This window comes from Nodosilinea sp. P-1105, from assembly GCF_012911975.1.
Classification (GTDB): Bacteria; Cyanobacteriota; Cyanobacteriia; order Phormidesmidales; family Phormidesmidaceae; genus Nodosilinea.
On the sequence record NZ_SMDQ01000050.1, the window covers coordinates 1 to 42,883 of the forward strand.

The window sequence follows — 42,883 nt, forward strand, 5'->3', positions numbered from 1 at the left end:
ACTCCCTATTTTTTGTCCTTCCTATTCTCTCAAAGCATTGTCCCCTGAAGCTTTGAGTCCCCTTGTCACCCGCTAAGGAAAAATTGTTGCTGCGCAAGGATTTTAAGCGTCCTGAACAGTAGGTTGATTTCTGCCCCATAGTACTGGTGTAGCGTCAAGTCTTGAAGTTAGGGTTGGCAGATGTAGAGATTTGGTGGCATCAAAGTCCGAAATCCCCTCCTTTGGAGGCCTGCGCTGAGCGTGTCGAAGTGGGTAGGGGTGGGTCAAGCAAGCCCGAAGCACCCACCCCGCCCTTTCCTACAGAACGCTGCGCGAACGGGCGCCCCTCCGTGGGAGGGACGGTCTACGGTTCACGGTTTACGATCATCCCTTGGGTGCGAAACTGATGTAGTAGCCGACAGTCTAGTTCTCCGGCACACACAGGTTCTGGGAACGAGAACGCCCCTAGCACCTGGGGATGAATTTCTCCAAACTGGCCGACGGGGTCGCCCTCTACCAGGACCGTAGCAGCCCGACCAGGCAGGTAGTAGTGGTCGTCGCAGGCTATCAGGGTATAGGGAATGGCCAACGCCTTGAGCAAGGTTTGGATATAGGCCTTGGCGGTGCTAAACGAGGCCCGGGCATCGAGGCTGGCAAAACCCCATCGGTAATGTTCTGCGATCGCCCCATCGGCTCCTAACTGTAATACATCCCCTGTTTCGTAGATATTAATCGGCTTGGGAGCATTGATATTTCGCGACAAAATATCCAACAACCCCGGCTGTAATAGAGGGCGAGTCGCGCTAGAGGTCCGGCTTTTAGCATTACTGGTGTGGCCATAGTCCGGGGCAAATCGAGTCAGAATATCTGGGTCAGTCAGAATGTAATTCTTCACCTCCATCAGCCCCATGCGCTGGGCTAAATCCCCCACCTGAAAGCCAAATTGCCGCAACGCTAGGGCATCCCCCATATGAAACTTAACCGCCAGGGGTTCAGCCTGTAACGACTCGATGCCTAAGGCCACCAATAGATCTCCGGCAATGTCCACCTGGCTAAAAATGTCCGTCCGATAGGTGGGCACGTGGACAACGTCAGTGCCGGTCACGCACAAATCCATCCGAGACAGCACCCGTCCCAAATTTGCCTTGGGGATGGCGGTACCCATAATCTCATTCAAATACTTGGCAGAAAAGGTTATGGGGCGACGGTCTAAACTCGGGGTAACCAGGGTTTTCTCAGGGGTAACAATGTCCACCGTTTGCACCTGAGCACCAGTATCCAAAAAGTTATGGGCCAAGATGTTAATGGTTTCTAGCACCGTTTTGGCCAAAATGCCAGTGACATCAATGAACAGATGGCGCGTTTGGGGGGTGACCTCCCCGATGCCAACCGCATTCACAATCGGCGGCATAGATAGCACCGTACCTTCGGCATCTTGCAGCACCGGCACCCTATCCTCCGGGGGCAATGTGTGGCGATAAAGTTGCCCAGAGGGATGATCGACTAAAATTTGGCGGGCGGTCATGACCTCCTGACTCCCCAGTGGCACAAAGATCAGATCGTCTTGGCAGACAGCGGTGTAGGTTAAAGGCCCAACCAGTTGATCTAAGTCGTAAACCCCAATCGCAATTTTTTTTCGTTGGCGTCCAAAGGTCTGGGTGACTTTCTCTTGAAACTGAATCAGCACCTCCAGACCACCATTCTGCAGATGAGCATCTCTGACTACTAAAGCCGCAAGGTGAGGGCGTAGGCTTTGTACAGTCTCATCTACCGTCACCGTCAGACCGGAGGAGTGCAACTGTTGGGGCAAAGCACGGGACTGGCCATTGTAGATATTGATAGCTCGGGTAAAGCCTTCTGCCGCCAGTAAATCGGGGCGCTCGGCCGTCACTTCCACTTCTAGATGGTGCTCGGTCAATACCGCATCTAGGCCATAGTCAAAAGCTTGCTGCTCCAGGTACTGGGGCGGGGTTGAGGTGAGCCGTTGCAGGTAGGGCAGGGGAAAGGTAACGGTCGGCATAGCAGTACGGGGCAAAAGGCAGCAGAAAGATCAAGCATAGGGCACAGCTAAGCTGTACCCTTTTACAAACTATGACACTTCTGTGCCTAGAAATAAGCTATGACGCGATCGCCTTTTCCCGTTTGCCACTGGGATCTAGGGCTTCCCCTTCAATGAAGGAACGTAGCATCCAGGCCATTTCCTCGTGTTCTTCCATCAGACCTGTCAAAAAGTCTGAGGTACCTTCGTCATGGAATTCATCAGCAGTTTGGTCCACGTATTGACGCAGATTGCGAATCACCTGCTCATGGTCAACCACAAGCCGACGCACCATCTCATTAGCATTAGGTAGATCCCCAGGGTGCTCTTTCAAGGAAGCATGCTTCAGAAACCCTTCGGCAGTGCCTAATGGATAGCCATTGAGAGTACGGACTCGCTCGGCGACTTCATCAATGCTGACAGTCAACGCTTCGTAGTGCTCTTCCCAAAGCTGATGTAGGGTGCGAAACTGAGGACCAACCACGTCCCAATGATACTTTTTTGTCTTAATGAGCAACAGGTAAGTATCGGCTAACACCTTATTAAGGATGTCTACGACACCATGACGTTGCTGTTCGGAAAGGCCAATGTTAATACCCATAGAGTGTTTAATATTTCTCCACTTTTGGTTTTCATCTATAGTTTATTAAAACGAAATTATCAGCCTGATTCATCTGCCTGTCGTTGGGAATGCTAGTCGCCCCATCCCTGCCTTTGGGTGAGTTTCGATAGTTGACGACTAACAAACCAATCAGTAGATAGATGTCAGAGTCGCCCCGTGCCTGTATGTATGGGTTATATTGTTTAACCGATAGTTGTTTATGGCTAGTTCATCCCCACTGACTGGAGTAATCTTGATTGACTGTGCAAGGGCAAATGCCACACGAGGCCTAGCGATCGCGGCTCATCAATGTGGCTACGGCGATGACATAGCCAAGTTTCAGGCGGCTTTAAGGTCCGCCTGCGAAGCGATGAATGTATCTGTGGATGACTTTGCCGATCTAGTGGCAGACGAGCCGCCGCAATTGCCCAGAAGCGCTGGCATTGAGGTCGCCCCTGATACCCCAGACGATCTATAGTGGGAAAAGTTACCGGGTGCTAGGTGTCAGGCGTGGTTGGCCGCCTTGCAACCCGGCGGGCTGAGAATGCCAAACCTGGATTTGGCTTCTGGATTTGGCTGATTGATTGATGCCATTAACACACGACGGGTCAAGTGCTAGAGATTGCATAGTTTGAGGTTTGTCATGGGTACTTTCACCACTGAAGAGTTACGGGCAATCATTCAGGCTCCGATGATCACCGGGTTGTCTGTGGCCATGGTTGACATGGGGATTGTATCTACGGCGATTGAAGCGGCAGCCCTATCGAAGCAGGTGGCTGGGGCAGCTGAAAAATATCCTAACAATGTCATTATCCAGGCGGCCTTTTCAGAAGAAACCTTGAAAAGTAAGCAGATTAAACTAGACAAGCCCAATATCAACCCAGAGGATGTCCAATCTGGAGCGATCATCGACAATGCGATCGCCGACATTACCACAGCGCTCCAGGTGGTTGAAGGCAAAGCTACCCAGGCAGACATTAGCGAGTACAAGCAATTTATCTATGACTGTGGTTTAGCGGTAGCTGAGGCGGCAGGTAGTGGGTTGTTCGGCATGGGTAAAAAAGTCAGTGATGATGAAGCCGCCACCCTCAGCCGATTGAAAATAGCCCTGGGCCTCTAGCAGGCGGCCATAGAAACCCGGCTTCCGGGTCAGACTGCATATTAATAAAGACCTGTTTCAAATTGACGTGCTGTTGTAGAAGTATCTGCAATGTAATTACTCAATACAAATGGGCTTACACCCGATGGGCACCGCTATTAGAACTCGCATCGTCCAGATTGGCAACTCCCAGGGCATTCGCATACCCAAGTTGCTGCTAGAGCAAAAAAATCGCCACAAGGCCAATCGTCAAGACGCGGTAGACCCAGAAACACAGGCCATTACTCCGCTGTTTAATCCGCAGCAGCAACCTTGGCACGAGCACTTCACCTGGAATGCTGATGCCTACCCAGGTCGTTGGATTAAGCGCTACTGGGCGTGCTACCGTAGCTGCTCTCAAGATGAATCGTCCGCAACTGATTCGGGTAAGAACGTTATGGGTAAAGCTGGGAGAGCACCCCCCTTGAAATGCTCTAGTACAGAAAGGCAGAAGTAAGAAGGCAAAAGGCAGCTTCCCACTGACCCCGCTGGGGTGAGCACAAAGTGGAAGGAACAAAACTGTTTCCAGTTTGGCGACAATCAGGGTGTTTTGGCATCGATTAGGTTTTGTTTCTTAGGAGAAAGGAAATCCCGCTCTACGCAAAGGCCTGGGTTTGTGGAAGTAGGCGAGTCACTTCTGCCTCAGAGTACTAGTAAGTACCGCAGCCATTTGGTGAGGATGCGCATGGGTCTGCCGGTGTTGGGGTCGTTTTGGAGTTTGCGACCGGTGCGAGATTCGGCAAAGCCGAGATGGTGCAGGGTTTTGACGACCAGGTCAATGCCGATCGCAGGGTCAATGACGGTGATGTGGATGGGTTCGCGGCTGGGCTGAGTGGGGGCGGGGCTGCTGGGCGGGGCGTTGTAGATTTCGCTGTTGGGGATGAAGTCTTCTGACATGGGTTGACATGGGTTGCGTCCTTGATGTTGTCTAGTGAGACCACAAAAGAAACTGTAGCGCATGTTGTCGATGTAGACAACATTTACCCTGTCGCCATCCTTTGGGACGATCAGGGCATGGGAAGGGCAAACGAAGCACTCAGGCAGGTTTTAGAGACCTACGGCATTAGCCAAAACAAACTGGCGGTTGCCTTGGGGATTGATCGCTCTGCGGTATTCAAGTGGGTACATGACCAGCGGGAGCCGTCCTCGGAAACGATTGTAGAGATAACTCAGGTACTCAAAGGGCTGAACCCTTTGGCGGCTAAGGCATTTGTGCAACTTTACCTGGGCAGCATCGTCGAGGATGATCCGGACAGCGAGTCATAGGTGATGGAATTTGAGTTTGATGAGAACAAGAGCCGCTCCAATAAGCTCAAGCATGGGGTGGATTTCGTCGAGGCTCAGGTGCTCTGGCAGGATGACGATCGCGTTGAGGTGCCTGCTCGCACCTCAGATGAGCCGAGATTGGTTATCGTAGGGAAAATTGGTGCAAGGGTGTGGGCAGCGGTCGTCACCTACCGAGAGGGTAGGGTTCGCATTATCTCAGTTCGACGAGCACGACAGCGGGAGGTGGAGCTGTATGAAGGCAGAAGCATTTGACCAAAAGTTTGATGAGAACCAGGAGGACATCATCGATAACCTGGATCTATCTCAGCTCAGACGTCCCGGCTACGAGCAGCGGCGCATTGATGTCGATTTCCCCGTCTGGATGATTGAGGCACTGGATCGGGAAGCGCTGCGGTTGGGAGTCAGTCGCCAGTCAATTATTAAGGTGTGGATTGCTGAGCGGTTGGAACATGTCTAGCAAAGATGCTTTTATGCAATACCAAGACATCATCACCATTGAGCCGGGCAAACGTGGCGGCAAGCCCTGTATTCGGGGTATGCGGATTACGGTTTACGATGTGTTGGAATACTTGGCTTCTGGCATGACCTATGAGGAAATTCTGGATGATTTTCCCTACCTCACCCAGACTGATATTCTGGCTTGTCTAAGTTTTGCAGCCCACCGTGAGCGCATGATTCAGCCCAATTAGACTACGTCCGAATAACACAAGCCTTCCCAAACCGCAGGCCAGGAGAGAAAGCCGATGACTCAACTTAGTGCTCTAGAGATACCCGATGCTCTCTATACCCAAATCCAGGGTATGGCTCTATCTCAGTCTAGTTCTATCAACGAGCAAATTGTGACGTTGCTTCAACGAGCGCTGGATATTGAAGCTCAGCGGCAGAGCCAAGCGAAGATTCTGCAAGATATTCATCAGGCTCGATGGACACCCCCTGCGATCGCCCCAGACAGCGTAACTCTCTTACGAGAAATTCGGGGATACGACTTCTAATGAGCAAACTTACCTTAGAAATTTCCAGTGAACTTGCCGAAGCCTTGCGGTTACCTGAGGATGAGCGCCTGACTCGGCTTCAGCAAGAACTGGCTATTCGCTTGTATCAAAAAGGGTTGCTGTCCTTTGGCAAGGCCCGTGAACTGGCGAGTCTGAGCAAGTGGGAGTTCCATGAATTGCTGAGCCAGGAGGGAATTGAGCGCAGCTATGACGAGGAAGAACTGGAAAGCGACCTTGCCACTCTGGAGGCTTTGGGTTGAGGATGAGGCTGCACTAGCTAAAATTAGCTTAGCCCTATGCTAATTTTGGCCAGTCGCGGAGTCAGCCATGGTTCAGGATGTACGCTACGTAACCGATGAAGCAGGCGAGAGAGTAGCCGTCTTGCTAGATTTAGTTACCTACCAGAAGCTAACGGCTGCCCGTAGTGACTCTGAGTTACTCACGGGCCTAAGCCATGATGAGCTAGTGGCCCTGGCAGAAAGTGCCTTGTCGGTGGACGCTCAGAACCAGCTCAATGATTTATTGAGCCGCAATATTGAGGGAGCACTGTCAGGAGACGACTTGGCTACGCTCGATCGGCTTCTGGCACGGGTAGACGACCTCAATATTCTCAAGGCTAGAGCCCGCTACACCCTGGATCATCTGAGGCCACTGGCCCCGTGAGTGCTTACGTTCCCAGCGTTTTGCAGCGCCAGATTCGCGATCGCTTTGCCAACTGCTGCGCCTATTGTCGTACCGTAGAGGCATTGACCGTCAGTACCTTTGAGTTTGAGCACATCGTGCCGCTCTCAGCGGGTGGCGCTACCGTCTTTGAAAACCTTTGCCTCTCCTGTCCAAGCTGCAATCGCCATAAGGCCAGTCGTCAAACCGCTGTAGACCCAGAAACTCAGGTCGTTACCCCGCTGTTTCATCCCCATCAGCAGCGCTGGAGTGACCACTTTACCTGGAATGCTGAAGCTACTGAAGTCATTGGGTTGACGGCGATCGGGCGGGCTACAGTAGGCACGCTGAGGATGAATCGTTCCCAGATGACTCGGGTTAGGAGGATGTGGGTCAAACTGGGTGAGCATCCGCCTGATATTGGCTAATACCGTAGCCATTTGGTGAGGATGCGCATGGGTCTGCCAGTGTTGGGGTCGTTTTGGAGTTTGCGACCGGCTCGGGCTTCGGCAAAGCCGAGGTGGTGCAGGGTTTTGACTACCCGGTCGATGCCGATCGCAGGGCCGATGACGGTGATGTGGATGGGTTCGCGGCGGGCGGGGGCGGGGCTGCTGGGCGGGGCGCTGTAGATTTCGCTGTTGGGGATGAATTCTTCTGACATGGGGATACTCACGTGATGTAGTCACAAATGTGACGTTAGCACAGGCGCAGTGTATCCACAAGTGTGACATTTACCTTCGGGTGCAGCTCTGCCAGGATTAGGGCATGGGAAGGGCAAGCGACGCACTGAAGCAAGTTTTGGATACCTACAGCATTAGCCAGAATAAGCTGGCGGTGACGATGGGCATCAGTCGCGCCAATGTGGGGCGCTGGTACCACGGGCTTGACCCCAGCGCTGAAAATATCGCCCAGATTACCCAGGCACTGAAAACGCTAAATCCCTTGGCGGCGAAGGAGTTTGTGCGGCTCTATCTGGGAACTATCGTTGAGGATTAGCGCCTGATCTGCTGTATGTGGTGGCAACTCTGGACTCAAGAACGGCCTGACCTACAATTGAGATAAGTGTAAGGACTAGCTTCGCTATGCATCCTATTGTGAATGAGATCCAAAATTTGCCGCCCCAGGCTCAGCAGGAAGTGATCAATTTTGTTACGGCGTTGGTTAGGAAGCAGCGGCACAACCCTAACCATCGTCTAAACCAAAATTGGGCTGGTGCGATGCAAGCGTATCGTGATGCCTATACGAGTCTTAGCTTGCAAAAAGAAACTGTGGACGATTGGGCTAGCCGTGTATCTGGTTAACACAAACATTTGGCTAGAAAGGCTACTCAATCAACAGCAGGCTGCTATTGTCGGTGAGTTTTTACAGGCGATCCCCTCAGAAAACTTAGCGATGAGTGATTTCACGTTTCACTCTATTGCCCTAGCGCTGACTCGTCGCCAACTGTCTACCCCGCTGCAAGAATTTATTCAAGATGCTTTTGTTGAGGGGAATGTTGGCTTGCTCAGCTTGCCTCCCATGGAGGCATCGTCTGTTTTGCGCACCATGCGCGAACAAAACCTGGATTATGATGATGCCTATCAATACGCTACCGCTGAGCAGTACGACCTTATTTTAGTCAGCTTCGACACTGACTTCGATAATACATACCAAGGTCGAAAAGCACCTCAAGAAATTTTGAGTAAGGAATGAACTTATAAGGATGTTCTTGCCTCAGGAGTGCGATCGCCGCAAATCGCCCTCTCCCCCAGCATCAACCGACTACTGAGGGCAATAAGCTTGAATATCGCCTGCTCCCAGAGTTAGCAGGGCCAAGGTTTCCCCCGACTCAGCTACAAACTCCACCTCAAAAGCCTGCTTATCCGCGTAGCAATAAACGATCGCACCCCGACTACCCTTTGATAAGCCATATTCAGGAATATCGCGGGTCAGCGTAACGACATCCAATTCTTCAAACATACCCATCATCTTGCCCTCGCCTCTGGGGCCGGTGCGCCGCGCAGCATTCCTTCGGTGCTTAGGTCTTCGTCCAGAGCTTCCCAATGGATGCCGTAGCCGCCACCGCAAATTTCCCACTGGGTTAGTTGTTCGGGCGATGCGTTCAGCAATCGCGGATACCAGGCCAGCGGCACGGCAATGGTACGGCCATCCATCAGATTGACGCTGATTGTGTCTTCTGTGAATCGGACATGCTTTACCCGCTCATCTACAGAAAACACTGTGGCTAGGTCCCCAGCAGGCGATCGACTTTGTTCTCGATACTGTTGAGCTTTCGGAGAACGGTGGGGCGATCTTCGTCCAGAGAGGCTAGCAAGTTAATTACCCCCTCTTGCAGCGTGGTCAAACGCTGTATTGCATCATCCACCCGCTGCATACCTGCATAGAACTCGTCACGGGCTTCTTCGCGCTCAAGCCGTGCTTCGGCCATGGCTTCTAGGATGGCTTGGGCTGTGCGGGCGTTGCTCTCAACCAGTTGGCGCAGTTCTGAGTCTGTCATGGGCGCTGAGCTATCTCTGCCAAAGGGTAATAAGTCGCATTGTAGCAAGCTGGTATGAGGGAATTGCTAAGGTGGCCGAGCGCTGCGACAGGTGGGTGAATAGAATAGTCGCCTAATACCGCAGCCATTTGGTGAGGATGCGCATGGGTCTGCCAGTGTTGGGGTCGTTTTGGAGTTTGCTCCAGGCTCGGGATTCGGCAAAGCCGAGGTGGTGCAGGGTTTTGACTAGCAGGTCGACGCCGATCGCAGGGCCGATGACGGTGATGTGGATGGGTTCGCGACTGGGCTGGGTGGGGGCGGGGCTGCTGGGTGGGGCGCTGTAGATTTCGCTGTTGGGGATGAAGTCTTCTGACATGGGTGCAGGATGGGGAGTACGACAATGTGAACAAATATGCTCACATTCAAGACTATACACGATGTGGATAAGTATGTTCACATTTACGCCCTCATTATCCCCTGACATGATTGGGGTATGGGAAAGGCAGGGCGAGTGTTAAAACAGGTTTTGGAGACCTATGGCATCAGCCAGAACAAGCTGGCGGTCACAATGGGGATTGAGCGCACGGTGGTTTACCGCTGGACCCATGAGCGCACTGACCCCGGTGGCGACACGATTACGTTGATTACAGCGGCGTTGAATCAGCTAAGTTCTGATGCTGCCCAGGATTTTGTAAACTTATACCTAGGCGAAATCATTCAAGGCGAAGATAAAGCATAAAGTTTTATTACACCTAGCTCAAGGTACATGCAGTATCAAGACATCATCACCATCAAATTCCGCAGAATGACTCTAGAAAAGCTAATGAAGTTGAGGCAACTCACTGTTTCAGTAAGAATCAGTATGATGAGAGGTCACTAGTCAACTATAGCGGTTCTTACTCGGATGAGATAAAGAGTAGCGCCCCAAACCTATAAGCTTCAAGGCTTCTATGAGTAGAGGTTTACCTCATGCGTCCAGGAACCGCTGTAGCATAATCCAGATCAACACTCAAAGTTTGTATAAATATTTTGCTTATGGGCACCTCGAAAAATTGACTTAGCCCCAGAAGCCGATGGCTAAAACCCTTGAAACCTCGTTCTTAACTCTCAACAGCAGGATGCTATTCTCAATAAACTTGAATTAATCGAGATGCTCTTATGACTGGCTTTCTAGAATCATTTCTATTGGCTACAGCAGGAAGCTTAGCTAGCGTTGCAATCGATAGTGCAAAAGAAACTGGTGGTGGATTCCTAAACAGAGTAGGAAAAAGAATAAGCGACGATTTAAAGCAACGATACTTTGAGGCATCTAAGAGGTATATCGAAAGTTATACTGATCGTCACTGTAAAATCAAAGTACTGGGCATGCGTGAGCCAGTCAACTTAGACAGCATCTATACAGCGGTTAAATTTTTAAGTTTCACTGAAATAATACGATTTTCTTCTGTCGAATCATTGGAGAGAGAATATCGAAGTGATAGGCTTGGAGGATTCTCTCCAAAAGCCAATAAGAAAAACCAAAAATCAGGAATTGATGTTGCCAACAGAGAGCAATTTCTTATGGTCCTTGGTGGACCTGGTGTGGGCAAGTCAACTTTTTTGCGTAAGGTTGCACTTGAGGCAATAAAAGCAGAAAGAGGCAAGTATTCTCATAGAAAAATTCCTGTCTTGATTGAACTAAAGCGGTTAGAATCAAAAGACATAGATATTATAAAAATAATCGCTAATGAATTTGATATCTGTGGTTTTCCGTCAGCACAAACTTTCACAAAAAACGCTTTGGACAAAGGTAACTTGTTGGTCATCTTTGACGGAATAGATGAGGTTCCAGCTGGAAATTTAAATCTAGTCCTAACAAAAATCCAAGATTTTGTAGATAGATACAAAAAAAATCGTTACATTTCATCTTGTAGAACAGCAGCTTATCGAAGTTATCTCAGAGGATTTAGTGATGTAGAAATGGCGAATTTTGATGAAGAGCAAATCTACAGTTTTATTAAAAATTGGTTTAAATCTGCTGTCGATATAGAATTATCAACAGCAGAAAACTGTTGGAATGCATTACTTCAGCCGGAAAATTCCTCGGCCAAAGAGCTTGCACATACTCCACTATTGTTGACTTTTCTTTGCTTGATCTTTGATAGATCTCAAGCTTTTCCTGACAATAGAAGCTCTTTATATAAAAAGGCATTGAGGATTCTATTGGAAGAGTGGGCTGCAGAGAAAAGAATTATGAGAGAAGCAATATATGAAGGCTTAAGTGTTGAGCTTGAAGAAATTCTTTTATCTGAGATTGCATTTGAGGGATTTGTTTCTGATCGACTTTTCTTTATAAGGAAAGAGATCTCTAGTCAAATAAAACAATTTCTGGAAAGCAACTTGAATGCGCCAAAATATTTGGATGGTGAATCTGTTCTCAAGGCCATTGAAGTTCAGCAAGGCATTCTTGTTGAAAGAGCAGAAGATGTTTACTCATTTTCACACCTAACCTTACAAGAGTATTTAACAGCCCAATACATTATTGAAAACCAGCTTATTTCGTCTCTGGTTCAAGAAGAACTTTTTAACAAAAGATGGAAAGAGGTACTCATCTTAGTATCAGGTTTAATACATGGGAGATCCGGCTCAGATGATCTATTACTAATGATAGAAAAGAAAATGGCTGCCATATTGATCCATAATCCCTTAATTATGATATTTGACTTGGTCGATAATTTTGTTAAAGCTGTTCAGCACTATCCTGAAATACAGGAAAATGTATACCAAAAGAATTCTTCTCTAAAGAATAGATTACATGCAACATACCTCATCTTTTCAGTTTTGCATGATTTAAATATAAGTCAAGCTGGCTTCTATGGAAAAATCCCTGGTCAGCAGGGAATTAATCTTTCGAATGATTTCATGGAAGTTCGAAAGCATTTATTTGATATCGCAAATAAGATGAGTATTGATTTTGGCTGGGATCAATCTTATATTTCTGTTCGCGGATTAAATGGTGTTATTACTTTATATGAGAGTCGAGTTGCATCACTTTACAAAGCCTTTCTCATAAGTGACGAGGTGAATCAAAGAGTTCTTTATCTAATTAAAAGCTTAAGAGATAGGGTACCCAAAAATGAAGATTCTTCTGAAATTAGACTTGGCTTTTTGGGAAATATGATAGATGGCTTTTCTAATGCACTCGGATTAGATTTAAGTTCCATAAGGATTGAATCCCAAGATCTTGCAGATATAAAAAATTACTTATATGCATGCAATCTTTCTATTGATTGCAAACGAGCTGCGATTCGAGTCTCTCCTATTACCTGGAAAGCAATTGAAGATAGAATGTTGACATCGGCGTCGTAATTCTTTTGGCTATTAAAGCTCAGGCAAAGTATTTTCCCGGGAGGAAAGAAGTCTGAGAAGAAATAAGAGAGTGAGTTTTCATAAAAATTTCTAACTACTTGCGTTTGCAAGCACTTCAATAACCTCCTCGAAGGACGCTATTGTTCTGCCATGCCTCTCTTCACGCATGTCCTCATTTGGATGAGGACTTTTTGAGGCATAGGTATAATAATGCTTTAGAAAAGCAACAAAAATCTTATCCTTAGAAATATTTTCGGGAACAGTTAGATTTACAGTAAAGGTTTTGTCTTCACTCAATTCAATACTTTCGACTGTTAACACCGGGATGATATTTTCAAAGCAGTGATTAAATGTCTCTCCTACGTGATCAAGTGAATCTTTGAAAACATTCCAATCTACTCCCTCTTGAAAGACAATTGAGATTGTGTTTGAATCAAGACTCTCTAAAGTATATTCAATACTTTGAAGTTCTGCTCGTGTTACTTTGATGCCCCAAGGCTCAGTTGCCTCATCTAATGAGGAAAGAAGAAACCTATTAAATTCATCCCACCAAGCTATTTTTGAATCTAATGATTCTGTGTTAAAAAAAACTGAATTCCAAACTTTTCCATTGATCGAGGAAAGTATAATCTCTAACAAGGCAGCCTCAGCATCATCAATAGCGTAGTAAGTTAGCTCTGCTTCTAAAATACGCCAATAGACTATTAAATCTACTTTTAAAGGAATACAATCTACTGTAATGGCTTTATGATTTTTTATGCTTACGAAAGTCTCTCGAACGGAAATCACTTGAGCAACTTTGTCAAGAAAGGGTACGACAAAATTTAATCCTGGCCTCAATTTTCTGTGGTATCTGCCTAATCGCTCCACTAATCCTTCTGTCCCTTGCTCTATAATTCTTGAAGATTCCAGAGTGTAACAGCTTCCAATTACAAAAAAACACATCAGAAAATTTTCTATGAGTGACTGAATATCATCAGAGTTTTGATAAGGAGAAGCTTCGATAGCTATGATGATTACAATCGCGAAAGCAGTCACCAGTAATGTGCGAACAACTCCCTGAAGAGTGACTCTAAGCATAAGAGCAATCAAAAAATATTCAGTCAGAAGTATGAGCGGTCTATCGAAAAAGAAGTTCGAGATTATCATGTGATTTATCTGATAAAATTCCGTTTTTTGATGACTTATTGATTTTGCTTAAGGTCATTAAAATAAACGATTCATTGCTATCTAGTGTTGTCAGTAAGTTAATTACCTTCTCTTGCGAGTTGGTCAGAGGCTGGATAGCATCATACGCTGCATCCCTCGTAAAATTGAGCGTGAGTTTCTTCGCGTTCTAGCCGAGAGCCTCTAGGATAGCTTGGGCGGTGCGGGCGGTGCTCTCAACCAGTTGGCGCAGTTCTAGATCTGTCATGGCTGTTTAGCTAGATATGGCTGATGGGAAAGTACTTCTATTCTATCTGGTCAACAACAATAGAGATTATGTCAACGCTGCGGCCACATAGCAAAGAAGCCGGGTTTCTCCAAGAAACCCGGCTTCTAGTCTTACTTTTGGCCTACACTTTTGCTTCTTCCTTCACTAGCTTCTCCCAGCCCAGGTCCTTCAGGCTGTCGTTGCGGCGCAGCGGGCGGGTCACCAGTTCTAGGATGTCGCGGGCGTTGGTGAAGCCGTGGATTTGGGCGAAGGTGAACTCCACCGACCACTTGGTGCTAATGCCGCGGGCCTCCAGGGGGTTGGCGTGGGCCATGCCGGTGATCACCAGATCCGGGCACAGCTCTTGGATGCGCTGGAGCTGGTTGTAGTTGTCGGGCTTTTCGGTGATTTTGGGCAGGGGTGCGCCCATCTCATTGCAGGTTTTCTCTAGCAGGGCCAGCTCTGCCGCCTGGTAGCGTTTATCCATATAGGGGATGCCGATTTCTTGTACGGTCATGCCACAGCGGGTGAGGAAGCGGGCCAAGGAGATTTCCAGTAGGTTATCGCCCATGAAGTAGACCGACTTGCCGCGAATGATCTCCAGGTAGTCTTCCACCGATTCCCAGATTTTGGCTTCCCGTTCCTCCAGGCCCTGGGGTTCGATGCCGAAGACCGAGCAGATTTTTTCTACCCAGGCGCGGGTGCCGTCGGGGCCGATGGGGAAGGGGGCCCCGATCAGCTTACACTTGCGGCGGCGCATCAGGGTGGTGGCGGTGCGGGAAAGGAAGGGATTGATCCCAGCCACGTAGTAACCTTCGTCAATCACGGGCAGCTCGGTGTAGCGTTTGGCGGGCAGCCAGCCATCGACGCGAATGCCCTGCTTTTTCAGCTCTAGGGTGATTTGGGTGACGATGGGGTCGGGCACGGAGCCGAACAGCACCAGGGGTGGGTGGTCGTGGTATTCGCTTTCTTCAGCGGCTACATCCTCTTTTTTACGGCCAAAGCTCAGCAGTTTTTGAATACTGTTGCGTTCTGCCTTTTCTTCGGCGCTGGTGACTTGATCAGCGGTGGGGCAGCGGTGGGCCATGGCGGCGAGCACCGTGTCTTCCCCCTGGGTGAAAGCGTAGTCGAGGCCGTTAGCCCGGGCAACGACGATGGGGATGCCGATTTCCTGCTCCAGTTTGGGGGCTAGCCCTTCTAGATCCATTTTGATGATTTCGGTGGTGCAGGTGCCGATCCAGACGATCACGGAGGGGTTGCGATCGCGCTTAATCCCCTCACACAGCCGCTTCAGTTCTTCGTAGTCGTTCAGCTGAGCCGAGATATCCGCTTCCTCCAGCTCGGCCATGGCGTAGCGGGGCTCGGCAAAAATCATCACCCCCATGGCATTCTGCAAAAAGTAGCCACAGGTCTTAGTGCCAATTACCAGGAAAAAGCTGTCTTCAATTTTTTGGTACAGCCAGGCCACACAGCTGATCGGGCAAAAGGTATGGTAATTGCCGGTATCGCAGTCAAATTCCAGAGCTTGGGGTTGGGTTTGGGCCAAAGTCATAGCAGGGGATCTCCCTAGGTGAAGGACATTATGTCCTGGGTCTATCGTCTTCTCGGCCACCGACACCAGTACAGGCTTCATCATCGTACGGGGAGGCTTTGATTGGCTCAATTACCTTAGGTTGGGACGATGCCAGCGTGGCCTCGGGTTGGTCACTGCCGGGCAACATACGCTGCGCTTTTTCCAGGGCCTTTAATTCTTGAGCCGGACTGATATTTAAACCCAGGACCGCAATAATTCGGTCGGGGTTGCTGCTTAAATCCACCACCAGCGGCAGCAGGCTATTCAAATCGGGTTCTAGGGTAGACAAGACCCCTAAAATAAAGCCCGACGAGGGTCGCCGCTGCCCGTCACTGGTGACCCAAATACCCAGATTGTCGATCCACTCGCGGTTGTCTCGGTAGTAGGTTAACCACTTGACTTTGAGCGATCGCCGCAGTTGTTTGCTATTCACAGATGCCTCGGGCGGGGTTTACCAACCTCATGTCCAGAGATTGATTAAACCAGAAAACCGACCTACATATCGGGGGAATCTGGCAGCAACGGGTGATCGTCATTAGCGTCAATGGTTTGGGGCATGTCGCTGTTATCCAGCACCATCTCGGGGTCAAAGTTGAGTCCCAAGACCTCCACTAGCGCATCTTCGTCAGAATTGAGCTGGTAGAAAGGCACCATCAAGTTCGACAGCTTGGGCTCCAGGGCGTTGACCACCCCCAGCACCAAAAACGAAGACGGACGCCGCCCCCCATCTGGGGTACGCACCGAGGTCTGCTGCATTTGCAGGGTTAGCCAGGCTCGGTTCGACTGGACGTAATCCAACCACTTCTGACGGATTACCTGGGTAAAGTTCTCAAAAAAGGCCATAATCCTGACTCTTTGCTAAATCGCTGTAGGTTAAGTGTTCGTTTGAACAACTGCGTACAGATGATAATGCAGCCATTCAGGATTAGAACTTGATTGAGCGGATTTTTTGCAGCAATGGAATTGAATTGTTATTGAGGCTGCACAACACCATGGATTAGGTTGTGCAGTTTCGTGAAATTATCACCTCCTTGAAGTCCTCCCAAATTAGCTTTTGCTAAAAAGTCTGCGGTAAATCCCCTCCTGGGAGGCCTGCGCTGTATAGCCTGCGGCATGGCTTCGCTAGCGCGTAGCGGCCCCGGAGGGGCAACTTGTCGAAGTGGGTAGGGATGGGTCGCCCAGGTCGTGGAACCCACCCCGCCTTGCGGGCACCCCTCCAAAGGAGGGGACAGTTCGGCAAATACCCGCTTGGGAGGGGTAGGGGTGGGTCACACCATCATCAGTTCCATCTCATCTACTTCTTGCTTGGGGGCATCAGCAGGGGGGTTCAGATAGAAGTCGGACAACAAGCTAAACAGATCGCGATCGGGGGTTTCACTGGGCACCACCCCTTCAGGCCGGGCTAAAATCTGGTCGGCAATGTTCAAGTAGTACTGGCATACCGGCTCCAGGGCTGGATCGGTCTCTGCCATTTCAAACACGGTTTTGCCTTTCACCCGCGATACCCGGATATCCTCAATCAGGGGCAGCACTTCCAGCACCGGCATGGGCACCGACTCAATATATTTATCGATCAAGTCGCGCTTGGAGGTGCGGTTGCCAATCAGCCCGGCCAGCCGTAAGGGGTGGGTACGGGCCTTTTCCCTTACAGAGGCGGCGATCCGGTTAGCGGCAAATAGGGCATCAAAGCCGTTGTCGGTGACGATCATGCAGTAGTCCGAATAGTTGAGGGGAGCGGCAAAGCCGCCGCACACCACGTCACCTAATACGTCGAAGAGAATCACATCGAACTCGTCAAAGGCATTGAGTTCCTTCAGCAGCTTCACGGTTTCACCCACCACGTAGCCGCCGCAGCCGGCCCCGGCTGGGGGGCCACCCGCTTCCACACAGTTCACCCCGCCATAGCCTTTGTAGATCACATCCTCGGCCCAGATGTCTTCGTAATGAAAAGACTTTTCTTGCAGGGTGTCGATGATGGTGGGAATTAAAAAGCCAGTGAGGGTAAAGGTACTGTCGTGCTTGGGGTCACAGCCAATTTGCAAGACCTTGCGGCCCCGCTTGGCCAGGGCCACCGAAATGTTGCAGCTGGTGGTGGACTTACCAATGCCCCCTTTGCCGTACACAGAAAGCTTTAAAGTCTGGTTTTCCATAGGGGATGAGTCTCAACGTTATGGGCGGATAGACCCTAACTTGGCCTGACCATAGGGTCGGATAGTAAAGACACGCCATGGCCAGGGCCGAGATTGGGTGAATGTCTGACAACTCTGTCTGACGGATTGGGCTACGCCGATTGACGAACGCAGTCCAAGGTGTTTCGGCTGTTTGGATTATGGCGATACCCCTTGGGCCTTGGGAAGGGGTGAAAAAAATAGATCAACCTGTAATGGAGCGAAAAATGGATTTTGAATGACTTGAGAGTCATATAAATTCCATAGAGGCCATTTAAGACTCATAATTTACTCTCACCATGTTTTGCAGTCTGAATTATATTAAATAAGAACAATAACAAAATAATTATCTTAAATCTTCTGGTAGTTTGGCGATCGCCCCCCAACCACTCTCTATGGCTGCCCTAACGGGCTGAAACCGTGACTCACCTTGAAAAGTCTGCCGCTATTAAAGGAAGCTAGTGGAACTCGAAATGGGCTGAGCCCTAAAAAAACCTACCAGTAGGCCGACGCAACCAGGCAAGCTGGTCTAACCCTGACGGGTTTTCTATACATTCGTAAATTTTTTGCCGATATAACGGAATGTAACGGTCTATCTAATCCTCTGTGCCAGTGGCTTCCGCCCCATGGGCTGGATCAGCCTGGGCCACAGCGGTAAGCTCAGGCACCGGGTCGTAGCCGCCAGGATGGAGGGGGTGGCAGCGACAAATGCGTTTGGTGGCCAGCCAGCTTCCCTGCAGTGGCCCAAACCGCTCAATCGCCGTCAGCGCATACTGCGAGCAGGTCGGCGTAAACCGGCAGGTGGGCGGCAGCAGGGGTGACAGCAGTTGGCGATAACTATGAATTAAGCCCAGCAAAAGCACCTTCATAGGATCTATTCTACGCTGTCGGCTTAATAGTCCAGCACCACCGTGCTGTAGTCCTGAGGGGGTGACGGGTTAGCGCGATCGGGTAGATAAACCGCACTGGTTGGGATAGAGTGACTCGCCCGCAATGGTGATTGTTTAGGCGTTGCTGGTGCCGATGCTGGCCGGGGCGACCCTTCAGCGCGGTCCCCTAAACCCTCCGTTTGCTGCTCAATGTCGGCCAAACGAGCCAAGAGTCTTTGACGGCGCTGGTTCATGTTCTCAAGTTCCTGCTGAATCCGTTTCTTTTCTACGGTCAGCTTGTACATATCCAGGTAATGATCTGCCTCAGTCCGCTGGCGGGGCAGGGTACTGACCTTGGGATAAATCTTGCTGGGGGCACGCTTGTGGGTCATGGGGTATCTCCATCGGTGGGATTGAGATCTGGATTGAAACGTCTGGCCCTAGGGTGCCCACACCTCAGCAGCCCCTACCACTAGCCATTGGGCTAAGGGGCTAACCTGGCCGGCAAAAGCCCATAACGTTAGAATATTAACAACAAGTTACAAAAGTTCACGAAGGAGTCGGCGCGATGCTAACTGATTTGCTGGGTGCTACCCAAACCTATTGGCGCAAGCTAGACGATATCGAAGCAGCCTATCGCCGCGACGAACTCTCCATCGACGAGGTGGACATCGAGGTCAAACGGCTGATGCAAGAGCTAGGCCATACCCGACGCAGAGCCCTGCGGGAGTTTGGGGCTAGCGCTAGGTATTTCGTGGCACAGCAGCGGGATGTGTTGGCCGGAACGGCGGTGATGGGCCTGTTGACTTACATCTGGTGGACCAACATCGCTTAGGGGCATCGCCTAGGCGGTGGGCGGATATAACGGTTCCTTATCAATCATCACCGGCTCTTGATACAGCAGAGAGGTGAACGTGACCGTTGATCCTAGGCCTTCCCCCATGCTGATAAACTGCGTCACTCCTCCCATCGCTTCTACCAGACGCTGGGAAATAAACAGGCCTAGACCAGTGCCGCCATACTGACGGGTGCGATCGCCGTCTACCTGGCTAAAGCTTTGAAACAGTCGGTCTTGCTTTTCTAGGGAAACCCCAATGCCAGTATCGGCGACGCTGATTTTCACCACCCCCGGCCAAGTCTGATCTTTGTAGTCTGCTTTTTGGGGCTTAACCTCGGCTTTAATGGTGACTCCCCCTTCGTGGGTAAACTTTATCGCATTGCCCATTAAATTCAGTAACACCTGCCGCAGGCGCTGATAGTTGCTATGCACCACAATCTCATCCCGAGTGGCAGGGAGCAGAATGTCCAAAAACAAGCCCTTCTGCTCTGCCTGGGGACGCATGAAATTGCCCAGGTCTACGAGTAGTTCCTGTAGATTGACTGGCCCCATGTCAATGGCCATTTTGCCTGCTTCTATTTTGGCGATATCTAAAACATCATTAATTAAATCAAGCAGGTGAATCGCCGACTTGTGGGCCTCCTGGATGAATTCTTCTTGTTCAGCGGGGTCATCGGCCATGCCGTCTAGCACCAGCCGTAAAAAACCGATCATGCCGTTGAGGGGAGTCCGCAACTCATGGGAGGTGTTGGCTAAAAATTCGCTTTTTAGCCGAGAGGCTTCTTCCGCTTGCTGACGGGCTTCTTCTGCCTGGCGACGGGCCGCTTGAAACTCCCGCTGTTTGTCAATCAGGCTGGCGTTTGCCTGTTGCAGCTTAATGGCCAGGGCATGACTTTCGCTAAACAAGGTGGCGTGGGCGATCGCCGTGCCCACCTGATCCGCCAAATCAGTAATTAAACTTAGCTCCACCTGTGACCAGGAGCGGCCCACGCTGTAGAGCAAAATGAAACCGTTAATTTCTTTTTGATAGCGGGTGGCCACCGCCACCAGAGACTGATCGCTATGGGCCCGGGATTGGGTCAAGAGAGCGATGGAGGTTTTGGCGGTCGCCTCCAAGTGAGGAAGTTCGCTAGGGGGGAGTGACTGCCCTTGCCAACTGGACCAGTCCCTCGTCTGCAAATATTCGGCCACCACCAATGTCTGCGGAGTATCTGGATGGTAGCTGCAAACAATACAACGATTGACCTCAAACAGATCACCCAGCCCTTCTACCGTCTGCTGCCGAATAATGTCTAAATCCAGGGTCCAACGCACATTGCGGGTAATTTGGTTGAGCCGGGGAGAGTAGGCTTGCAATTGGGCACAATCATTGGGACTGCTGGCCTCTGGTAAGAGGGCCACATGGCCAGGGGGCGGCAGGTTAGGAACAAACCAAGGGTTATCCCCCAAACTCTCTAGATTGAGCCAGTAGCCAATGGCATTGATCCGAAACAATTGGCCATCGGGACCGGGTATACCCTGTAAATGCCACTGACTCGCCAAGCTATGGGCACCGAGAGGGCAGCGGCCAGAGAGTTGTACCCCTGGCCCTAGGCACATCACTGTTTCCAGAGCTTGACTCAGGCTGGGGTTGGGGTCAAAAGCAATCACCTCCGCCAAATGACGCCCTACCCAACTCGCCGCCAGTGCTGGCTGAATTGACTTGTCCCCTAGGGGTTGTACGGATTCCACTACCCCTGCTGGGTTAAGCAACATCACTACCCCAGACGGCTCACCCCCTTTGGAGGCGATCGGGGTAGCCTGGGTAACGTCTTGGGCACAGTTTACAGATGTCATCAGGTCAGATTGACCCATGGGGCAAAGCGGCTAGGTGTATTTTCCCGAATCCTAACCGAGGGGTGGGGCGAATGCCAAGAGTATGAGGGGTGACACCCCTAGGCAGGTTAGTCGTTCCACTCGCCTTTGGGCGGCACCGTGGGATTGCGGGGGAGGGTGCGAACTAAGTCGTCTTCATAACGGCGATCGCCCCGTAACCATTGTCGTAGGGCCACCTCAATCACTTTGCTGGGGTCCTGGGTTAGATGGCCGACTTGATCTAGCAGTTCTTTATCGAGCTGAATGGACAGCTCGACCTTTTCTGACGAGAGGGAACCTGACTCAGCCATACCAGTACCTATATCCTTTTGCGTCGCTAATTCTAAGGGTATTCTATCTATAGACTAATCCCCACATGATTAGCGATGAGCATTGGACAAGGCAACCCACTACAATAGTGGCAGCCTGTTAACTTTTTTATGGATTGGTCACGCTTGTATGACAGAGGTTCCCGTCTCTCAAATTCGCAATTTCTCGATTATTGCCCACATTGACCATGGCAAATCGACCCTGGCTGACCGGCTGCTCCAGCGTACTGGCACCGTCAGCGATCGCGAGATGAAAGCCCAGTTCCTCGACAGTATGGACCTGGAGCGAGAGCGGGGCATTACCATTAAGTTACAGGCGGCCCGGATGAACTACCGGGCCAAAGATGGCAAAGACTATATCCTGAACTTGATTGACACCCCTGGCCATGTGGACTTTTCCTATGAGGTGTCGCGATCGCTGATTGCCTGCGAAGGGGCTTTGCTGGTGGTGGATGCCTCCCAGGGGGTCGAGGCCCAGACCCTGGCCAACGTCTACCTGGCCCTAGAAAACGACCTGGAAATTATCCCCGTCCTCAACAAAATTGACCTGCCCGGGGCCGAACCCGATCGGATCAAGCAGGAAATTGAAGACATCATTGGCTTAGACTGTAGCGACGCCATTTTAGCCTCCGCCAAAGAAGGGGTAGGTATCGACGAGATTTTAGAGTCCATTGTCTATCTGGTGCCACCCCCCGAAGACACCACTGACAAACCCCTACGGGCGCTGATTTTTGACAGCTACTACGACCCCTACCGGGGAGTGATCGTCTACTTTCGGGTGATGGATGGCAGCATTCGCCGTAAAGACAACGTACGGCTGATGGCCTCTGGCAAAGAATACGAAATTGATGAACTGGGGGTACTGGCCCCCACCCAGGTCCAGGTAGACGAACTCCATGCCGGAGAAGTGGGCTACTTTGCTGCGTCCATTAAAGCCGTAGAAGACGCCCGGGTGGGCGACACCATTACCCTGGCCCAGGCCCCCGCCGCCGAGCCCCTACCCGGCTACACCGAGGCTAAACCCATGGTGTTCTGTGGCCTGTTCCCCACCATGTCAGACCAGTTTGAGGAACTGCGGGAAGCCCTGGAAAAACTGCGCCTCAGCGACGCCGCCTTGCAGTATGAGCCCGAGACCTCCAGTGCCATGGGATTTGGCTTTCGCTGCGGCTTTTTGGGGCTGTTGCACATGGAAATTGTCCAAGAGCGCCTAGAACGGGAATACAACCTGGATCTGATTACCACCGCCCCCTCGGTCATCTACCGGGTGACCACCATCCAGGGAGAGGTGCTGGAAATTGACAACCCCAGCACCCTGCCCGATCCCCAGGCTAGGGAAAAAATCGAAGAGCCCTACGTGCGCCTGGAAATGATCACTCCGGAAGAGTATGTCGGCCCCTTGATGGAGCTCTGCCAGTCCCGTCGGGGCGATTTCAAAGACATGAAGTACCTGGCCCAGGGCCGCACCACCCTGGTGTACGAGGTCCCCCTGGCGGAGGTGGTGACTGACTTCTTCGACCAGATGAAGTCCCGTACCAAGGGGTATGCCAGCATGGAGTACCACCTGATCGGCTACCGCGAGAATCCCCTTGCCCGCCTTGACATCTTAATCAACGGCGATCCGGTCGATTCTTTGGCCTCCATTGTCCACCGCGACAAGGCCTACTATGTGGGCAAAGCTCTGGTAGAAAAGCTGAAAGAGCTGATTCCCCGGCACCAGTTCAAAATCCCCCTGCAAGCCGCCATCGGCAGTCGCATCATTGCCAGCGAGAGCATCCCAGCCCTGCGTAAAGACGTGCTGGCCAAATGCTACGGCGGTGACATTTCCCGGAAGAAAAAGCTACTGCAAAAGCAGGCGAAAGGCAAGAAGCGGCTAAAGGCGATCGGCACAGTGGATGTTCCCCAAGAAGCCTTCATGGCCGTCTTGAAGCTGACCTAAAATCTAATATGGTGGGTAGCCCCATCCACCTACTCTATTTTGGTGAGTCCCCAGAACCTGAGACCCCAGGCACAATGGTACGGGTTTAATCTGGCAGATCCAATTCCTGGCTTTGCCCTACCACTGCAACCTGAAGATGCCGCCCCAGTTGTAAATCTAAAGCAGCTATTGGGTGGGATCTACGATCGCTCCGGCTACGGTTTAGTGATTGATTATAGCCAAGCCCCAGAACCGCCATTGAGCGAGGCCGACGCAAGTTGGGCTAAACCCCTCAAAGGAAGTCATAATTGAGCGGTAGTCTAGCAACCCGTTTAGCTATTCCCCTGAACCTTGATGAGACCCTCATGATAACGCTTTCATATTTCCTCCGGAGGAACAATAGCTTCTAAAGCCTCAATCAATTCTGGCAAAGCAAGTTGAACTGTGTCCCAAATTATCTCAGGATCTAAATCATCATATTCGTAGATCAAGCGATTACGCATTCCAATTATTTTAGACCAGGGAATATCTGAAATTTTCGCTTGAGTTCCAGTAGAAATTCTGCGAGCTGCTTCTCCGATAATTTCAAATTGACGGGTAACCGCCGCTTGACGCATTAAATCAACTTCAAAGGTTGCCCAATCTATTCCGGCGACAAAATCTTGAGCTAACCGTGCCGCATTCAACATATCCCTTAGATAATTTAGCTCACGCGGTAGCATAAATAACTTTGGCAGAATTAAGGATAGATTGTCGACGGTGATGGTTTTGGCTGCGCTCAATCCCTCGACGACTGGCTAAGTCAACTTTTCTTTGAAAAATTTGTTGAATATCTGCTTCCATATCCACTAAGTCGAACAGTGTCCAGTGCGCTTCTTGGGCAAAGGAGACAAGCACATCAATATCACTGCTCTCTGGGCAAAAATCTTCCCTTAGGGCGGAGCCAAATAGCGCAAGTTCAGTAATTTTCCAGCGATGGCAAAATTCAACAATTTTCTCATGGTCTATTAAAATCTTTGCCTTTGCAACTTCAGACTCTTGCATAGCCAAACTAGTACTCTGAGGCAGAAATCAACTTACTGTTAAGGACGTTTAAAATCCTTGCGCAGCAACAATTTTTCATCTTGAACTTTGCATTTTTAGTTCCGCGTAGCGGTACTAGTAATAATTACCCACTTTTCGATGGTGGACTGCCGTTACCCCATCGGGGTCCGACACCTTGCCATCCTGCACCGTACAGTACACAATCCAGTGATCACTCACTTCCATACGGCTGACCACCTCACATTCCAGGTAGGCCAGGGCATCGGCCAGCAAGGGGGAACCATTGGTAGCAGGGCGGGTGCGCACCCCAGCAAAACGATCAGCCCCAGGGGCAAATCGCTTCAGAAAGTGTTTCATCAACGGCAGGTGCTTACCTTCTTCCAGCACGTTGAGCACAAACTGGTCGCCCACCTGCATGAGTGACTCGATCGCTCGATCTTTGGCCACCGCCACCGTAAAGCCCAGGGGTTGAAAACTGGCCTGGGCCACCCAGGAGGCCAACATGGCGCTGGAAACTTCTCCCTTTTTAGCGGTAATGATGTACAGCCCGCTGCTGATGCGGCCCAGGGCTTTTTCCAGGTCAGCATCGAGGGACTTCAACTTTTTCAACTTCTTGGCCTGGCCTAGGGTTTGGCCCAGGTCAGTGCCGGCTTCTTCGCAGGACTGGTAGAGGCCTTCACCGGGGGTATCCTTAATCCGAATTGGGGCAAAGGACTGAACTAAGTCCAGGTCTTGAAACTTGTTGGCCAGGGGGTCTACGGGCTCATCGTTGCCGCCGTAGGACTCGAACAGCCCGATGGTTTGCTTACCATGGACGGCGGCCAGAATCGTGCCCAGGGTAGCCTGGGTTTCTTTGGCACCGGTACCCGAGGCGGGGGGCATGCCAATCACAATGCCCTTAGCCCGGCTCACCAGTTCGGTCACCTCCTGGGGGTCAGCGGAGCGCATGTCCATCATTTCGACCGCCACATCGGTTTTGGTGATACCTCGGGCGATCGCCTGGGAGACGCGATCGCTAAAGCCGTAGTCAGACACATAGAACACCGCCACCAGGTTTTCGGCCTTGGCCTTTTCCTGGCTCCAACGCTGGTAGCGCCCCGTCAGTTCCGCCACGTTGTAGCGCAGCAGGGGGCCGTGGCCAGTGCCGACAATATTAACCGGGGGCAGGGCGGCCATCCGCTTCATGGCCGACAGCACCGAGCGGGCGTTGGGGGCCATCAGGCATTCATAGTAAAAGCGAAAGTCTGGGGAAATGGCCTCTAGATCTTCGTCGTAGGTGGCGTCGCTACAATAGTGCAGGCCAAAGGCATCACAGGTAAATAAGACCCCAGTTTTGTGGTCGTAGGTAAAGATGGTGTCGGGCCAGTGGAGGTTGGGGGCATTGACGAACTCCAGGGTGTGCCCCTGGCCCAGATCCAGGGTGTCACCGTTTTTGACAATGAGCCGCTCGAAAGGGCGATGGACTAGATCTTCCAGAAAGGCGATCGCCACTTTTGCCCCCACCACCATCGCCTGGGGGGCCAGTTCCAGCACATCCCGCACCAGGCCACTGTGATCGGGCTCAGTGTGGCTGATCACCAGGTAGTCGATGGTTTTGGGGTCGATTTCCCCGGTCAGGGTTTTCAGGTACAGGTCCCGAAACTTGGCATGGGAGGTATCTACCAGGGCCACCTTGTCACCGCGAATGATATAGGAGTTATAGGTGGTGCCATTTTGCAGGCCAAACTCGATGTCAAAGCGATCGCGATCCCAATCAAGGGAGCGAATGGTGGTCGTGTCGTCTGCCACCGCTTCTACCTGGATGGTAAGGCGCTTTTGCTGAGTGCTGGGTGCGGCTGCAACCATGGCGATTCTCCCAATACGTCAAAACGTGGACAGGGCTAAGGCAGCTTTGCATCTGAACCTGAGCCTGAGCAACGTTTCTTAACCACTTGTATTCTCGCTTTAAATTCAGTGCTTGGGGTTTACGATCTCTGATGAGTATTATTGCCACCGATAAACCTGTGCTGCTGCGCTGGCTCACTGAATACGGATGCCTGGTGTAGCAGTATATATCCGGCCATCCCGAGCGGCGCAAATAGACCCAGTCCGCCTACCCAGAACCACCAAAGGATGGGCTCTAAGTCGCTGGCTTCACTGAATGCTGGTATTAGGAATCCCGTGGCGGCGAACAGTAAGAGCGCGGCCAACCCAAAGATCGCCAGGGTCTGAATCCAACCCATTGGTGCAGTTTGAGCTGGTGGTGATGTGTCCGATGCCTGCGGCATTCAGTCTCCTGAATGGATTAAGGATCTAACGGTGAAGTTGTGCGGCGGCAGACAAGCTTGAATTCCCACTGATAACCTCTGTACCGCTGCACCAGCATAGGGCGACACGCCTTCTCGACGGGATTGAGGCGGAAGGGCTATGGGTGGTTGTCGCAGAGGTTGGCGACACAGACGGGGATGACCAATGAGTGGTTAGCACAACAGGGATTGCTCTCGATTCACGACCTCTGGATGAAAGCCCAGGGGTACGATGAGAAGTCGGTCAGTTTGTCTGGTAGTTAGGTTGACACCCATTGCCGAGCCGGACGATGGTCGATGTGGGAGGGGGAGTTCGTGAGGATTCTCCCTATCTCGATTAGGCCGCCGCAACATTATCACCAAGCCCAACACCAACTAAGCCTATTGAAAGACAACCGCTCTGGACCTAGCCCCCTGGCACCTAGACCCAAGTATGATCAAGACACTTGGCTTAAGACCAATAGTCCTAGAGCACCGGTACAGTACGTCAAAATCCCAGGGTGCTTGGACTGATTGACCCTGAGTTTCGGGGCATCCGGTTCTGCCCTGGGATCTGTACTGGCGTTCTATCCCCCGTCCAGCCCAGGATCTATCGGTTATCCCAAGTAGAGCTCCTGGTCTGTGCTTAGATGTGGTGTATCCCCAACTCCCATGCTACTCTCCGGCTCCCTCACCCCAGAACCCACCGCCGATGGCTCTTTCACCCTGTTTTCAGAAGACTTTGGTGAGTGGTTCCACAGTCGCGAGGGGGCCTATGCCGAAGCCTATACCACCTATGTGGAGGCCACAGATTTAGCTACCCTGGCCCAGCGGTCCTGCCTAACCCTGTTGGACGTGTGCTATGGCCTGGGTTACAACACCGCCGCCGCCCTAGCCACCATCCAGCGGGTAAATCCCCAGTGCCGGGTGCAACTGGTGGGGCTGGAGCTAGACCCCAGGGTGCCGAAATACGCGATCGCAGCTAACCTGACCCATGGCTGGCCCCCAGCCGTGCAAGCCCACCTCAAGACCTTGGCCGACACCGGCAGCGTGGAAACCCCTTACCTCAGCGCCACCCTGCGCATTGGTGATGCCCGCCAGCAGATTCAGGCCCTGGTCCAGGCAGAATTCCAGGCCGATGTCATCTTTTTTGACCCCTTTTCACCTCCCCATTGCCCTGAGCTGTGGACCGTAGAGTTCATTCAACAGGTGGCCCACTGCCTCCATCCCCAGGGAAAATTGGCCACCTACTCCTGCGCCGCCGCCGTGCGCACCGCCTTGCAGCAGGCTGGCCTCGCCATTGCTCCCCTAGCCGCCGCTGGTCGGCGCTGGCCCGGCACCCTGGCTCAGTTTGATTCCACCGGGTTGCCGCCGTTGTCTTTGCAAGCACAAGAACACCTCGCGACCCGCGCCGCCGTCCCCTACCGTGACTCCAGCTTGAGCGATGATGCCGACACCATTCGCCAGCGACGACAGCAGGAGCAGACTCAATCTGCGTTAGCGTCTACATCTGGTTGGCGACGGCGTTGGTTGAAGGGTGGGGGAGTGGGGGAGTGATGGGGTGATGGGGTGATGGGGTGATGGGGTGATGGGGAAGGTGGGGTTGGCGTAGGGGCGGACCCGTGTGTCCGCCCTGGCGGGGGAATGGGGAGGTGGGGAGGTGGGGAAGGAGGAGAATTTTGGATTTTGGATTGAAATCGTAGGGTGCATTAGCGGTCGGGATCTGGCTATTGGTGGTCAACCTGGGGCCGCAATGCACCGCTTTTGAGAGGTAATGAAGGAATGGCGTAGGGGCGGACCTATGTGTCCGTCCTGGGAGGATTGGTAACGGGGAGAATTTTGCATGGAGATGTGAGGATGGGGAAGGAGGAGGATTTTGGATTATTCCCTATTTCCCTTTTCGTTTTTCCCTTTTCGTTTTTCAGATGCGGACCCAGGTGTCCGCCCTGGCAGGGAATGGATAACGGGGGAAATTTTGAATTTTGTAGGGCCTTGCCCTTCCCGAAGGGTATTTTGAACTTTATTCACGCAACATCCCCGAAAGAGCAACAGAACTGAAACAGACGGGAGCGTAAGTAAACTTTCTTTGCTGGCTTAACGTTTAATTGCAACGCTCAATCTCCTGGCAGACGGTCATGTTAAGGTCCAGACATAGTGAGCAATGTCAAGCGTCCGGGCCGGTTGCTATCCTCACCATCCTTGACCCGCAGCCAAGCTGGGCTCTTGCAAGGAGAGTACCTAACCATGAACAGTAAGCTAATTGGCTTTTCGAGCCTGTTAACGGCGTTGATTGGAGCCATGATTGGCCTGGGCATCGCTACAGCGATGGAAAATCAATACCAGAGTCGCCTTTACCAAGATCTCCATCTCAAGTTTGCCTTGGTTGGGGCGGGGTTAGGGGCTGCCGTCGGGGCAGGACAAGAAAGCGTTAGAGAGCTTAAGGCTCAGCAAGAACAGGAGTATGCTTCCGATCGCTCTCACCATAATGGCTTTAAGGGCTAATCAGATCATCCCAGTACACGACGACATCAGTACACGGACACAATTACGGACTAATCCTTGATCCGGCCTTCGACTCCGCTCAGGCCTCGTCGCTGGTTGAGCGGAGTCGAAACCAGCGACGTTGAGCCCTTTATTTTTGTCCACCTACTTAATTTAACTAACCCTTCCTGATCCCTAACCCCTGCCACCCGACACCCGACACCCCAGCCAAGCTTGTGTCGGCGTTATGCAGACAGGCTGCGGCAACTTGCTTTAGACTATTGCCAATCACCTATCGCTAGCGTGCAGGGCGTTTTTCATATGATTTTTCCTGGGGCACCGGTTACGGTAATCAACGTTAACGACACTTACTACGGCTTTCAGGGGCTGGTGCAGCGCATCAGCGACGGCAAAGTGGCCGTTTTGTTTGAGGGGGGCAACTGGGATAAGTTGGTCACCTTTAACATGTCTGAGCTAGAGCTTGTCAGCAGCAGCGGCAAGCGGCGGAACTAGGTTATGCGTTTGCCCTTGCCCCAGGGGTTGGCCCAGTCGCGATCGCCCGATCACATTGCCGAGGTGATCGAGACCTCCACCACTGAATTTCTGGCCCAGTGCTTGGAGCCCGAGGATTTAACCTTTCCAGTGATGCCGGCCTTTGGCAGCTGGGTTACGGCCCAGGATGAAGACTCGAACAATCAAATTTTTGGGGTGGTGTACCATGCCACCACTAGCCCCATTGATTCGGTACACCGAGCCAGGGCACTGGGCTTGTCTTTAGATGATCTACGAGAGCAGCAGCCCCAGATTTTCGCCATGCTCAAGACTGAGTTTCGGGTAGCGATTGTCGGGTTTCGCAGCCCCGATTTTGCCGGTCACCCCAGCGGACCAATTTTTCAGCACCTACCGCCTCGCCCACCCCAGGTGCATCAGGCGGTGCATCACTGCGACCCCGACGGGGTGATTGAGTTTACCGAACAGCTCGACTTTCTCAAAACCCTGTTGGCCCTGGGTAATGCTCCGGTGGATAGCCTGGTGGCGGCCGTGATTCGCCACGGCTACCAACTGCGCAGCCTAGATCGCCCCTGGCTAGTGCAGGCGGGACGCAGCCTCAGCGTATTTTTGAAGGATGACTACGATCGCCTGCGGTTAATTTTGGGCCAGATCCACCCCTAACTATGCAAACCTTTGACTGGATTGTGATCGGTAATGGTTTGACTGGGGCGGCGGTCAGCTATGAGCTGGCCAGGCAGGGATTTTCTGTATTGCTGATCGACCAGTCCCTATACCCTGCCAACGCTACCCGATTTAGCTATGGCGGTATTCCCTATTGGGCCGCCACCACAGAGCTAACTCACACCCTTTGCCAGGAGGGGATAGCCAAACATCGACAACTGTCCACTGAACTAGAGGCAGACACCCAGTTTCAAGAGTTGGACTTGGTGCTGACGGTACCCCCAAGAACCGATGAGGCAGACCTGATCAACCAGTACGCCAAATTCGCCACCCCACCCCAGCGAATTTCTGTGGCTGAAGCTCAGGCCCTAGAGCCCTTACTCAATCCAGGGGCGATCGCAGCGGCCTTCACCGTACGCCATGGCCACGTCTCCCCTACGGCCCTGGTGCAGGCCTACAACCAGGCCTTTCATCGATTGGGGGGCACTCGCCTGGTCGCCCCTGTGACCGGCCTGGTGCGCATTAAAGACCGAATAACCGGGGTGCTAACGGCCGAGCAGGCTTACCCCGCCCAGGCGGTATTGGTGGCCGCTGGGGCCTTTGGCCGCCAGCTACTGGCCGAGGTGGGGTTGTCAATTCCGCTCTACTACACCCATGCAGAACTAATTGAGACACCGCCCGTGCCGCTTTCACTGCAAGCGCTGATTATGCCAGCGGTGACCCAGCGGTTTGAGTTAGAAGATCAAGCCAGCCGGGCCGCCACCGACCCCCTCTGGGATCAGCCGGGCCACGAAATTACCCCACCCATTCTCGATAGCGGGGCTATTCAGTTCCAGGATGGGCATCTTTGCCTGGGGCAAATTAGCCGTACCCTAACGGCTTTAGATGCCCCGGTGGATGCGGCTGACAGTGAGCATCAAATCCGCACGGCGATCGCTCAGATTTTACCGGCCTTAGCTGACGTACCGGGCACCTGGCACCGCTGCTTGGTCAGCTTCTGTCGGGATAGCTTGCCCTTAGTCGGCCCCCTCCCTGGTTTAACCGGGCTGCATTTGTTCACTGGCTTTAGCGCCCCCTTTGTCTACGCCCCCGCCGTCGCCCAGCGGTTTGCTGAAGCCATGCAGAGTGGAGCTGACCAGGGCTTACACGCTTTGGCTCCAGGTCGATTTGAAGCCTAGTCTTTGGTCCCGTGGGTCACGGCAATCGGTACAGTAGGTCAAGATCCCAGGGTTCTTAGGCTCAGTGGACAGGATTTTTGGGGCACCCTAGGGCAGACCCCTAGGATCTGTACTGTAGGAATATCAGGCGTACACAAAAGGGTACCACCGTGGAGGATGCACCCTAGGGCAGACTCCTGGGATCTGTACTGTGGGTTATCGCGGTGCTAGGGACGCAGATGCTGACGCCAGAGTAATCTGCCGCCTCACCCAGGCTACTGGCTTGCTTCATTGCTTTTTTTTCGCTCTGCCAACCTGGGCAGGTATTCTATCGGGATTCCTCTATTACCCCTAAGCCAAACCCGCTAGGATGAAGAGTATGCTTTGTAGCAACCGCCACTTTTTGGTGCCATGGGGCTAGTCGTCGTCTGGGGTAGGGGTGCCCTACTTACTGGCGCATTAGCCTGGACTCATTGGCTCTGTGGTCAACGCTATATCGTTAATCCAGCCATGGGATGTGACCATAAGGAAACGCTCAGGGTTGGAGTTGCTATCGGTCTAAGTTTGGGTATAGCCAAATTTAGACCTATTATGATTGTTCTGCCGCCGTTGAGCCTCCCCTTAAAGCATGTCTCTGTTTGACTGGTTTGCCAATCGTCGTAAGTCTGGCCCCATTAGCGAAGATCGCCAAGAGCGGGAAATTGCCGATGGCCTCTGGACCAAGTGTGAGCACTGTGATGTGCTGACCTACACCAAAGATCTACGGGCCAATCAGTGGGTCTGCGGAGAGTGTGGCCATCATCACCGCATTTTCAGTGATGAGCGCATTCACCAACTGATTGATGCCAACACTTGGCAACCTTTAGATCCCCACATTCAGCCCAAAGATCCCCTAGGGTTTAAAGACCGCAAAGCCTACAGCGATCGCCTGCGGGATACCCAAGCCAAAACCCAACTGACTGATGCCGTGCAAACGGGTCTGGGCCAGTTGGAGGGGCTGCCCATCGCCCTGGGGGTAATGGACTTTCGGTTTATGGGCGGCAGCATGGGCTCTGTGGTGGGGGAAAAGCTGACCCGGATGATTGAACAGGGTACCCGCGATCGCCGAGCCGTGATTATTGTCTGTGCGTCTGGCGGGGCTCGCATGCAAGAGGGTATGCTCAGTCTGATGCAGATGGCCAAAATCTCGGGAGCCCTGCAACAGCACCAAGCCGCAAAACTTCTTTACATGCCGATTCTCACCCACCCCACCACTGGAGGAGTCACCGCCAGCTTTGCCATGCTGGGGGACATTATTTTGGCTGAGCCCAAGGCCACCATTGGCTTCGCTGGACGGCGGGTGGTCGAACAAACCCTGCGAGAAAAGCTACCCGACGACTTTCAAACCGCTGAATACCTTCAAGATCATGGCTTTGTTGACCTGATTGTGCCCCGCACTCAACTCAAAGCTACCCTGGCTCAGTTGATTCGTCTCCACCAGCCAGTATCGCCAACAGCGCCCCACTCTTCGGCCCCTATGGCCGCTTGGAAAAACGGGTCTAGCCCCGTGGTGACAACCCCTACAAGGGCCGACGATTAACCCAGAAATCCAAGAGCATTCGCCCAAAAGCGTTGTAACGGCCCCTTTCGGTGGCATGATAGTCATTACTGGACCGACTCAATTGGTATAGCCATACCCCGGTATGTTGCTTTGATCAGCTTTGTCAAAGGTGACCAACTGGATTAAGTTTACGGTTATAGCTATTGAGATCGCTGTGTTGACGTTATATCCAAGCCATATACATTTGAGGAGAACCATGTTGAAGAGATGCATTTGGCTAGTTGCAGTCGCACTCTTCTTTGTCAGCCATCTGATAATGGGAGATGCTGTCGCAGCCGAGCTAGATGAAGCGACTCGCACCGTGCAGCTCAATCCTGAGGGAGACACCGTCGTCCTCAGCGTAGAGCAGATTACTCGGGGACGTCGTCAATTTAACTACGCCTGTGGCACCTGTCACGTCGGCGGCATTACCAAAACCAACCCTACCGTAGGCTTAGATCCTGAGTCTTTGGCCGGCGCCCTGCCTCCCCGCGACAATATTGAAACCCTGGTGGAATATCTGAAAGAGCCCATGACCTATGATGGCCTTACCGATATTTCTCAAATCCATCCTAGTAAGAAGAGCGCAGATGTCTTCCCGAAAATGCGGAGTTTAACGGAGGAAGATCTGGTGGCGATCGCTGGCCACATTTTGGTTCAACCGAAAGTGGTTGGTGATATGTGGGGAGCTGGTAAGACCCGCTTCTCTGCACCCCAGGTATAGCAACAGCTTGATAATTTACTCCTACTGGGGTTATTCAAAGCGTTCTAAGCACCAGGTTTTGGCCTTTGGGGTGGCAATTACTACATCTCAGAGGCCAAGAACTATTAGGAAACAGGTAAAATCCCTTTAAGGATGCTGCCTAGCACCTATTTTGTTTGATTGAACTGGAGATACAAGCCTTTAGAGGTAACTATGCAACGTGTTTTTCGTGCCGCCCAGCGCTTGGGCCTCGTGTTTCTGTCTGCTCTGCTAATCATCGGCAGTCTGACCCTGGCCTCCGCCCCTGCTGCGGCCACCAACTATGACGTCAAAATGGGCTCCGATGCTGGCCTGCTCGTATTTGAGCCCAGCACCGTTACGGTTAAACCTGGCGACACCGTCACTTGGGTCAATAACAAAATGGCCCCCCACAACGTCATCTTCGATGATGCTAATACCCCTGGCGACAAAGCCCTGGCTGATAGCATTTCCCACAGCCAGTTGACCTTTGCCCCTGGCGAAAACTACTCCACCACCTTCACTGGTGACATGCCCGCTGGTACCTACACGTACTACTGTGCCCCCCACCGTGGTGCTGGCATGGTCGGTAAGGTGATTTTGGAAGGCTAATTGGCCGCTCCCTCTCTAGGACTAAGGCTATGGTCCGAGTCCATGGGAGGTAACCCAATTAACCTCAATAATGCGTTGAAGCCTCGCCAGCACTGGTGGGGCTTTCTAGTGGTATGGGGTTGACTCACATTGCTATACGCCGTTGCCCCATCCCAGTTTTCAACTGTAACAGGGGTTAATGTCATCAGCGCAATGGCCATCGCTATACTAAGAGCAGCCGCCGCCCTAGATTTGCTATGACCCCAGCTCAGCAGCCCGGTACCACCGCGATCGCCCCTGACGATCCGTCCCAGACGGCGGCATCCCAGGCTGGGCAGGCTGTAGTGTTTCCCCCCGGCGACCTCTACAGTAACGAACCTCCCTTGGAAACAGAACTCCATCTACGCCAAATTCTGCTGTTGATTCAATGTCTGGATTGGCTGTGGCGCGATCGCCAAGATTACTACGCCTTTGGCAACCTCACCATTTACTACAGCCCTCACCAACGCAAGTCTGACGACTTTCGAGGCCCAGACTTCTTTGTAGTACTGGGCACCGAGCGCCGCCCCCGTAAGAGTTGGGTGGTCTGGGAAGAAGAGGGTAAGTATCCCAACCTGATTATCGAGCTGTTATCCGACTCCACTGCCAAAACAGATCGCGGCCTGAAGAAGCAGGTCTACCAAGATACCTTCCGCACCCCCGACTATTTCTGGTTCGACCCCCACAGTCTGGAGTTTGAGGGGTTTCATCTAGTGGATGGCACCTATCAGCCGCTGGCAGCCAATGAGCAGGGTTGGTTATGGAGTCAGCAGCTGGCACTTTACCTGGGAGTCCACAATCACCAACTGCGCTTTTTTACTCCGGACGGTACGTTGGTACCCACCCCGGAGGAGCGTAATGAAACGTTGGCAGTCAAGCTACGGGAGTTGGGGGTTGACCCCGATGAGATTTCCTAGACTAAACCAGCTCCAAGTCCAGACCTGGAGTTCTGCCTGTAGGAAAATTCCAGGTCCCGAGTTGGACTTGGTATAAAAGCGGAATCTTCCCTCTCGGACATTTCCTAGTGTTGAGTGGTGCTTAGTGGTCTGTCAATTCTAAATTTGTAGGTTGGGTGGCGCGTTAGCAGAACCCAACAAGGCTGACTGCTGTTGGGTTTCACTGCGTTTCACCCAACCTACGGAACCTTATTTTTTAGTCTTGACGCTGCACTAGTCAATGCAAGATTTGAGAGAGAAACTGGCGAGTGCGATCGCGTTGGGGATTGCTAAAGAACTGCTGCGGCGTACCCTCTTCGACAATCAGCCCATCCGCCATGAGCACAGCCCGATCCGCTACCTCCCGGGCAAACCCGACCTCGTGGGTAACGCACACCATGGTCATACCGTCGGCGGCTAGGGTGCGCATCACATCCAGTACTTCCCGTACCATCTCCGGATCGAGGGCACTGGTGGGCTCATCAAACAGCATTACCTTGGGCTGCATGGCCAGGGCCCGGGCGATCGCCACCCGCTGCTGCTGTCCGCCAGAAAGTTGACCAGGGTACTTCTGGGCCTGGCTGAGGATGCCCACCCGCTCCAGCAATTCCCCCGCTTTGTCTTTGGCCTGGGCTTTTTTCCAACCCCGCACCTCCATCGGGGCCAACATGACATTTTCCAGCACCGTCAGATGGGGGAATAGGTTGAACTGCTGAAACACCATACCCACCTCCCGCCGGATCGCCTCGACGTTGCGCATCTTAGGGGCGAGGACAATGCCGTCAATTTCAATGCGGCCTTTCTGGTAAGGCTCCAGGGCGTTGAAGGTGCGAATGAAGGTGGACTTGCCGGAGCCTGATGGCCCCATGATCACCACTACCTCACCGCGACGCACCGTCAGGTCAACGCCTTTGAGTACATGGAAGTTGTTGGAGTACCACTTTTCAACGCCCTCAGCAATGATGATGGCGTCGGAGACAGAGTCAACCGCCTGGGCGGCGGCGGTGGCCGGGTCAAGATGGGGGGAAGTCATGGCTTTGGAATGGATGAACGACTGAGGGAAACTGAGTCCGAGATAACCATCCCCTCCGAGGAGGGGACTTTTCACTACACGTTGGGTAGCTCTAGGGGTTCACCAAACCACTTCTCCGACAGCTCATCCAGGGAGCCATCCAGGCGCTTATTGGTTACAAACACGTTTAGCCACTGCAACATATCCAGATCGCCCCGGCGCACGCCGATGTAGCAAGGCGAGTTACGAATCACAAACTTGTTCTGCAGGTTGCGACCCGGGTTTTCTTGGATTACCTGGGCGGCGATGGTATTGCCCACGGCGATTAGGTCTACCTGGCCCGCCAGCAGAGCCGACACTGTGGTGCTGTTATCGTCGTAGCGTTGGATGGTCATGTTCTCTGGCCCCCGGCTTGATAGATCCAGATCTTCGATCGCCCCCTGGGTGACGCCCACCGTATACCCCGACAGGTCATCGTAGGAGGATACGTCTACATCGGCAGCGCCGTAAATACCTGAAAAGAACGGAGCATAGGGCCGCGAGAAGTAGATCGACTTAGCTCGCTCTGGGGTGGCCCCCAGGCTGGAGATCACCACGTCCACCCGGTTGGTTTGCAGGTAGGGAATGCGGTTGGTGCTGGTGACTGGCACCAGCTCTAGATCCACCTCCAAAGCTTCGGCCAAGAGGCCTGCCATATCGACATCGTAGCCTTGGGGCTGCATATCGGCCCCGACGAAGCCAAAGGGCGACGAGTCTTGGGGTACCGCTACTTTCACCGTGCCCCGGCTGAGGATGTCATCAAGGGTAGACCCCGCAGCAACGGGGGCACCCCCCTCGGCTGGGGCTTGGGCGGTAACATCGCCCGCCACCGACTGGCCAGTAATCGAGCCTCCACCACCGCAAGCGACAATGCCGACGACCATAATCAGGGCGATCGCGATCGCTGCCCAGGGTCGCCGCCAGGTCGCCCAAACCCTTCTGGACCGCAGGTTTTCAGAAGAATTACGTTGAACAGTCATAGTCTACGTCCTTGTATTCTGTGTACAAAAGATGTGAGAAGAGCAGGCTTGGTTGGCGTTCCCGACAGTACGTTGCTTCCCCAGGCTGCACGGATGTACTGTGCTAGATCCCGATGGGATGGCTACTCAAAAACGAACTGGCTCTCCAGGCGCTTGCTGAGCAGCGATAAGGGAAAACAGAGGCAGAAGTAGATCACTGCTGCGATGGAAAACACCAAAAACGGCTGAAAAGTGACATTACTAATGGAGGCTGCTGATCGCGTCAACTCCACAAACCCAATCACTGAGGCTAGAGACGTACCCTTCACCACCTGTACCGCAAACCCCACCGTGGGCGGCACCGACATTTTCACCGCCTGGGGCAGAATGATCCGCCGCAGCTGTTTGAAATAGTTCAACCCCAGAGCCCGGGCTGCCTCCCATTGGCCGCTGGGGATAGCCTCAATGGAGCCACGCCAGATATCCGCCAGAAAGGCGCTGGTGTAGGTGGTTAGGGCAATGGTCGCCGCCTCCCAGGCCGACAGGTTGATCTGAAATAGCACTGAAATGCCAAAGAAGACCAGGAACAGCTGCATGATCAGTGGTGTACCCTGAAAAAATTCGATGTACACCACACTGGGCACGCGCACCCAGGTCAGAGGCGAAATTCGCATCAACATCAGCAAAAAGCCCACCAGCCCCCCCCCCGCAAAAGCAATCAGCGACAGCACAATCGTCCAGCGGGTGGCCAGTAGCAGGCTGTAGGTAATGTTAGTGAGGGTGAAATCTTGCATGGGGCAGAACTAAAGATTGGTAAAAAAAATAAACCTAAGGAAACCCTCAGCGCACATAGCGCATAAAGCCAAAAAAGCGTCGCTGAATCAGGTAGGCCGATAGCTTCACAATCCACACGATGACCAGGTACAGCAGCGAGATAAAGAAATAAATCTCAAAGCTGCGGAAGGTGCGCGATTGCAAGTAGCTACCCACAAAGGTCAACTCCTCGGCAGAAATCTGTGACACCACACTGGTGAACAGAATGGCGATTACAATCTGGCTGACAAGGGAAGGGTAAATATTTCCTAGGGCAGGCACCAGAACAATACGCCGAAAGATTTGCATTTTGTTTAGACCCAAGGCCATCCCTGCCTCTATCTGTCCTTTGCCGATGCCTTCAATGCCCGCTCGCACGATCTCAGTAGAGTAGGCCCCAAAGTTGATGGCCAGGGCTAGTACTGCCGCTTGCCAGGACGTCATTCGCAGACCCACACTGGAAAAGCCGAAGTAAAAGAAAAACAACTGAATCAGAAACGGGGTGTTGCGAAAAAATTCTACGTAGGCGACAGCGACACTGTTAAGAATGCGGTTGCCAGAGGTGCGGCCCAGGGCACCCAAAATGCCCAGCAACAGACCTAAGAGAATGGAAGTCATGGCCAGTTGCAGTGTGGCGATCGCCCCTTCGATAAAGAAGCCCAGGTTATTGAAGATAACGGAGTAGTTTAGGGTGTATCCCATGGATTAAGTTACTTTTTGAACTTGGGGCGCAAAGAGCTGTTAAGGCAAACTCACGAAATTCACCCACAGATTATGACCCGGTCGCCCAGGGTCATTTGTGATATCTGATACATTCCGTGTGGATCAGCACTGCTGTCGGGTTGACGAGGGGGGTCGGGGGCTTGGGTCGGCGGCTACAGACTGGTCAGGGGGGTTGCGGGTTGGCGGCTTACCGGAATACTGCTGCGATCGCAGCGGGCAGAAACAGATAACCATCAATCAAAATGCTGTATACGCTGCGCGGGGTTGTGGGCTTGATTAAGCACAGGGCAATGATATTCACCGCAATACAAGGTAGGGCGATCGCCGGGTCTGGCACTCGGAGCGACTGCATCCAGCCCCAGGCCACAACCCCCAGGGCCAGCCCGTTCAGCCCAAACCAAATGCGACGGTTGCCAGTGACCCCAACCAAGCTAGGCAATGTTTGCACTCCCGCTTGCCGGTCTGACTGAAGATCGCGTACATCAAACAGGTGAGAGTTTGTGCCGACAAAAATCAGCAAAAATAGACTGGTGATACCGGCCGACAAGGTAAACGGTTGCTCTGCATAGGCTAAAGGAACCGCAATGACGGCATAGGTGATCACACTGGTGACAATCCAGGCTTTAGTCGCGGGTACGTCTTTGAGGCGAAACCATTGCCAGCGATCGCGCCCCCGCCAGGGAAAGATCGGCAACCCGTAAATGAAAGGAATCAAGCCCGCTAAACTAACCATGACAACCTGCTGGTTAGCGCGATACAGCAATATCGCTGTGGCGACAGTGGCTAAGGTCAAAATCCCCCAGCCCCAACCCTGGCGAAAGTAATTCTGAGCTTGGGGATCAGGAATCTCTTGAAAATAGCTATCGGCAATGCGATCGATGTTGTAAGGGATCAGTCCTATGGCAAAAATCAGCAGTACGGGTGCCCAGTCAAAGGCAAGACCCAGAGTAGACTGCACAAACGGAACCAGCGATGCGATCGCTGCCGCGACCCAAATACTGGGGTAAACCAGTATCCACAGAAACAGACGATGACTAGCCGCTGCGGCGCGACCAACGTTAGGTAAAGAGACCAAAGGTTAACGACAATAACAACAGTTGCAATCCGTCGGCGAGATAATCAGCCACAGCAAAACCTCAGCTGTGGTAGTATTCACCGATTTTTCAAGAGCATTGGCCCATTGGCCCATGGCTAGCCGTCACCAGGATTAAACCGCGCGGCAACAACCGTTCAATCACGGGCCTTCTTATTAAAAGTTAACACAACCAGATCTAGGGCTCAGTTAGCGACTACCCCCATAGCAACCGCACCAGCAGCAACAGGCAGGCCACCCCTAGCAACGGGGTGGAGATCGCCACCACCCGAGCCGCCAGCCAGGCAGGGAGAAATATATCTCTGACAACTTGGCCCTCAGGCGTCAGATTTTCTGCCCAGGTCCTCAACGGGCATCGAAATCCATTGCCAGCGTAGATAGCCACTTCTATGGAAATCAGACCAAAGGCGATCGCAGTCCATGGACTCAGCTGATTGGTGATACCGCAATACAGCAGAAACAGAATAGAGCCGAACATCACCCCAAAAACAAGGGTGTGGATGAGTCTGACCCAGATGAGCAACATGACCGTGTCCCTAAAGGCTTCTATAGCCATCGGTATTGTCTATTGTTTATCGCTTGTTTATCCCTCGCCTAAAACACTTGATTCCACTCATAGACGTAATATTCGGTCCAGATGCCGTTTTGCCAGTAAGGGTCTGCTTCTACCAACTGGCGCACAGTGGCTTCGCTATCAGCCTCATAGATACCAAATACCCTGGTGTTATCCGTGGTGGGGCCCAGGGCCAGCAGCGTTCCTTTGTCCTTCTGGGCTTGTAACCCCTGTAGGTGGGCGTCTCGATAGGGTGCCCGCTTTTCCAGGACGTTCTCGCAGTAGCACCCCCACATCACATATTTAGCCATAGCGAAATTTTCTAAATAAATCACCGCTGATAGTATCAAAGTATGACGAAACTTCATTCATTTCCTAGACAAATGCAGACAACATGGTACACTTGTATCATGAAATTATCTGACTACGCCGCACATCTCGGAGTGTCCTACAAAACAGCTTGGCGCATGTGGAAGCGCAATGACATTCCACATCGCGTTGAGCAGTTGAGTACGGGCACTATCATCGTCCATCTCAGGGAGGGCGAATCAAGCCCTGGCGTGCGGGCGGCGATCTATGCGCGGGTTTCATCGTCGGAGAACAAAAAGAACCTTGAGGCGCAGTCTGAAAGGTTGACTCAATACGCCACGGCAAAAGGCTATCAAACAGTAGTTGTGGTGAAGGAGGGTGGGGAGCGGGTGGAATGACCAGCGCAAAAAACTAGACGCATTGCTGAGGCGAGATGGCTACGACATCTTAATTGTTGAGCATTCAGACAGGCTGGCGCGGTTTGGGGTTCGTTATATTGCTGCCCTGTTAAAGCGCAATGGTTTGAAGCTAGAAGTTGTGAATACAGCCGACAATCAGCGAGACGAATTGATGCAAGACCTGGTTGCTATCGTGACCAGCTTTGCGGCTCGACTATACGGTCAGCGCAGGGCAAAACGTAAAACAGAAGCGATTGTGAAGGAGCTTCAAGATGCAGCTAGTTGACCGTCATGTTATCCGCAAGACCAGTCCGTTTTGGGCAGAGATTGATGATCTGGCTTTCCGGTCAAAGAATCTGTTCAATTACGCTAACTACCAGATTCGTCAGCGATTTATCTTTCAGCGTGAGTACTTGAATTACAACTACATGGCAGCAGCGCTGAAAGACTCGCCCGACTACAAGACGCTGCCCGCCAAGGTGAGTCAGCAAATCCTGATGCGCCTAGATGAGTCGTGGCGGTCATTTTTTGCAGCTATTAGAGAATGGAACGTTCATCCAGAAAAGTTTCTGGGCCGACCTAAGCTACCAAACTACAAGGACAAGGAGAAAGGCCGCAATGTGCTTACCTACACGATTCAAGCCATCAGCCAGAAGTGGCTGAAGCAGGGCTGGATCAACCCATCCATGACGGGCGTGTTCATCAAAGTGCTGCACGACAACGTGCGACAGGTACGCATTGTCCCGAAGTGTGACCACTACGTTATTGAAGTCGTCTACGAAAAGGAGGCCAAAGACCTTGGACTAAACCCGGACAACATGGCCAGCCTTGACTTGGGCGTAAACAATCTTGCCGCACTAACCTTCAATAAGCCAGGCTTTCAGCCTGTTCTTATTAACGGCAGGCCGTTGAAGTCCACCAATCAGTACTTCAACAACGTCAAAGCCCGGTTGCAGTCATTACTCCCTGGCAACCGCAAAACTAGCAATAAGGCGATCTCTAGGAAAGATTTTCCCTTGATGTAGCTCGATATCTGATGGGCAAGCAAGCTTTGCCCATCCTACGGGGGTATTTTGTTATCCAGAGATTGCCTAAGATCCGCCGACTCACCCATAAGCGGAATGCCCGAGTAGATCACTACCTTCACACCGCCAGTCGGTGGATTATTGACTACTTGATTCAGAACGATATTGGCACTCTGGTCATTGGCAAAAATGACCTCTGGAAAAACGGCATTAACATCGGGAAGCGAAACAATCAGCAGTTTGTCCAAATCCCGCATGGTCGTTTTGTTCAGCAGCTCATCTACAAGGCGCAGCTTGTTGGCATCCAGGTCTTTGCCCAGGAGGAGTCCTACACCTCCAAGGCCAGCTTCATGGACGGGGATGCCATCCCTGTCTACGAGAAGGGCGGCGAGGTCAAGCATCGGTTCAGTGGTCGGCGCGGGTTTGTAAAGTAGTTTGTGTCAGATATGGGATTGCTACATAGGGAACCTGCCTTCAAACTCAATGGCAAATCGAT

At 52.2% G+C, this 42,883-nt stretch carries 55 protein-coding genes and 2 pseudogenes; 30 read left to right on the forward strand and 27 right to left on the reverse strand.

Annotated elements, in window-relative coordinates; translation table 11 throughout:
* Positions 1-343: 343 nt before the first annotated feature.
* Positions 344-1,999 carry a phenylalanine--tRNA ligase subunit beta gene (gene pheT, locus E1H13_RS18415; RefSeq protein WP_169615364.1) on the reverse strand — a complete coding sequence of 552 codons (1,656 nt, stop codon included), beginning with the start codon at positions 1,997-1,999 and terminating at the stop codon, positions 344-346.
* A gap of 97 nt (positions 2,000-2,096) precedes the next feature.
* Positions 2,097-2,618 (reverse strand): Dps family protein, encoded by a 522-nt coding sequence (locus tag E1H13_RS18420; protein ID WP_169615366.1) that lies wholly within the window; start codon positions 2,616-2,618, stop codon positions 2,097-2,099.
* 220 nt (positions 2,619-2,838) lie between these two features.
* Between E1H13_RS18420 and E1H13_RS18425 the strand changes: the two genes are divergently transcribed.
* From E1H13_RS18425 to E1H13_RS28060, 3 genes and pseudogenes are all read left to right on the forward strand, one after another.
* A complete protein-coding gene (locus E1H13_RS18425; protein ID WP_169615368.1) occupies positions 2,839-3,096 on the forward strand; it encodes a hypothetical protein in 258 nt (85 codons plus the stop codon).
* Between the two features lie 165 nt (positions 3,097-3,261).
* On the forward strand, positions 3,262-3,738 hold the full coding sequence (locus tag E1H13_RS18430) for a hypothetical protein (RefSeq protein WP_169615370.1): 477 nt from the start codon (positions 3,262-3,264) through the stop codon (positions 3,736-3,738).
* Positions 3,739-3,862: 124 nt separating this feature from the next.
* Positions 3,863-3,943 (forward strand): annotated as a pseudogene (locus tag E1H13_RS28060) (AbrB/MazE/SpoVT family DNA-binding domain-containing protein); the annotation flags it as partial.
* 455 nt (positions 3,944-4,398) lie between these two features.
* Here the strand turns inward: E1H13_RS28060 and E1H13_RS18445 are convergent.
* The gene (locus E1H13_RS18445) at positions 4,399-4,653 is read right to left on the reverse strand and encodes a hypothetical protein (RefSeq protein WP_169615372.1); all 255 of its coding nucleotides are present in this window, start codon (positions 4,651-4,653) and stop codon (positions 4,399-4,401) included.
* A gap of 24 nt (positions 4,654-4,677) precedes the next feature.
* Between E1H13_RS18445 and E1H13_RS18450 the strand changes: the two genes are divergently transcribed.
* From E1H13_RS18450 to E1H13_RS18485, 8 genes are all read left to right on the forward strand, one after another.
* On the forward strand, positions 4,678-5,022 hold the full coding sequence (locus E1H13_RS18450; protein ID WP_347404187.1) for a helix-turn-helix transcriptional regulator: 345 nt from the start codon (positions 4,678-4,680) through the stop codon (positions 5,020-5,022).
* A 3-nt stretch (positions 5,023-5,025) separates the two neighbouring features.
* Positions 5,026-5,295 carry a BrnT family toxin gene (locus E1H13_RS18455; RefSeq protein WP_206070684.1) on the forward strand — a complete coding sequence of 90 codons (270 nt, stop codon included), beginning with the start codon at positions 5,026-5,028 and terminating at the stop codon, positions 5,293-5,295.
* On the forward strand, positions 5,276-5,500 hold the full coding sequence (locus tag E1H13_RS18460; protein ID WP_169615376.1) for a CopG family transcriptional regulator: 225 nt from the start codon (positions 5,276-5,278) through the stop codon (positions 5,498-5,500). Before E1H13_RS18455 ends, E1H13_RS18460 begins: the two co-directional genes overlap by 20 nt.
* 13 nt (positions 5,501-5,513) lie before the next feature.
* Positions 5,514-5,732: a DUF433 domain-containing protein gene (locus E1H13_RS18465; protein ID WP_169615464.1), complete on the forward strand. Its 219-nt coding sequence runs from the start codon at positions 5,514-5,516 to the stop codon at positions 5,730-5,732.
* Between the two features lie 54 nt (positions 5,733-5,786).
* The gene (locus tag E1H13_RS18470; protein ID WP_169615378.1) at positions 5,787-6,035 is read left to right on the forward strand and encodes a hypothetical protein; all 249 of its coding nucleotides are present in this window, start codon (positions 5,787-5,789) and stop codon (positions 6,033-6,035) included.
* A complete protein-coding gene (locus E1H13_RS18475) occupies positions 6,035-6,295 on the forward strand; it encodes a UPF0175 family protein (protein WP_169615380.1) in 261 nt (86 codons plus the stop codon). Before E1H13_RS18470 ends, E1H13_RS18475 begins: the two co-directional genes overlap by 1 nt.
* A gap of 67 nt (positions 6,296-6,362) precedes the next feature.
* Positions 6,363-6,698: a hypothetical protein gene (locus E1H13_RS18480; RefSeq protein WP_169615382.1), complete on the forward strand. Its 336-nt coding sequence runs from the start codon at positions 6,363-6,365 to the stop codon at positions 6,696-6,698.
* Positions 6,695-7,123: an HNH endonuclease signature motif containing protein gene (locus tag E1H13_RS18485; RefSeq protein ID WP_169615383.1), complete on the forward strand. Its 429-nt coding sequence runs from the start codon at positions 6,695-6,697 to the stop codon at positions 7,121-7,123. The genes E1H13_RS18480 and E1H13_RS18485 overlap by 4 nt, the downstream gene beginning before the upstream one ends.
* On the opposite strand, the gene E1H13_RS18490 is transcribed toward E1H13_RS18485, so the two are convergent.
* Positions 7,120-7,356 carry a hypothetical protein gene (locus E1H13_RS18490; protein WP_169615385.1) on the reverse strand — a complete coding sequence of 79 codons (237 nt, stop codon included), beginning with the start codon at positions 7,354-7,356 and terminating at the stop codon, positions 7,120-7,122. The two genes, E1H13_RS18485 and E1H13_RS18490, sit on opposite strands and share 4 nt — an antisense overlap.
* A gap of 104 nt (positions 7,357-7,460) precedes the next feature.
* Between E1H13_RS18490 and E1H13_RS18495 the strand changes: the two genes are divergently transcribed.
* Together E1H13_RS18495 and E1H13_RS18505 are read left to right on the forward strand one after the other, a co-directional pair.
* On the forward strand, positions 7,461-7,691 hold the full coding sequence (locus E1H13_RS18495) for a helix-turn-helix transcriptional regulator (protein WP_035986420.1): 231 nt from the start codon (positions 7,461-7,463) through the stop codon (positions 7,689-7,691).
* A gap of 291 nt (positions 7,692-7,982) precedes the next feature.
* Positions 7,983-8,387, forward strand: coding sequence for a PIN domain-containing protein (locus E1H13_RS18505; RefSeq protein ID WP_347404188.1), 405 nt, complete (start codon positions 7,983-7,985; stop codon positions 8,385-8,387).
* A 69-nt stretch (positions 8,388-8,456) separates the two neighbouring features.
* Here E1H13_RS18505 and E1H13_RS18510 read toward each other — a convergent pair whose 3' ends face one another.
* The 4 genes from E1H13_RS18510 to E1H13_RS18525 all read right to left on the reverse strand — a co-directional run bounded on the left by E1H13_RS18510 (position 8,457) and on the right by E1H13_RS18525 (position 9,547).
* Positions 8,457-8,654 (reverse strand): DUF4926 domain-containing protein, encoded by a 198-nt coding sequence (locus E1H13_RS18510; RefSeq protein ID WP_169615391.1) that lies wholly within the window; start codon positions 8,652-8,654, stop codon positions 8,457-8,459.
* Positions 8,655-8,659: 5 nt separating this feature from the next.
* Positions 8,660-8,914, reverse strand: coding sequence for a DUF2442 domain-containing protein (locus E1H13_RS18515; RefSeq protein ID WP_169615392.1), 255 nt, complete (start codon positions 8,912-8,914; stop codon positions 8,660-8,662).
* 5 nt (positions 8,915-8,919) lie between these two features.
* Positions 8,920-9,192: a hypothetical protein gene (locus E1H13_RS18520; RefSeq protein ID WP_169615393.1), complete on the reverse strand. Its 273-nt coding sequence runs from the start codon at positions 9,190-9,192 to the stop codon at positions 8,920-8,922.
* Between the two features lie 112 nt (positions 9,193-9,304).
* Complete coding sequence (locus E1H13_RS18525) at positions 9,305-9,547, reverse strand: hypothetical protein (protein ID WP_169615394.1); 243 nt, start codon at positions 9,545-9,547, stop codon at positions 9,305-9,307.
* Between the two features lie 117 nt (positions 9,548-9,664).
* Between E1H13_RS18525 and E1H13_RS18530 the strand changes: the two genes are divergently transcribed.
* Positions 9,665-9,910, forward strand: a complete 246-nt coding sequence (locus tag E1H13_RS18530; RefSeq protein ID WP_169615395.1) for a helix-turn-helix transcriptional regulator — start codon at positions 9,665-9,667, stop codon at positions 9,908-9,910.
* A 419-nt stretch (positions 9,911-10,329) separates the two neighbouring features.
* On the forward strand, positions 10,330-12,519 hold the full coding sequence (locus tag E1H13_RS18535; protein ID WP_169615396.1) for an NACHT domain-containing protein: 2,190 nt from the start codon (positions 10,330-10,332) through the stop codon (positions 12,517-12,519).
* Between the two features lie 90 nt (positions 12,520-12,609).
* On the opposite strand, the gene E1H13_RS18540 is transcribed toward E1H13_RS18535, so the two are convergent.
* The 7 genes from E1H13_RS18540 to E1H13_RS18570 all read right to left on the reverse strand — a co-directional run bounded on the left by E1H13_RS18540 (position 12,610) and on the right by E1H13_RS18570 (position 18,935).
* Positions 12,610-13,557, reverse strand: coding sequence for an SPFH domain-containing protein (locus E1H13_RS18540; protein WP_169615397.1), 948 nt, complete (start codon positions 13,555-13,557; stop codon positions 12,610-12,612).
* Positions 13,558-14,075: 518 nt separating this feature from the next.
* Positions 14,076-15,485, reverse strand: a complete 1,410-nt coding sequence (locus tag E1H13_RS18545; protein ID WP_169615398.1) for a ferredoxin:protochlorophyllide reductase (ATP-dependent) subunit N — start codon at positions 15,483-15,485, stop codon at positions 14,076-14,078.
* 28 nt (positions 15,486-15,513) lie between these two features.
* Positions 15,514-15,939 carry a DUF5331 domain-containing protein gene (locus E1H13_RS18550; protein ID WP_169615400.1) on the reverse strand — a complete coding sequence of 142 codons (426 nt, stop codon included), beginning with the start codon at positions 15,937-15,939 and terminating at the stop codon, positions 15,514-15,516.
* Between the two features lie 62 nt (positions 15,940-16,001).
* A complete protein-coding gene (locus E1H13_RS18555) occupies positions 16,002-16,349 on the reverse strand; it encodes a DUF5331 domain-containing protein (RefSeq protein WP_169615402.1) in 348 nt (115 codons plus the stop codon).
* A 425-nt stretch (positions 16,350-16,774) separates the two neighbouring features.
* Positions 16,775-17,656, reverse strand: a complete 882-nt coding sequence (gene bchL / locus E1H13_RS18560; RefSeq protein ID WP_169615403.1) for a ferredoxin:protochlorophyllide reductase (ATP-dependent) iron-sulfur ATP-binding protein — start codon at positions 17,654-17,656, stop codon at positions 16,775-16,777.
* Positions 17,657-18,270: 614 nt separating this feature from the next.
* Complete coding sequence (yidD, locus tag E1H13_RS18565) at positions 18,271-18,543, reverse strand: membrane protein insertion efficiency factor YidD (protein WP_169615405.1); 273 nt, start codon at positions 18,541-18,543, stop codon at positions 18,271-18,273.
* A gap of 23 nt (positions 18,544-18,566) precedes the next feature.
* Positions 18,567-18,935, reverse strand: a complete 369-nt coding sequence (locus E1H13_RS18570) for a gas vesicle protein (protein ID WP_169615407.1) — start codon at positions 18,933-18,935, stop codon at positions 18,567-18,569.
* 176 nt (positions 18,936-19,111) lie between these two features.
* On the opposite strand from E1H13_RS18570, the gene E1H13_RS18575 reads away from it, so the two are divergent.
* Entirely contained in the window at positions 19,112-19,378 is a 267-nt protein-coding gene (locus E1H13_RS18575; protein ID WP_169615408.1) for a hypothetical protein, read from the forward strand.
* Between the two features lie 9 nt (positions 19,379-19,387).
* Here E1H13_RS18575 and E1H13_RS18580 read toward each other — a convergent pair whose 3' ends face one another.
* Both E1H13_RS18580 and E1H13_RS18585 read right to left on the reverse strand, forming a co-directional pair.
* Complete coding sequence (locus tag E1H13_RS18580) at positions 19,388-21,235, reverse strand: ATP-binding protein (protein ID WP_240966718.1); 1,848 nt, start codon at positions 21,233-21,235, stop codon at positions 19,388-19,390.
* Positions 21,236-21,324: 89 nt separating this feature from the next.
* The gene (locus tag E1H13_RS18585) at positions 21,325-21,546 is read right to left on the reverse strand and encodes a hypothetical protein (protein ID WP_169615410.1); all 222 of its coding nucleotides are present in this window, start codon (positions 21,544-21,546) and stop codon (positions 21,325-21,327) included.
* 148 nt (positions 21,547-21,694) lie between these two features.
* Between E1H13_RS18585 and lepA the strand changes: the two genes are divergently transcribed.
* A complete protein-coding gene (gene lepA / locus E1H13_RS18590) occupies positions 21,695-23,500 on the forward strand; it encodes a translation elongation factor 4 (protein WP_169615412.1) in 1,806 nt (601 codons plus the stop codon).
* A gap of 6 nt (positions 23,501-23,506) precedes the next feature.
* Positions 23,507-23,791, forward strand: a complete 285-nt coding sequence (locus E1H13_RS18595; protein WP_169615468.1) for a DUF4058 family protein — start codon at positions 23,507-23,509, stop codon at positions 23,789-23,791.
* A 65-nt stretch (positions 23,792-23,856) separates the two neighbouring features.
* Here E1H13_RS18595 and E1H13_RS18600 read toward each other — a convergent pair whose 3' ends face one another.
* From E1H13_RS18600 to E1H13_RS18610, 3 genes are all read right to left on the reverse strand, one after another.
* The gene (locus tag E1H13_RS18600; RefSeq protein WP_169615414.1) at positions 23,857-24,201 is read right to left on the reverse strand and encodes a DUF86 domain-containing protein; all 345 of its coding nucleotides are present in this window, start codon (positions 24,199-24,201) and stop codon (positions 23,857-23,859) included.
* On the reverse strand, positions 24,188-24,523 hold the full coding sequence (locus E1H13_RS18605) for a nucleotidyltransferase domain-containing protein (protein ID WP_169615416.1): 336 nt from the start codon (positions 24,521-24,523) through the stop codon (positions 24,188-24,190). The genes E1H13_RS18600 and E1H13_RS18605 overlap by 14 nt, the downstream gene beginning before the upstream one ends.
* Positions 24,524-24,637: 114 nt before the next feature.
* Positions 24,638-26,368 carry a diflavin flavoprotein gene (locus E1H13_RS18610; protein ID WP_169615418.1) on the reverse strand — a complete coding sequence of 577 codons (1,731 nt, stop codon included), beginning with the start codon at positions 26,366-26,368 and terminating at the stop codon, positions 24,638-24,640.
* A 1,091-nt stretch (positions 26,369-27,459) separates the two neighbouring features.
* On the opposite strand from E1H13_RS18610, the gene E1H13_RS18615 reads away from it, so the two are divergent.
* The 9 genes from E1H13_RS18615 to E1H13_RS18655 all read left to right on the forward strand — a co-directional run bounded on the left by E1H13_RS18615 (position 27,460) and on the right by E1H13_RS18655 (position 35,445).
* Complete coding sequence (locus E1H13_RS18615) at positions 27,460-28,344, forward strand: MnmC family methyltransferase (RefSeq protein WP_169615420.1); 885 nt, start codon at positions 27,460-27,462, stop codon at positions 28,342-28,344.
* A gap of 687 nt (positions 28,345-29,031) precedes the next feature.
* On the forward strand, positions 29,032-29,289 hold the full coding sequence (locus E1H13_RS18620; RefSeq protein WP_169615422.1) for a hypothetical protein: 258 nt from the start codon (positions 29,032-29,034) through the stop codon (positions 29,287-29,289).
* Between the two features lie 300 nt (positions 29,290-29,589).
* Positions 29,590-29,781 carry an NAD(P)H dehydrogenase subunit NdhS gene (locus E1H13_RS18625; protein WP_169615429.1) on the forward strand — a complete coding sequence of 64 codons (192 nt, stop codon included), beginning with the start codon at positions 29,590-29,592 and terminating at the stop codon, positions 29,779-29,781.
* Positions 29,782-29,784: 3 nt separating this feature from the next.
* A complete protein-coding gene (locus E1H13_RS18630; protein WP_169615431.1) occupies positions 29,785-30,441 on the forward strand; it encodes an HAS-barrel domain-containing protein in 657 nt (218 codons plus the stop codon).
* Positions 30,442-30,443: 2 nt separating this feature from the next.
* Positions 30,444-31,619 (forward strand): FAD-dependent oxidoreductase, encoded by a 1,176-nt coding sequence (locus E1H13_RS18635; protein WP_169615433.1) that lies wholly within the window; start codon positions 30,444-30,446, stop codon positions 31,617-31,619.
* Positions 31,620-32,226: 607 nt separating this feature from the next.
* Entirely contained in the window at positions 32,227-33,177 is a 951-nt protein-coding gene (gene accD, locus E1H13_RS18640; protein ID WP_169615435.1) for an acetyl-CoA carboxylase, carboxyltransferase subunit beta, read from the forward strand.
* A gap of 217 nt (positions 33,178-33,394) precedes the next feature.
* Positions 33,395-33,901 carry a photosystem II cytochrome c-550 gene (gene psbV / locus E1H13_RS18645; protein WP_169615437.1) on the forward strand — a complete coding sequence of 169 codons (507 nt, stop codon included), beginning with the start codon at positions 33,395-33,397 and terminating at the stop codon, positions 33,899-33,901.
* 192 nt (positions 33,902-34,093) lie between these two features.
* Positions 34,094-34,510, forward strand: a complete 417-nt coding sequence (gene petE / locus E1H13_RS18650) for a plastocyanin (protein WP_169615439.1) — start codon at positions 34,094-34,096, stop codon at positions 34,508-34,510.
* A 236-nt stretch (positions 34,511-34,746) separates the two neighbouring features.
* On the forward strand, positions 34,747-35,445 hold the full coding sequence (locus E1H13_RS18655; RefSeq protein ID WP_169615441.1) for a Uma2 family endonuclease: 699 nt from the start codon (positions 34,747-34,749) through the stop codon (positions 35,443-35,445).
* 256 nt (positions 35,446-35,701) lie between these two features.
* On the opposite strand, the gene E1H13_RS18660 is transcribed toward E1H13_RS18655, so the two are convergent.
* From E1H13_RS18660 to E1H13_RS18690, 7 genes are all read right to left on the reverse strand, one after another.
* Entirely contained in the window at positions 35,702-36,496 is a 795-nt protein-coding gene (locus E1H13_RS18660; protein WP_169615443.1) for an amino acid ABC transporter ATP-binding protein, read from the reverse strand.
* 74 nt (positions 36,497-36,570) lie between these two features.
* Positions 36,571-37,494 (reverse strand): transporter substrate-binding domain-containing protein, encoded by a 924-nt coding sequence (locus E1H13_RS18665; protein ID WP_169615445.1) that lies wholly within the window; start codon positions 37,492-37,494, stop codon positions 36,571-36,573.
* Positions 37,495-37,616: 122 nt separating this feature from the next.
* Positions 37,617-38,267, reverse strand: coding sequence for an amino acid ABC transporter permease (locus E1H13_RS18670; protein WP_169615447.1), 651 nt, complete (start codon positions 38,265-38,267; stop codon positions 37,617-37,619).
* Positions 38,268-38,313: 46 nt separating this feature from the next.
* On the reverse strand, positions 38,314-38,988 hold the full coding sequence (locus E1H13_RS18675; protein ID WP_169615449.1) for an amino acid ABC transporter permease: 675 nt from the start codon (positions 38,986-38,988) through the stop codon (positions 38,314-38,316).
* A 208-nt stretch (positions 38,989-39,196) separates the two neighbouring features.
* On the reverse strand, positions 39,197-40,084 hold the full coding sequence (locus E1H13_RS18680; RefSeq protein WP_169615451.1) for a prenyltransferase: 888 nt from the start codon (positions 40,082-40,084) through the stop codon (positions 39,197-39,199).
* Positions 40,085-40,298: 214 nt separating this feature from the next.
* Complete coding sequence (locus tag E1H13_RS18685; protein ID WP_169615453.1) at positions 40,299-40,628, reverse strand: hypothetical protein; 330 nt, start codon at positions 40,626-40,628, stop codon at positions 40,299-40,301.
* Positions 40,629-40,696: 68 nt separating this feature from the next.
* On the reverse strand, positions 40,697-40,966 hold the full coding sequence (locus E1H13_RS18690) for a YciI family protein (protein WP_169615455.1): 270 nt from the start codon (positions 40,964-40,966) through the stop codon (positions 40,697-40,699).
* Between the two features lie 99 nt (positions 40,967-41,065).
* On the opposite strand from E1H13_RS18690, the pseudogene E1H13_RS18695 reads away from it, so the two are divergent.
* The 3 genes and pseudogenes from E1H13_RS18695 to E1H13_RS28065 all read left to right on the forward strand — a co-directional run bounded on the left by E1H13_RS18695 (position 41,066) and on the right by E1H13_RS28065 (position 42,821).
* Positions 41,066-41,648 (forward strand): annotated as a pseudogene (locus tag E1H13_RS18695) (IS607 family transposase).
* A complete protein-coding gene (locus tag E1H13_RS18700; protein WP_169615458.1) occupies positions 41,635-42,387 on the forward strand; it encodes a transposase in 753 nt (250 codons plus the stop codon). Before E1H13_RS18695 ends, E1H13_RS18700 begins: the two are co-directional and overlap by 14 nt.
* A gap of 11 nt (positions 42,388-42,398) precedes the next feature.
* Entirely contained in the window at positions 42,399-42,821 is a 423-nt protein-coding gene (locus tag E1H13_RS28065; RefSeq protein WP_169615460.1) for an IS200/IS605 family accessory protein TnpB-related protein, read from the forward strand.
* The last annotated feature ends 62 nt before the right edge of the window (positions 42,822-42,883 follow it).

Coding starts and splice junctions, on each gene's coding strand:
- pheT (WP_169615364.1), bottom strand. CDS start 1,999: ATGCCGACCGTTACCTTTCCCCTGCCCTACCTGCAACGGCTCACCTCA.
- E1H13_RS18420 (WP_169615366.1), bottom strand. CDS start 2,618: ATGGGTATTAACATTGGCCTTTCCGAACAGCAACGTCATGGTGTCGTA.
- E1H13_RS18425 (WP_169615368.1), top strand. CDS start 2,839: ATGGCTAGTTCATCCCCACTGACTGGAGTAATCTTGATTGACTGTGCA.
- E1H13_RS18430 (WP_169615370.1), top strand. CDS start 3,262: ATGGGTACTTTCACCACTGAAGAGTTACGGGCAATCATTCAGGCTCCG.
- E1H13_RS18445 (WP_169615372.1), bottom strand. CDS start 4,653: ATGTCAGAAGACTTCATCCCCAACAGCGAAATCTACAACGCCCCGCCC.
- E1H13_RS18450 (WP_347404187.1), top strand. CDS start 4,678: ATGTTGTCTAGTGAGACCACAAAAGAAACTGTAGCGCATGTTGTCGAT.
- E1H13_RS18455 (WP_206070684.1), top strand. CDS start 5,026: ATGGAATTTGAGTTTGATGAGAACAAGAGCCGCTCCAATAAGCTCAAG.
- E1H13_RS18460 (WP_169615376.1), top strand. CDS start 5,276: ATGAAGGCAGAAGCATTTGACCAAAAGTTTGATGAGAACCAGGAGGAC.
- E1H13_RS18465 (WP_169615464.1), top strand. CDS start 5,514: ATGCAATACCAAGACATCATCACCATTGAGCCGGGCAAACGTGGCGGC.
- E1H13_RS18470 (WP_169615378.1), top strand. CDS start 5,787: ATGACTCAACTTAGTGCTCTAGAGATACCCGATGCTCTCTATACCCAA.
- E1H13_RS18475 (WP_169615380.1), top strand. CDS start 6,035: ATGAGCAAACTTACCTTAGAAATTTCCAGTGAACTTGCCGAAGCCTTG.
- E1H13_RS18480 (WP_169615382.1), top strand. CDS start 6,363: ATGGTTCAGGATGTACGCTACGTAACCGATGAAGCAGGCGAGAGAGTA.
- E1H13_RS18490 (WP_169615385.1), bottom strand. CDS start 7,356: ATGTCAGAAGAATTCATCCCCAACAGCGAAATCTACAGCGCCCCGCCC.
- E1H13_RS18495 (WP_035986420.1), top strand. CDS start 7,461: ATGGGAAGGGCAAGCGACGCACTGAAGCAAGTTTTGGATACCTACAGC.
- E1H13_RS18510 (WP_169615391.1), bottom strand. CDS start 8,654: ATGTTTGAAGAATTGGATGTCGTTACGCTGACCCGCGATATTCCTGAA.
- E1H13_RS18520 (WP_169615393.1), bottom strand. CDS start 9,192: ATGACAGACTCAGAACTGCGCCAACTGGTTGAGAGCAACGCCCGCACA.
- E1H13_RS18525 (WP_169615394.1), bottom strand. CDS start 9,547: ATGTCAGAAGACTTCATCCCCAACAGCGAAATCTACAGCGCCCCACCC.
- E1H13_RS18530 (WP_169615395.1), top strand. CDS start 9,665: ATGGGAAAGGCAGGGCGAGTGTTAAAACAGGTTTTGGAGACCTATGGC.
- E1H13_RS18535 (WP_169615396.1), top strand. CDS start 10,330: ATGACTGGCTTTCTAGAATCATTTCTATTGGCTACAGCAGGAAGCTTA.
- E1H13_RS18545 (WP_169615398.1), bottom strand. CDS start 15,485: ATGACTTTGGCCCAAACCCAACCCCAAGCTCTGGAATTTGACTGCGAT.
- E1H13_RS18555 (WP_169615402.1), bottom strand. CDS start 16,349: ATGGCCTTTTTTGAGAACTTTACCCAGGTAATCCGTCAGAAGTGGTTG.
- bchL (WP_169615403.1), bottom strand. CDS start 17,656: ATGGAAAACCAGACTTTAAAGCTTTCTGTGTACGGCAAAGGGGGCATT.
- yidD (WP_169615405.1), bottom strand. CDS start 18,543: ATGAAGGTGCTTTTGCTGGGCTTAATTCATAGTTATCGCCAACTGCTG.
- E1H13_RS18570 (WP_169615407.1), bottom strand. CDS start 18,935: ATGACCCACAAGCGTGCCCCCAGCAAGATTTATCCCAAGGTCAGTACC.
- E1H13_RS18575 (WP_169615408.1), top strand. CDS start 19,112: ATGCTAACTGATTTGCTGGGTGCTACCCAAACCTATTGGCGCAAGCTA.
- E1H13_RS18580 (WP_240966718.1), bottom strand. CDS start 21,235: ATGGGTCAATCTGACCTGATGACATCTGTAAACTGTGCCCAAGACGTT.
- E1H13_RS18585 (WP_169615410.1), bottom strand. CDS start 21,546: ATGGCTGAGTCAGGTTCCCTCTCGTCAGAAAAGGTCGAGCTGTCCATT.
- lepA (WP_169615412.1), top strand. CDS start 21,695: ATGACAGAGGTTCCCGTCTCTCAAATTCGCAATTTCTCGATTATTGCC.
- E1H13_RS18600 (WP_169615414.1), bottom strand. CDS start 24,201: ATGCTACCGCGTGAGCTAAATTATCTAAGGGATATGTTGAATGCGGCA.
- E1H13_RS18605 (WP_169615416.1), bottom strand. CDS start 24,523: ATGCAAGAGTCTGAAGTTGCAAAGGCAAAGATTTTAATAGACCATGAG.
- E1H13_RS18610 (WP_169615418.1), bottom strand. CDS start 26,368: ATGGTTGCAGCCGCACCCAGCACTCAGCAAAAGCGCCTTACCATCCAG.
- E1H13_RS18615 (WP_169615420.1), top strand. CDS start 27,460: ATGCTACTCTCCGGCTCCCTCACCCCAGAACCCACCGCCGATGGCTCT.
- E1H13_RS18620 (WP_169615422.1), top strand. CDS start 29,032: ATGAACAGTAAGCTAATTGGCTTTTCGAGCCTGTTAACGGCGTTGATT.
- E1H13_RS18625 (WP_169615429.1), top strand. CDS start 29,590: ATGATTTTTCCTGGGGCACCGGTTACGGTAATCAACGTTAACGACACT.
- E1H13_RS18630 (WP_169615431.1), top strand. CDS start 29,785: ATGCGTTTGCCCTTGCCCCAGGGGTTGGCCCAGTCGCGATCGCCCGAT.
- E1H13_RS18635 (WP_169615433.1), top strand. CDS start 30,444: ATGCAAACCTTTGACTGGATTGTGATCGGTAATGGTTTGACTGGGGCG.
- accD (WP_169615435.1), top strand. CDS start 32,227: ATGTCTCTGTTTGACTGGTTTGCCAATCGTCGTAAGTCTGGCCCCATT.
- psbV (WP_169615437.1), top strand. CDS start 33,395: ATGTTGAAGAGATGCATTTGGCTAGTTGCAGTCGCACTCTTCTTTGTC.
- petE (WP_169615439.1), top strand. CDS start 34,094: ATGCAACGTGTTTTTCGTGCCGCCCAGCGCTTGGGCCTCGTGTTTCTG.
- E1H13_RS18655 (WP_169615441.1), top strand. CDS start 34,747: ATGACCCCAGCTCAGCAGCCCGGTACCACCGCGATCGCCCCTGACGAT.
- E1H13_RS18660 (WP_169615443.1), bottom strand. CDS start 36,496: ATGACTTCCCCCCATCTTGACCCGGCCACCGCCGCCGCCCAGGCGGTT.
- E1H13_RS18665 (WP_169615445.1), bottom strand. CDS start 37,494: ATGACTGTTCAACGTAATTCTTCTGAAAACCTGCGGTCCAGAAGGGTT.
- E1H13_RS18670 (WP_169615447.1), bottom strand. CDS start 38,267: ATGCAAGATTTCACCCTCACTAACATTACCTACAGCCTGCTACTGGCC.
- E1H13_RS18675 (WP_169615449.1), bottom strand. CDS start 38,988: ATGGGATACACCCTAAACTACTCCGTTATCTTCAATAACCTGGGCTTC.
- E1H13_RS18685 (WP_169615453.1), bottom strand. CDS start 40,628: ATGTTGCTCATCTGGGTCAGACTCATCCACACCCTTGTTTTTGGGGTG.
- E1H13_RS18690 (WP_169615455.1), bottom strand. CDS start 40,966: ATGGCTAAATATGTGATGTGGGGGTGCTACTGCGAGAACGTCCTGGAA.
- E1H13_RS18700 (WP_169615458.1), top strand. CDS start 41,635: ATGCAGCTAGTTGACCGTCATGTTATCCGCAAGACCAGTCCGTTTTGG.
- E1H13_RS28065 (WP_169615460.1), top strand. CDS start 42,399: ATGGGCAAGCAAGCTTTGCCCATCCTACGGGGGTATTTTGTTATCCAG.